At 62.9% G+C, this 56,167-nt stretch carries 62 protein-coding genes and 1 riboswitch (1 of these 63 cut by a window edge); of the genes, 35 read left to right on the top strand and 27 right to left on the bottom strand.

Going from position 1 to position 56,167, the window contains the following annotated elements; translation table 11 throughout:
* The first annotated feature begins 526 nt into the window (after positions 1–526).
* The 4 genes from H2510_RS07250 to H2510_RS07265 are packed head-to-tail and all read left to right on the top strand — an operon-like array spanning position 527 to position 3,672.
* Positions 527–1,417 (top strand): TauD/TfdA family dioxygenase, encoded by an 891-nt coding sequence (locus tag H2510_RS07250; RefSeq protein WP_186627683.1) that lies wholly within the window; start codon positions 527–529, stop codon positions 1,415–1,417.
* A gap of 20 nt (positions 1,418–1,437) precedes the next feature.
* Entirely contained in the window at positions 1,438–1,965 is a 528-nt protein-coding gene (locus tag H2510_RS07255; RefSeq protein ID WP_186627684.1) for a hypothetical protein, read from the top strand.
* A gap of 37 nt (positions 1,966–2,002) precedes the next feature.
* Positions 2,003–2,416, top strand: coding sequence for a rhodanese-like domain-containing protein (locus H2510_RS07260; protein WP_186627685.1), 414 nt, complete (start codon positions 2,003–2,005; stop codon positions 2,414–2,416).
* A 17-nt stretch (positions 2,417–2,433) separates the two neighbouring features.
* Positions 2,434–3,672 (top strand): O-succinylhomoserine sulfhydrylase, encoded by a 1,239-nt coding sequence (locus H2510_RS07265; RefSeq protein ID WP_186628095.1) that lies wholly within the window; start codon positions 2,434–2,436, stop codon positions 3,670–3,672.
* Positions 3,673–3,702: 30 nt separating this feature from the next.
* On the opposite strand, the gene H2510_RS07270 is transcribed toward H2510_RS07265, so the two are convergent.
* From H2510_RS07270 to H2510_RS07285, 4 genes are all read right to left on the bottom strand, one after another.
* A complete protein-coding gene (locus H2510_RS07270; RefSeq protein WP_186627686.1) occupies positions 3,703–4,818 on the bottom strand; it encodes an isochorismate synthase MenF in 1,116 nt (371 codons plus the stop codon).
* Complete coding sequence (locus tag H2510_RS07275) at positions 4,818–5,576, bottom strand: HAD-IIA family hydrolase (RefSeq protein WP_186628096.1); 759 nt, start codon at positions 5,574–5,576, stop codon at positions 4,818–4,820. The genes H2510_RS07270 and H2510_RS07275 overlap by 1 nt, the downstream gene beginning before the upstream one ends.
* 85 nt (positions 5,577–5,661) lie before the next feature.
* Complete coding sequence (locus H2510_RS07280; protein WP_088944135.1) at positions 5,662–5,928, bottom strand: WhiB family transcriptional regulator; 267 nt, start codon at positions 5,926–5,928, stop codon at positions 5,662–5,664.
* 115 nt (positions 5,929–6,043) lie between these two features.
* A complete protein-coding gene (locus tag H2510_RS07285; protein WP_186627687.1) occupies positions 6,044–7,531 on the bottom strand; it encodes an MFS transporter in 1,488 nt (495 codons plus the stop codon).
* A 175-nt stretch (positions 7,532–7,706) separates the two neighbouring features.
* Between H2510_RS07285 and H2510_RS07290 the strand changes: the two genes are divergently transcribed.
* The 3 genes from H2510_RS07290 to H2510_RS07300 are packed head-to-tail and all read left to right on the top strand — an operon-like array spanning position 7,707 to position 9,223.
* Complete coding sequence (locus tag H2510_RS07290) at positions 7,707–8,048, top strand: multidrug efflux SMR transporter (RefSeq protein WP_186628097.1); 342 nt, start codon at positions 7,707–7,709, stop codon at positions 8,046–8,048.
* Positions 8,048–8,371, top strand: coding sequence for a multidrug efflux SMR transporter (locus H2510_RS07295; protein WP_186627688.1), 324 nt, complete (start codon positions 8,048–8,050; stop codon positions 8,369–8,371). Before H2510_RS07290 ends, H2510_RS07295 begins: the two co-directional genes overlap by 1 nt.
* 45 nt (positions 8,372–8,416) lie before the next feature.
* A complete protein-coding gene (locus H2510_RS07300) occupies positions 8,417–9,223 on the top strand; it encodes an alpha/beta fold hydrolase (RefSeq protein ID WP_186627689.1) in 807 nt (268 codons plus the stop codon).
* Positions 9,224–9,296: 73 nt separating this feature from the next.
* Here the strand turns inward: H2510_RS07300 and H2510_RS07305 are convergent, their stop codons facing one another.
* Complete coding sequence (locus H2510_RS07305; protein ID WP_186627690.1) at positions 9,297–9,503, bottom strand: dodecin; 207 nt, start codon at positions 9,501–9,503, stop codon at positions 9,297–9,299.
* A gap of 173 nt (positions 9,504–9,676) precedes the next feature.
* On the opposite strand from H2510_RS07305, the gene H2510_RS07310 reads away from it, so the two are divergent.
* The 3 genes from H2510_RS07310 (at position 9,677) to fgd (ending at position 11,868) form a co-directional block, all read left to right on the top strand.
* A complete protein-coding gene (locus H2510_RS07310) occupies positions 9,677–10,384 on the top strand; it encodes a GNAT family N-acetyltransferase (RefSeq protein ID WP_186627691.1) in 708 nt (235 codons plus the stop codon).
* Positions 10,385–10,433: 49 nt separating this feature from the next.
* The gene (locus tag H2510_RS07315) at positions 10,434–10,775 is read left to right on the top strand and encodes a YidH family protein (RefSeq protein ID WP_186627692.1); all 342 of its coding nucleotides are present in this window, start codon (positions 10,434–10,436) and stop codon (positions 10,773–10,775) included.
* A 79-nt stretch (positions 10,776–10,854) separates the two neighbouring features.
* Positions 10,855–11,868, top strand: coding sequence for a glucose-6-phosphate dehydrogenase (coenzyme-F420) (gene fgd, locus H2510_RS07320; protein ID WP_186627693.1), 1,014 nt, complete (start codon positions 10,855–10,857; stop codon positions 11,866–11,868).
* A 77-nt stretch (positions 11,869–11,945) separates the two neighbouring features.
* Here fgd and H2510_RS07325 read toward each other — a convergent pair whose 3' ends face one another.
* Positions 11,946–12,464 carry a nitroreductase family deazaflavin-dependent oxidoreductase gene (locus H2510_RS07325; RefSeq protein ID WP_186627694.1) on the bottom strand — a complete coding sequence of 173 codons (519 nt, stop codon included), beginning with the start codon at positions 12,462–12,464 and terminating at the stop codon, positions 11,946–11,948.
* A 61-nt stretch (positions 12,465–12,525) separates the two neighbouring features.
* Here H2510_RS07325 and pta point away from each other — a divergent pair, with 61 nt between their 5' ends.
* Both pta and H2510_RS07335 read left to right on the top strand, forming a co-directional pair.
* The gene (pta, locus tag H2510_RS07330) at positions 12,526–14,601 is read left to right on the top strand and encodes a phosphate acetyltransferase (protein WP_186627695.1); all 2,076 of its coding nucleotides are present in this window, start codon (positions 12,526–12,528) and stop codon (positions 14,599–14,601) included.
* Positions 14,598–15,782: an acetate kinase gene (locus H2510_RS07335; RefSeq protein WP_186627696.1), complete on the top strand. Its 1,185-nt coding sequence runs from the start codon at positions 14,598–14,600 to the stop codon at positions 15,780–15,782. The genes pta and H2510_RS07335 overlap by 4 nt, the downstream gene beginning before the upstream one ends.
* Here H2510_RS07335 and H2510_RS07340 read toward each other — a convergent pair.
* Genes H2510_RS07340 through H2510_RS07350 form a run of 3 tightly spaced genes read right to left on the bottom strand, consistent with a single transcriptional unit; the run spans position 15,771 to position 20,436 of the window.
* On the bottom strand, positions 15,771–18,083 hold the full coding sequence (locus H2510_RS07340; RefSeq protein ID WP_186628098.1) for a serine/threonine-protein kinase: 2,313 nt from the start codon (positions 18,081–18,083) through the stop codon (positions 15,771–15,773). The two genes, H2510_RS07335 and H2510_RS07340, sit on opposite strands and share 12 nt — an antisense overlap.
* Positions 18,084–18,085: 2 nt before the next feature.
* On the bottom strand, positions 18,086–19,081 hold the full coding sequence (locus H2510_RS07345; protein ID WP_397517330.1) for a glutamate ABC transporter substrate-binding protein: 996 nt from the start codon (positions 19,079–19,081) through the stop codon (positions 18,086–18,088).
* Positions 19,078–20,436 carry a hypothetical protein gene (locus tag H2510_RS07350; protein WP_315901283.1) on the bottom strand — a complete coding sequence of 453 codons (1,359 nt, stop codon included), beginning with the start codon at positions 20,434–20,436 and terminating at the stop codon, positions 19,078–19,080. The genes H2510_RS07345 and H2510_RS07350 overlap by 4 nt, the downstream gene beginning before the upstream one ends.
* 13 nt (positions 20,437–20,449) lie before the next feature.
* Here H2510_RS07350 and H2510_RS07355 point away from each other — a divergent pair, with 13 nt between their 5' ends.
* On the top strand, positions 20,450–21,289 hold the full coding sequence (locus H2510_RS07355) for an NUDIX hydrolase (RefSeq protein WP_186627697.1): 840 nt from the start codon (positions 20,450–20,452) through the stop codon (positions 21,287–21,289).
* A 75-nt stretch (positions 21,290–21,364) separates the two neighbouring features.
* Here H2510_RS07355 and thiE read toward each other — a convergent pair whose 3' ends face one another.
* Entirely contained in the window at positions 21,365–22,057 is a 693-nt protein-coding gene (thiE, locus tag H2510_RS07360; RefSeq protein WP_186627698.1) for a thiamine phosphate synthase, read from the bottom strand.
* 25 nt (positions 22,058–22,082) lie between these two features.
* Positions 22,083–22,195, top strand: a riboswitch (TPP riboswitch).
* Between thiE and thiO the strand changes: the two genes are divergently transcribed.
* The 7 genes from thiO to H2510_RS07395 all read left to right on the top strand — a co-directional run bounded on the left by thiO (position 22,194) and on the right by H2510_RS07395 (position 29,613).
* Entirely contained in the window at positions 22,194–23,255 is a 1,062-nt protein-coding gene (gene thiO / locus H2510_RS07365) for a glycine oxidase ThiO (protein WP_186627699.1), read from the top strand. It overlaps the preceding riboswitch by 2 nt.
* On the top strand, positions 23,252–23,467 hold the full coding sequence (thiS, locus tag H2510_RS07370) for a sulfur carrier protein ThiS (protein ID WP_084346305.1): 216 nt from the start codon (positions 23,252–23,254) through the stop codon (positions 23,465–23,467). Before thiO ends, thiS begins: the two co-directional genes overlap by 4 nt.
* Positions 23,460–24,212 (top strand): thiazole synthase, encoded by a 753-nt coding sequence (locus H2510_RS07375; protein ID WP_315901284.1) that lies wholly within the window; start codon positions 23,460–23,462, stop codon positions 24,210–24,212. The genes thiS and H2510_RS07375 overlap by 8 nt, the downstream gene beginning before the upstream one ends.
* A gap of 83 nt (positions 24,213–24,295) precedes the next feature.
* On the top strand, positions 24,296–25,258 hold the full coding sequence (locus H2510_RS07380) for an ABC transporter ATP-binding protein (RefSeq protein WP_136171028.1): 963 nt from the start codon (positions 24,296–24,298) through the stop codon (positions 25,256–25,258).
* Complete coding sequence (locus H2510_RS07385; protein ID WP_186627700.1) at positions 25,258–26,055, top strand: ABC transporter permease; 798 nt, start codon at positions 25,258–25,260, stop codon at positions 26,053–26,055. The genes H2510_RS07380 and H2510_RS07385 overlap by 1 nt, the downstream gene beginning before the upstream one ends.
* A gap of 24 nt (positions 26,056–26,079) precedes the next feature.
* Positions 26,080–27,558: a M28 family peptidase gene (locus tag H2510_RS07390; RefSeq protein ID WP_186627701.1), complete on the top strand. Its 1,479-nt coding sequence runs from the start codon at positions 26,080–26,082 to the stop codon at positions 27,556–27,558.
* Between the two features lie 99 nt (positions 27,559–27,657).
* On the top strand, positions 27,658–29,613 hold the full coding sequence (locus H2510_RS07395; RefSeq protein WP_261392813.1) for a heavy metal translocating P-type ATPase: 1,956 nt from the start codon (positions 27,658–27,660) through the stop codon (positions 29,611–29,613).
* A 26-nt stretch (positions 29,614–29,639) separates the two neighbouring features.
* On the opposite strand, the gene thiD is transcribed toward H2510_RS07395, so the two are convergent.
* Positions 29,640–30,494 carry a bifunctional hydroxymethylpyrimidine kinase/phosphomethylpyrimidine kinase gene (gene thiD, locus H2510_RS07400; protein WP_186627702.1) on the bottom strand — a complete coding sequence of 285 codons (855 nt, stop codon included), beginning with the start codon at positions 30,492–30,494 and terminating at the stop codon, positions 29,640–29,642.
* A gap of 270 nt (positions 30,495–30,764) precedes the next feature.
* Here thiD and H2510_RS07405 point away from each other — a divergent pair, with 270 nt between their 5' ends.
* The gene (locus tag H2510_RS07405; RefSeq protein WP_084346300.1) at positions 30,765–31,091 is read left to right on the top strand and encodes a GNAT family N-acetyltransferase; all 327 of its coding nucleotides are present in this window, start codon (positions 30,765–30,767) and stop codon (positions 31,089–31,091) included.
* A 78-nt stretch (positions 31,092–31,169) separates the two neighbouring features.
* Entirely contained in the window at positions 31,170–31,496 is a 327-nt protein-coding gene (locus H2510_RS07410; protein ID WP_186627703.1) for a GNAT family N-acetyltransferase, read from the top strand.
* A gap of 8 nt (positions 31,497–31,504) precedes the next feature.
* Here H2510_RS07410 and H2510_RS07415 read toward each other — a convergent pair whose 3' ends face one another.
* From H2510_RS07415 to H2510_RS07425, 3 genes are read right to left on the bottom strand one after another with little or no spacing between them, the layout of a single operon-like run.
* Positions 31,505–32,305 carry an exodeoxyribonuclease III gene (locus H2510_RS07415; RefSeq protein WP_186627704.1) on the bottom strand — a complete coding sequence of 267 codons (801 nt, stop codon included), beginning with the start codon at positions 32,303–32,305 and terminating at the stop codon, positions 31,505–31,507.
* Positions 32,306–32,357: 52 nt separating this feature from the next.
* Positions 32,358–33,260: a GNAT family N-acetyltransferase gene (locus H2510_RS07420; protein WP_186628103.1), complete on the bottom strand. Its 903-nt coding sequence runs from the start codon at positions 33,258–33,260 to the stop codon at positions 32,358–32,360.
* A gap of 31 nt (positions 33,261–33,291) precedes the next feature.
* Positions 33,292–33,885 (bottom strand): peptide deformylase, encoded by a 594-nt coding sequence (locus H2510_RS07425; RefSeq protein WP_186627705.1) that lies wholly within the window; start codon positions 33,883–33,885, stop codon positions 33,292–33,294.
* 246 nt (positions 33,886–34,131) lie between these two features.
* Here H2510_RS07425 and H2510_RS07430 point away from each other — a divergent pair, with 246 nt between their 5' ends.
* The 5 genes from H2510_RS07430 (at position 34,132) to H2510_RS07450 (ending at position 38,395) form a co-directional block, all read left to right on the top strand.
* Positions 34,132–34,461, top strand: a complete 330-nt coding sequence (locus H2510_RS07430; RefSeq protein ID WP_136171036.1) for a DUF3263 domain-containing protein — start codon at positions 34,132–34,134, stop codon at positions 34,459–34,461.
* Between the two features lie 33 nt (positions 34,462–34,494).
* Positions 34,495–35,028 (top strand): LytR C-terminal domain-containing protein, encoded by a 534-nt coding sequence (locus H2510_RS07435; RefSeq protein ID WP_186627706.1) that lies wholly within the window; start codon positions 34,495–34,497, stop codon positions 35,026–35,028.
* A gap of 84 nt (positions 35,029–35,112) precedes the next feature.
* Complete coding sequence (sodC, locus tag H2510_RS07440; RefSeq protein ID WP_186627707.1) at positions 35,113–35,811, top strand: superoxide dismutase[Cu-Zn]; 699 nt, start codon at positions 35,113–35,115, stop codon at positions 35,809–35,811.
* A gap of 81 nt (positions 35,812–35,892) precedes the next feature.
* A complete protein-coding gene (locus tag H2510_RS07445; RefSeq protein WP_186628104.1) occupies positions 35,893–37,011 on the top strand; it encodes a glutamate--cysteine ligase in 1,119 nt (372 codons plus the stop codon).
* Positions 37,012–37,048: 37 nt separating this feature from the next.
* Positions 37,049–38,395, top strand: coding sequence for a phosphatase PAP2 family protein (locus H2510_RS07450; protein WP_397517343.1), 1,347 nt, complete (start codon positions 37,049–37,051; stop codon positions 38,393–38,395).
* Here H2510_RS07450 and mnhG read toward each other — a convergent pair.
* Genes mnhG through H2510_RS07480 form a run of 6 tightly spaced genes read right to left on the bottom strand, consistent with a single transcriptional unit; the run spans position 38,358 to position 44,691 of the window.
* Positions 38,358–38,702, bottom strand: a complete 345-nt coding sequence (mnhG, locus tag H2510_RS07455) for a monovalent cation/H(+) antiporter subunit G (RefSeq protein WP_186627709.1) — start codon at positions 38,700–38,702, stop codon at positions 38,358–38,360. The two genes, H2510_RS07450 and mnhG, sit on opposite strands and share 38 nt — an antisense overlap.
* Positions 38,699–38,956, bottom strand: coding sequence for a monovalent cation/H+ antiporter complex subunit F (locus tag H2510_RS07460; RefSeq protein WP_136171040.1), 258 nt, complete (start codon positions 38,954–38,956; stop codon positions 38,699–38,701). Before H2510_RS07460 ends, mnhG begins: the two co-directional genes overlap by 4 nt.
* Positions 38,953–39,588, bottom strand: coding sequence for a Na+/H+ antiporter subunit E (locus tag H2510_RS07465; protein ID WP_186628105.1), 636 nt, complete (start codon positions 39,586–39,588; stop codon positions 38,953–38,955). The genes H2510_RS07460 and H2510_RS07465 overlap by 4 nt, the downstream gene beginning before the upstream one ends.
* A gap of 5 nt (positions 39,589–39,593) precedes the next feature.
* Positions 39,594–41,222, bottom strand: a complete 1,629-nt coding sequence (locus H2510_RS07470; RefSeq protein WP_186627710.1) for a Na+/H+ antiporter subunit D — start codon at positions 41,220–41,222, stop codon at positions 39,594–39,596.
* Positions 41,219–41,851: a Na(+)/H(+) antiporter subunit C gene (locus tag H2510_RS07475; RefSeq protein WP_186627711.1), complete on the bottom strand. Its 633-nt coding sequence runs from the start codon at positions 41,849–41,851 to the stop codon at positions 41,219–41,221. Before H2510_RS07475 ends, H2510_RS07470 begins: the two co-directional genes overlap by 4 nt.
* Positions 41,848–44,691 (bottom strand): Na+/H+ antiporter subunit A, encoded by a 2,844-nt coding sequence (locus H2510_RS07480; protein WP_186627712.1) that lies wholly within the window; start codon positions 44,689–44,691, stop codon positions 41,848–41,850. The genes H2510_RS07475 and H2510_RS07480 overlap by 4 nt, the downstream gene beginning before the upstream one ends.
* A 291-nt stretch (positions 44,692–44,982) precedes the next feature.
* Between H2510_RS07480 and H2510_RS07485 the strand changes: the two genes are divergently transcribed.
* The 4 genes from H2510_RS07485 (at position 44,983) to H2510_RS07500 (ending at position 47,046) form a co-directional block, all read left to right on the top strand.
* The gene (locus H2510_RS07485) at positions 44,983–45,288 is read left to right on the top strand and encodes a helix-turn-helix transcriptional regulator (protein ID WP_084346409.1); all 306 of its coding nucleotides are present in this window, start codon (positions 44,983–44,985) and stop codon (positions 45,286–45,288) included.
* The gene (locus H2510_RS07490; protein ID WP_186627713.1) at positions 45,281–45,757 is read left to right on the top strand and encodes an SRPBCC family protein; all 477 of its coding nucleotides are present in this window, start codon (positions 45,281–45,283) and stop codon (positions 45,755–45,757) included. Before H2510_RS07485 ends, H2510_RS07490 begins: the two co-directional genes overlap by 8 nt.
* Before the next feature lie 52 nt (positions 45,758–45,809).
* Positions 45,810–46,223 (top strand): NUDIX domain-containing protein, encoded by a 414-nt coding sequence (locus tag H2510_RS07495; RefSeq protein WP_315901285.1) that lies wholly within the window; start codon positions 45,810–45,812, stop codon positions 46,221–46,223.
* A 70-nt stretch (positions 46,224–46,293) separates the two neighbouring features.
* Complete coding sequence (locus H2510_RS07500) at positions 46,294–47,046, top strand: isocitrate lyase/phosphoenolpyruvate mutase family protein (protein ID WP_186627714.1); 753 nt, start codon at positions 46,294–46,296, stop codon at positions 47,044–47,046.
* Positions 47,047–47,081: 35 nt separating this feature from the next.
* On the opposite strand, the gene H2510_RS07505 is transcribed toward H2510_RS07500, so the two are convergent.
* The 5 genes from H2510_RS07505 to H2510_RS07525 all read right to left on the bottom strand — a co-directional run bounded on the left by H2510_RS07505 (position 47,082) and on the right by H2510_RS07525 (position 51,705).
* On the bottom strand, positions 47,082–49,220 hold the full coding sequence (locus H2510_RS07505; protein ID WP_186627715.1) for an AAA family ATPase: 2,139 nt from the start codon (positions 49,218–49,220) through the stop codon (positions 47,082–47,084).
* Complete coding sequence (gene pssA / locus H2510_RS07510) at positions 49,217–50,074, bottom strand: CDP-diacylglycerol--serine O-phosphatidyltransferase (protein WP_186627716.1); 858 nt, start codon at positions 50,072–50,074, stop codon at positions 49,217–49,219. Before pssA ends, H2510_RS07505 begins: the two co-directional genes overlap by 4 nt.
* Positions 50,075–50,085: 11 nt before the next feature.
* A complete protein-coding gene (locus H2510_RS07515) occupies positions 50,086–50,802 on the bottom strand; it encodes a phosphatidylserine decarboxylase (protein ID WP_186627717.1) in 717 nt (238 codons plus the stop codon).
* Between the two features lie 102 nt (positions 50,803–50,904).
* On the bottom strand, positions 50,905–51,174 hold the full coding sequence (locus tag H2510_RS07520; protein WP_136171049.1) for a GlsB/YeaQ/YmgE family stress response membrane protein: 270 nt from the start codon (positions 51,172–51,174) through the stop codon (positions 50,905–50,907).
* Positions 51,175–51,249: 75 nt separating this feature from the next.
* Positions 51,250–51,705 (bottom strand): SRPBCC family protein, encoded by a 456-nt coding sequence (locus tag H2510_RS07525; protein WP_186627718.1) that lies wholly within the window; start codon positions 51,703–51,705, stop codon positions 51,250–51,252.
* A gap of 227 nt (positions 51,706–51,932) precedes the next feature.
* Here H2510_RS07525 and H2510_RS07530 point away from each other — a divergent pair, with 227 nt between their 5' ends.
* Together H2510_RS07530 and H2510_RS07535 are read left to right on the top strand one after the other, a co-directional pair.
* Positions 51,933–52,322, top strand: a complete 390-nt coding sequence (locus H2510_RS07530; protein ID WP_186627719.1) for a hypothetical protein — start codon at positions 51,933–51,935, stop codon at positions 52,320–52,322.
* Positions 52,322–52,513, top strand: coding sequence for a helix-turn-helix transcriptional regulator (locus tag H2510_RS07535; protein ID WP_186627720.1), 192 nt, complete (start codon positions 52,322–52,324; stop codon positions 52,511–52,513). Before H2510_RS07530 ends, H2510_RS07535 begins: the two co-directional genes overlap by 1 nt.
* A gap of 21 nt (positions 52,514–52,534) precedes the next feature.
* On the opposite strand, the gene H2510_RS07540 is transcribed toward H2510_RS07535, so the two are convergent.
* The gene (locus H2510_RS07540; RefSeq protein ID WP_186627721.1) at positions 52,535–53,344 is read right to left on the bottom strand and encodes a DUF1206 domain-containing protein; all 810 of its coding nucleotides are present in this window, start codon (positions 53,342–53,344) and stop codon (positions 52,535–52,537) included.
* Between the two features lie 433 nt (positions 53,345–53,777).
* Between H2510_RS07540 and H2510_RS07545 the strand changes: the two genes are divergently transcribed.
* Positions 53,778–54,452: a GPP34 family phosphoprotein gene (locus H2510_RS07545; protein WP_186627722.1), complete on the top strand. Its 675-nt coding sequence runs from the start codon at positions 53,778–53,780 to the stop codon at positions 54,450–54,452.
* 23 nt (positions 54,453–54,475) lie between these two features.
* On the opposite strand, the gene H2510_RS07550 is transcribed toward H2510_RS07545, so the two are convergent.
* A complete protein-coding gene (locus H2510_RS07550) occupies positions 54,476–54,823 on the bottom strand; it encodes a DoxX family protein (protein ID WP_186627723.1) in 348 nt (115 codons plus the stop codon).
* Between the two features lie 372 nt (positions 54,824–55,195).
* Between H2510_RS07550 and groL the strand changes: the two genes are divergently transcribed.
* A protein-coding gene (gene groL / locus H2510_RS07555; protein WP_186628107.1) for a chaperonin GroEL crosses the window boundary here: on the top strand, positions 55,196–56,167 show its 5' portion. 654 nt of this gene lie beyond the right edge of the window; only the first 972 of its 1,626 coding nucleotides appear in the window; the start codon lies at positions 55,196–55,198; the stop codon falls past the right edge of the window.

The raw sequence follows: 56,167 nt of genomic DNA on the forward strand, positions 1-56,167 counted from the left end.
ACCGGCGACGTTGTAGTCGGACTTCATGAGTGCGTCGGCGGCGTAGATGCCTGCCGGTCCGGCGCCGACGATGGCGACGCGAAGTGGACGGGTCTGATCAGTCATGTGCAGCGAACTACCTTCGTCGAGGGAAGTACGGATACCCCAGCATAAATTAGGCATCACTTCGCTGGGTCGGTGGTCCTCATCACTGCGCTGTGAGCGGCACGAATCCACGAAATTGCGCTATTGCCCAGTTCCAGGTAGGAATTGCATTGTGCACACGACATTTTTGGTCCGGCGGATAGCCGTCGACTTCTGTCGTGTCTGCACCAATATGTGCTGTCGGTGACCACACCCGACTCGCGAGCCTTTTCGGCCATTCTTTTTCGTTCGTATATCCAGCACCCATGTCGGCTCCGCCCGGGATCCGTCGCTGGACTCCCTCTCTCGCTGATGCGTGACAGACTGCAGACAGACATCCGCCAGGTCAAAGCCGCGCTGGGTCGCCGATGACGTGGTCCGCAGCGTAGAAGACAAGGAAGTCATGACCACCATCGATACGGCCGTCGCCCTCACCCTCGACAAACTCGGTCCGCGTTTCGGCGCCGAGGTGATCGGACTCGATATTGCCTCGGCTTCCGACGCCGAGGTGCTGGCGGTCCGGCAGGCACTCGTCGAGCACAAGGTTCTCGTGCTGCGCGGGCAATCGCTCGACGACTCGGGCCAGATCGACTTCGGTCGCCGGCTCGGCGAGTTGACCGCCGGGCACCCGGTCCACCACAGCGGTGACGTCGCCGAAGAGGTCTACGCCCTCGACAGTGCGGACAACGGGTTCGCCAATGTCTGGCATACGGACGTGACATTCATGGCGCGTCCCCCGATGGGTTCGATTCTGCGATCCGTCGTACTACCTCCGCACGGCGGTGACACGAATTGGGCCGACAGCCAGCTTGCATACGAATCGCTCTCGTTGCCGGTGCGGCAGATGATCGATCAGTTGACTGCTGTCCATGACGGCAATCGCGAGTTCGGTTACTACCTTGCGCAGAACCGCGGCGGCAAGGGGAATATCTGGGACGGCAAAGAAGTGACGGCGCTGGTACCCGTCGAGCATCCGGTAGTTCGGGTCCACCCCGAGACCGGGCGTAAAGGCATCTTCGTCAATCCGGGATTCACCTCCCACATCCTCGGCGTATCCGAGGCCGAGAGTCGCGGAATTCTCGACTTTCTCTACGCGCACCTCACGAAGCCCGAGCATGTGGTCCGCCACCGCTGGCGTCTCGGCGACGTCGTGTTGTGGGATAACCGCTGCACCTCTCACTATGCAAATCGCGACTACGGCGCCGAGCGTCGAGTGATGCACCGCATCACCCTGCGCGGCGACATTCCGATCGGCCCCGCAACAGGACAACCCCGGCCGAACCTCGGCGCGTAAAGACAAGGAAGATTGTTCGTATGGCGTCGTGGCGTGAACGAAGACAACAGTGGGCCGATTCTCGTGAGGAAGCGCAGAACAACGCCTCCGAGGCGACAACCGAGGCAGGCGGGCGCCGTCCGGCGTCGGCATGGCCGTTCGTGCTGGCAGCCGGGATAGTGGTTGCGATTCTTGCTGCTATTTTTCTGTCCGCCAAGTTTGCACCTGCCGAGAAGAACATCACCCAGGCCCAGTTGATGACGGACAGCATCACCGATTTCGTCGACGCGCAGAACACCGGTGACGCCGAGCTGCTGCGATCGGCGACGTGTTCGGACCAGGTCGCGAAGCTCATCAGCGGCACTGACGACCAGTACCGATCCGACCGGGCCGAATACGTTCAGGAAAACGGCAAGACCACAGTCGACGGCGTACCTACCGACTACCAGGTCAACGGTGACCGGGGCGTCGCGACGGTGCCGACGAAGGAAGCGAAGTCCGGAGCCACGGCCGATGAAGTGTGGAAGTTCGTTCGCTCCGGCGATCAATGGCTGGTGTGCAACGTATGAAAGATGTCGAATCCATCGAAAATGGAAGGCTTGACCCGTGACTTATGCAGGTGACATAACCCCTCGAGCAGCCTGGGAGCTGCTTCGCAGCGATCCTGATGCAGTGTTGGTGGATGTGCGTACCCATGCAGAATGGCAATACGTCGGCGTGCCGGACACCTCGACGATCGAGCGGCCGACGCATCTCATCGAGTGGGTCAGCTACCCGGATGGTGCGCGCAACGAGCGCTTCGTCGAACAGTTGAAAGAATCCGGTGTCGACGGCTCCCGTCCGGTGGTGTTCCTGTGCAGATCCGGGCAGCGATCCATCGGGGCTGCCATCGCCGCAACTGCTGCCGGTATCGGCCCGTCGTACAACGTTCTCGACGGGTTCGAGGGCGCAACCGACGCCGAAGGTCACCGTGGAGCGACAGGGTGGCGTGCGGCAGGTTTGCCTTGGAGACAGTCGTGAGCGAGACGGGGAATCGGATGAGTGGCGGGCAGGGCTCGAGTATCCCGAAGGGGGGCGGCTTCGAGAAGCCGTTGCCCACGGGAGTCGGTCAGGGAACTTTGGGGGTCCGCGGTGGTTTGATGCGCTCGGGCTTCGACGAAAACTCCGAGGCGCTGTACCTGTCCTCCGGATTCGTCTATGAAAGTGCCGGTGCAGCCGAGCAGGCATTCACGGGCGAGATCGATCATTTCGTCTATTCGCGCTACGGCAACCCGACCGTGAAGATGTTCGAGGAGCGATTGCGTCTGATCGAGGGCGCGGAGGCGTGCTTCGGTACTTCGAGCGGAATGTCGGCGGTGTTCACCGCGCTCGGTGCGTTGTTGAAAGCAGGCGACCGCCTGGTAGCAGCGCGCAGTCTGTTCGGATCGTGCTTCGTGGTGTGCAACGAAATTCTGCCGCGATGGGGCGTGGAGACCGTCTTCGTCGACGGCGATGACAACGATCAGTGGGAAGAAGCACTGTCGGTTCCGACGACTGCTGTGTTCTTCGAGACGCCGTCGAACCCGATGCAGACTCTCGTCGATGTCGTGCGGGTATCCGAGCTTGCGCACGCTGCGGGCGCAACTGTGGTGTTGGACAACGTCTTTGCGACTCCGTTGTTGCAGAAGAGTCTCGATCTGGGTGCTGACGTCGTGGTCTACTCGGGCACCAAGCACATAGACGGGCAGGGTCGAGTTCTCGGCGGCGCGATCCTCGGGTCGGCCGAGTACATCGAGGGACCGGTGAAGAATCTGATGCGCCACACCGGCCCAGCGCTGAGTCCGTTCAATGCATGGACTCTGCTCAAGGGGCTCGAGACGATGCCGGTGCGAGTGCGGCACTCGACGCAGGCTGCGCTGGAGATCGCGCGGTTCCTCGAAGGGCATTCGGCGGTGTCATGGGTCAAGTACCCCTACCTCGAATCGCACCCTCAGTACGAACTGGCGAAGTCGCAGATGAGCGGTGGCGGCACCGTCATCACGTTCGAGCTCGACGCGGCAGAGGGCGAGGGGAAGAAACGAGCATTCGAATTCCTCGACGCGCTACGGATCGTCGACATCTCGAACAATCTCGGCGACGCGAAATCGCTCATCACTCATCCGGCGACGACCACTCACCGCGCTATGGGCCCGGAAGGTCGTGCCTCGGTTGGCATTACCGACGGCGTGGTGCGTATCTCGATCGGGCTGGAAGACACCGTGGACCTGATTGCAGATCTGGAGCAGGCGCTGAGCTGACTGCTCGTCCGCACGCAACTGTCGGTTCGGCTAGAGGCCAAGGGCAGCGAGAATCGTCCGGAACTTTGCAGTGGTTTCGGCAAGTTCGGCGTCGGGATCGGATGCTTCGACGATCCCGCCGCCGGCTGTTGCGACGGCCGAGAGTCCGCCTGCTGCAAGCTCGAGCCCTCTGATCGCGACCATCCATTCGCCGTTTCCGGCGCCGTCCGTCCAGCCGACCGTGCCGGCGTAGAAGCCGCGTTTTCCCTCTATGCGTGCGATCGCCTCCATAGCCGCTGCGCGGGGAACACCGGCGACGGCGGCCGTCGGATGCAGGGCGAGTGCTACCTCGAGCGCGGTTGTTGCTTCGTCTCGGAGAACGCCGGTGATCGGTGTGCTGAGATGCCATAGCTGCGGAGTGCTGCTGAGCTGCGGCAGTTCTGGGATGTCGAGGTCTGAGCAGAGCGGCTCCAACGCCGCTCGAATTTCCTCGACCACGAAACGGTGTTCGGCTTGGTCTTTCGTACTCGCCTGCAATTGTGCTGCGATCTCCGCGTCCAACCGGGGATCTTCGCTACGCGCTGCGGTTCCGGCGAACGGGTGACAGGTGACGGTGGTGCCGTGGCGTCGTACCAGCAGTTCAGGGCTGGAACCGACCAAATATTTTCCCGAGTAGTCACCGCCTGCCGCGGACAGGTCGACGGCGAAGCCGTTGCCGAGTCGATCTGCACGCACCAATTTGTCGAGAAGCGAGAGTGGGGGGATCGGTCCATCCGCATTCAGCTGCAGTGACCGCGCCAGGACCACTTTCTGCGCGGCGCCCGCTCGCAACGTATCCACGAGCGCCCGTACCCGTTCGACGTGTACCGCCGAGGACGGGATCTGCCCACCGATGTGCACGTTCGGCAGTGGAACCACGGTCCCCGAGGGCTGCCAAGGACCCTGCCGCCGGGTCAGTTCGAGCGGCTCGACCAGTGCCGCTGGGTCGGCGACATCGAACGGTAGCGCCCCTACGACGGAGCGCCCAGCGCGCACTGCGTCGACAGCGTCCTGGATGGACCGATAACAACGATCGGTTCCCCTGGCTTCGACGTTGTAGTCGCTGCGGGACAACACGAACGTCCCACTGTTCAGGTCGGCGGAATGGTCCGGGGTAGCTCGGTTCATCAGAAGGGCGTCTGGGTGCGACCGACCAGATCTGCCACCGAGTTGATGACCTTGGTCGGGCGGAACGGGTACTGCTCCACCGATGCCGCCGTCGAAATGCCCGTCAACACGAGGATGGTCTGCAGCCCCGCTTCGAGTCCGGACACGATGTCGGTGTCCATGCGGTCACCGATCATGAGGGTGCTCTCGGAATGGCCGCCGATCTTTCGAAGCGCCGATCTCATCATCAGCGCATTCGGCTTACCCACGTAATAGGGCTCTTTTCCGGTCGCCTTGGTGATGAGCGCGGCGACGGATCCGGTGGCGGGCAGCGAACCGTCGCGAGAGGGGCCGGTGGCGTCGGGATTGGTCGCGATGAAGCGTGAGCCCTTCTCGACCAGCCGAATCGCGGTAGTAATTGCCTCGAAGGAATAGGTCCGGGTTTCACCGAGCACCACGTAATCGGGATTGGAGTCGGTGAGGACGTAACCGATGTCGTGCAGGGCCGTCGTCAAGCCGGATTCACCGACGACATACGCGCTTCCGCCCGGTCGCTGACTCCCCAAAAAGTTCGCCGTGGCCAGCGCGGAAGTCCAGATCGCCTTCTCCGGAATGTCAAGCCCGGTTCTTTCCAGACGGGCCCGCAGGTCACGGGGAGTTCGGATCGAATTGTTCGTCAGCACGACGAACGGGATCTCGTTCGACTGCAGTTCGGCAACGAACACGTCTGCACCGGGAATGAGATGGTCCTCGTGAACGAGGACGCCATCCATGTCCATCAGATAGGTCCAACGCTGCGGTTCCTCTGGTGAGCTCACTCCACCATTGTGCTCTACCCGCCTGTTCCAGAGCTGCAGATGTGCTCTACCCGGCCCGTTGCGCTCGGGCACGCTCGAGCGCACGTTCACGGGCGGTCGTCCCACCCCACACCCCGAAGGGTTCGTTCGCCGAGATTGCAAAACTTCGGCATTGCGTTACGACGGGACACTCCGCACACAGATCTTTCGCCTGCTCTTCGCGCATTCGTCTCGCGGTCCGCCCCTCGCCGGAGGGGGAAAAGAAGATCTCCGAACTGGTGCCGCGGCAGGCCGCATCCATTTGCCACTGCCATGCTTCGATTGTGGGCGCCATGACTCGATGATGGTCGGGCAAAAGACCGAACGGAAGATTTCACATCATCGAGAATCTGACCATGAGGTGAACTTTTGGAGTCACCACAAGCCGACGTACCGGAAGCGTTCAGGCGTCAGTTCGCCGTGGGGGCGGGTGTGAATGCCTCGGCCGCCGACTCGACCTTCGTCGAAGTGGTCGGACTCTGGAAGCGCGGGATGAAGATGCAGAGTACGAAGGCCAGGATGGAAGCCCCTGCTGCGACTGCCATCGTCACATGGAAGGCGGCCTCGGAGGGGACACTGACCGCTCCGGTGCTGATGGTCATCTGCGCAAGAATGACACCTGCCACTGCACTGGCGAAAGATGTTCCGAGAGAACGCATCAGCGTGTTGAAGCTGTTGGCCGCGCCGGTTTCCGAGGCGGGAACTGCGCCCATGATGAGCGCGGGCATAGCACCGTACGCGAGTCCGATTCCGGCTCCGATGATGATCGAAATAATCACCAGAAGCCATACCGCGCTGAGGGTGATGGTGCCGAGCAGGTATCCGACGGCAATGACGAGCGCACCCAGCATCATGGTGACTTTCGGGCCCCTCGTTGTGGTGATGTGTGCGGAGATCGGTGCGACGAGCATCATGACCAGCCCGGAGGGTGCCATCACCAGGCCTGCAGCGAGGATCGACTGTCCCAACCCGTACCCCGTGGAGGTCGGCAACTGTAGAACCTGGGGAAAGACCAAACTCATTGCGAAGAGCGCGAATCCGACGAAAATCGAGGCGAGGTTGGTGAAGAGCACCTGCCGGCGAACGGTGACGCGAAGGTCGACCAAAGGCTCTGCGGTGCGGAGCTCCCACCATCCCCAGAAGACGAACGATACGAGTGAGGCAGCGAGCATGCCCAGCGTCTGGGCGCTGGTCCATCCCCAGCTCGAACCTTTGGAAATTGCCAGAAGCAAAGTGATGAGCGCGGCTGACAAGGACGCCGCTCCGGCGAAGTCGAAGCGTCCACCGGTACGGACCTTGGATTCGGGGACGACTGCGATGACCAGGCCGATGACGAAGACTCCGAGGGCGGCTGCCGCCCAGAACAAGTAGTGCCAGCTCGCGTACTCGGCGATCAGTGAGGCCGCGGGGATTCCGAGGGCTCCGCCGACGCCGAGCGAGGCGCTCATCAGGGCAATCGAACTTGCGAGCTTCTTGGCAGGAAGGACATCGCGCATGACGCTGATTCCGAGAGGGATCACACCGGCTGCGAAACCCTGCAAGATGCGGCCGAAGACGAGTGGCACTACGGATGCACTCAGTGCGCCGATGACCGATCCGACGACGAGCAGGGCCAGGCCGACGAGGAGCATCCTGCGTTTGCCGTACATGTCACCGAGACGGCCCATCATGGGAACCGCTACAGCGCCGGCAAGCAACGTTGCAGTGATCACCCACGCAGTGTTCGACGCAGACGTGTTCAGCAACGTGGGGAGTTGCGGGATCAGCGGAATGACCAGGGTCTGCATGAGTGCGACCACGACTCCCGCAAACGACAGGACAGCGACTATCCGACCCGTGCCGGCGCCTTTCGTGGAATCAGAGACCGCGGGGGCGGCGCCGGCCGAGCGTTGGGACATCGTGCCTCCGGGGCATATAGGTAATAGCAAAATATTTCTAAAGCAGTTGACTGAACAAAGTTAATTCACCTGACTCAATCCGTCAATCCGGGGACGCGTCGAACTCGGCCCACATTGCGGGCGGCCACTTGCGGGGGAGTGGGACCATCATCGGTATGCAGGCAACGAAGTGAGCATGCGGGTATGGGCGCTGTTGGCGGCTGCCATCACCACCGAGGTCGCGGCGTCGCTGTCGTTGAAGGCAGCACTCGATGCCCCAGCCTGGTACGCGGTGGTGGTGGCCGGATACGGTGCATCGTTCGTACTGCTGTCGATGATCCTGCGAAGCGGAGCACCGATCGGCAAGACCTACGGCATCTGGGCGGCAGCCGGAATCGCGCTGACCGCGATACTCGGCACTGCCGTATTCAGCGAACCCTTGACCCTCACCATGGTCGCCGGCGTCGTCCTCGTCATCGGGGGAGTGATTCTCGTCGAAGTCGGCTCAGGACGTGCAGCACGCAAGGTCGACCTCTGATGTGGTGGCTGTTGGCAGGTGCGATCGCCACCGAAGTTGCCGCAACGCTGTCACTACGAGCGTCGGAAGGCGGACGAGTGAAACTGTGGCTGATCCCGGTTGTGCTGGGATACGTCGCCGCATTCGTGCTGCTGTCACTGACCCTCTCCGCGGGGATGGCCATCGGCGTCGCGTACGGAGTGTGGGCCGCATGCGGGGTTGCGTTGACGGCCATTGCCGGACGGTTGCTGTTCAAGGAGCCACTCACCTGGATCATGACGGCTGGAATTGTGCTCATCATCGGTGGTGTCCTGTTGATCGAAGTCGGATCGGCCGCGAGCTGATCCGAACCGTTGACGCGCTCATGCGGCAGTGGTGGAGTTGTGGACGTGCCATTCTTCGACGGGGTATCGGGGCCGATCTACTACCGACATTGGGCTGCGGAGGTCCCACGGGTGTCGGTGGTGTTTCTGCACGGGTACGGCGAGCATTCCGGGTTGTACCACCGCCTCGCGGACTCGTTGAGTTCGGACGGTGTCGAGTTCTGGGCGCTCGATCATCGTGGTCACGGACTCTCTCCCGGCGAGCGCGGAAATTTCGGCTCACTTCGTGAACTGGGCGACGATGCCGCGACACTGACTTCGCTCGCCCGATCGGCTGCGCCGGAGCTGCCGATCGTCGTGGTCGGCCATTCCCTCGGTGCCGCGGTGGCGACGCTCGCGGTCCTCGACGGCCCTGATCGGTACGTCGGTGCAGTCGTTTCGGGTGCGCCGCTGTCGTCGGTTCCGTGGCTCGATCCCGATGCCCAACAATTCGAACTCGATCCGAGTGAGCTGTCCAACGATCCCTTCTATCTCGACGCATTGGTCAACGATCCGCTTACCTTCGTCAGTAGCGATGCGGGAGCGCTTCTGGCGCAAGAACTGCCACTGGCGTGGAAGCGATTCGATGCCGACCTGATCTCGCTGCGGCTCCCGGTACTGGCAGTGCACGGCACGTTGGACCGAGTAGCCCCGATCGAGGGTGTGCGACGTTGGGCGGATGTCGTACCGAGCCTGACACTGCAAGAGATTGCCGGTGCGCGCCACGACGTACTCAACGAGACCGGGCATCGGCGGACCGCAGCGTCGATCGCGAATTTTGTACTCGAACAAGCGGAACCGACCGAAGAGGAGGACCGGGCATGGTTCGGCTGACCTACCGTGCACCCCGAGGTGTACGACGCACTACCGAGTGTGCGTCCTCGGGGATATCCCGGTCCGAGCCAGATCAGTCGAGCTTGAAGCCGACCTTGATCATGACCTGAAAGTGAGCGATTGCGCCGTCCTCGATATGTCCGCGCGTCTCCACGACCTCGAACCAATCGAGATTGTTCAACGTGGAGTTCGCGCGGGAGATGGCCTTGCGGATGGCGTCGTCCGAACTCTCCGTCGAGGTTCCGACGATCTCGGTCACGCGGTATATGTTGTCGCTCATGTTCTCTCGTTTCGCTAGGTAACACGTCCTGAACCCATGTTCTCCGATGCCCGACGGTTCCAAACCAAAACCGCCGATTACGTTCGCGCGCGAACGGAGTTTCTCGGCTTTCGGGATGGAGACTGCCCGTCGAAACGTTGCACGTCATAGCCCCAGGAGAAAGGTCGGAACGAGTGAGTTCACAGGTAGTAGAGGAAACACAGGGCGTGCACCCTCTCGACAATCCGGTAGTCGAGTCGCTGCGCGGAGAGCACCGGCGGTTCGCACGGACACTTGGACGCGTCTCGCGATTCGACCCCGAGGTCGCGCCATTTCTCGGGCACCCGTCGCCGATGGAGGACCAGGACTGGAAGGACGTCCGGACCCTGTTCGGGCCCCGCGCCGTCGTATCGCTACGCGGTACCGGGCACACCCTTCCCGACGGCTGGGAGCTGATCGACAAGTTCGGGATCGTGCAGCTCGACGGCAGTGGCCTCGAGACCCGTCCGTTGCCGGAGGCCGTCCGGCTCGGCGCCGACGACGTCCCCGAGATGGAAGACCTCATCGCCCGCACACAGCCCGGCCCGTTTCTGCCACGGACGTACGAGCTGGGCACCTACCTGGGCATCCGCGACAACGGCGCACTGGTCGCCATGGCAGGCGAACGAATGCATCCTCCGGGATGGACCGAAATCAGCGCTGTCTGCACCGATCCGGCGTATCGCGGACGAGGGCTTGCTACCCAGCTCGTCCGCGCAGTCGGGCACGGTATCCGCGAGCGCGGCGAGACTCCGTTTCTGCACGCGTCGGCAGCGAACGTCGGCGCAATCAGGCTGTATCTGTCGATCGGGTTCGTCCTCCGAGAGGAATCTCTGCTGACCTTGGCGCGCACGCCTGCGTAGTCCGTGTAAGCCATCTCGAACAAAAGGGGACTGGGGCACGATAGGGGGCATGACCCAACCCGACCGCCCGGACGAGCGTTTCACCCTCGCCAGCGAACGCACCTTCCTCGCGTGGATGCGCACAGCTCTCGGCCTGCTCGCCGGCGGTATCGCCGTCGTACATCTGGTTCCCGATTTCAGCACCGGATGGGTGCGGACCGGTCTCGGCTTGACTCTGATCCTGATGGGCGGGGCCGCAGCCTTCGTCGGCTTGCGACGCTGGATGCAGGTCAAGCACGCCCTCGAGCGGGGAGCGCCGATGCCCGAGGCGTCAGAGCTGTGGATTTTCTCCGTCGGAATCGGACTCATCGCAGTACTGGCCGCAGTCGTCACCGTGCTCGGTATCACGTAGGAGAAGGACCGGTGTGGTCGTCGCCGCGGCGGGAAGGGCACAATCGAGGCATTAGTGACATTTAACGAAGGAGTAGCGCGTGGCACAGGCTCTGAAGCTCGGATACAAGGCGTCGGCCGAGCAGTTCGGCCCACGGGATCTCGTCGAACTCGGTGTTCTCGCCGAGGCGCACGGCATGGACTCGGCGACAGTCAGCGACCACTTCCAGCCGTGGCGCCACGAAGGCGGACACGCACCGTTCTCGCTGGCATGGATGACCGCGGTCGGTGAACGCACCAAGACCATCCAGCTCGGCACCTCGGTGCTGACGCCGACATTCCGCTACAACCCGTCGGTCATCGCCCAGGCCTTCGCGACCATGGGCTGCCTCTACCCGGGACGCATCATGCTCGGAGTCGGAACCGGCGAAGCGCTCAACGAGATCGCAACCGGATACAAGGGCGAGTGGCCGGACTTCAAGGAACGGTTCGCGCGGCTGCGTGAGTCGGTGCGCCTGATGCGTGAACTGTGGCTCGGCGACCGCGTCGACTTCGAAGGCGACTACTACTCCACCAAGGGTGCATCGATCTACGACGTCCCCGACGGTGGAATCCCGGTCTACATCGCGGCAGGCGGACCCGTCGTAGCGCGGTATGCAGGCCGAGCGGGCGACGGCTTCATCTGTACCTCGGGCAAGGGCATGGAGCTTTACACCGACAAGCTGCTCCCGGCCGTCGAAGAAGGCGCAGGCAAAGCCGAGCGCGACTCAGGCGAGATCGACAAGATGATCGAGATCAAGATTTCCTACGACACCGATCCCGAGTTGGCGTTGGAGAATTGCCGGTTCTGGGCGCCGCTGTCACTGACCCCGGAGCAGAAGCACTCGATCGAAGATCCGATCGAGATGGAGAAGGCTGCCGACGAACTGCCGATCGAGCAGGTCGCGAAGCGTTGGATCGTCGCCTCCGACCCGGACGACGCCGTCGAACAGGTCAAGCAGTACACCGATGCAGGCCTCAATCACTTGGTCTTCCATGCGCCCGGACACGATCAGAAGCGGTTCCTGGAACTGTTCGAAAAGGATTTGGCACCGAGGCTCCGCAAGCTTGGCTGACGGTTCGCCGCTTGAATATGCGCTGCTTGAATGTGCACTTCAAGCTATCTAATCGTATGAATGGACCATTCAAGCGGTTAGGAAGCAGCGTCAGCCGACAGCGCAAACATCCGCATATCGCGGTCGGTCCGGGTCTGGTATTCACCGTAGGCCCGGACCATGTCGGCGAACGCGGCGTAGATCCGTATCTTCTCGGCGCCGGTGACCGGTGTCGCTGTCACCGGGATCCGCTTGCCGCCGATCGCAACGGTGGCGCGAGGCTCTTTCAAAAGGTTCGACGTCCACGCCGGGTGGTGGTCCTGGCCGAAGTTGCTGCCGACGACGAAGAGTCGATCATCTTCCCGGTAGTACAGCAGTGGGCTGCTTCGAATCTTGCCGGACTTGCAGCCGGTGGTGGACAGCAATACGACGGGCGCGGCGATGGGCCCGAGGATCGTGAACCTGCCGTCGGTGCGTTCGAGGAGTCGACGGTCCACCCCGGCGAGGTGGCGGATGACCCACGATCCTGGTTTCGTTGCCGCGAATGCAATGGCGGGCTTGCGGATGATACTGCTCTCGCTGCCCCAGCGGACGTCTGGGAATGGTGATTCGGTCATGACCCATGATGCGCGTTGTGGGTAACAGTCTGTCAATACAGCACCGGCTAGTCTGGCTGGCATGGCCGAGTCTGCTTCCTCCATCTACATCGCCTCACCCGAGGGTGACACCGGCAAGTCGACTATTGCGCTCGGGGTGCTGCAGATGTTGTGTGCTTCGGCGGCACGGGTCGGTGTGTTCCGGCCGATCGCGCGCTCGACCACCGAGACCGACTACATCCTCGAACTGCTCATCGATCACACCACCGCGGATCTGACGTACGAGCAGTCGTTGGGGGTCACGTACGAGGAAGTGCACGCCGATCCGGATATGGCGCTCGGGGAGATAGTTTCGCGGTTCCACGACGTAGCCGAGCAGTGCGATGCCGTCGTGATCGTCGGCAGCGACTACACCGATGTGGGTAGCCCGAGTGAGCTGGGATTCAATGCGCGGATCGCCGCCAACCTGGGTGCCCCGGTGCTGTTGGCGTTGCGAGGATCGGGAAGAACGGTCACGGAAGTCGCGCAGTACGCCGAGCTGTGCAAGTCCGAACTCCATGCGCATCACGCGCATCTGGCAGCGATCGTGGCCAACCGGTGTGATCCGGACCGGCTCGACGAGATCGCGACCGCGCTGGAGCCGCTCGGTGTGCCTGCGTGGACTCTGCCGGAAGTTCCGTTGCTCGTTGCGCCGACGATGGCGGAATTGCTGACGGCGATCGATGGCGAAATGTACAGCGGCGACCCCGAGCTGTTGCGTCGTGAAGCGTTGCGGGTCATGGTCGGCGGCATGACGGCCGAGCATATTCTCGAGCGGTTGAGCGAAGGTGTGGTGGTGATCGCGCCCGCAGACCGGTCCGATGTTCTTCTGGCCATGGTCAATGCGCATGAGGCAGAGGGTTTTCCATCGCTCGCCGGCATCATCATGAACGGCGGCATTTCCCCGCATCCGGCTATCGCGCGTCTCGTCGCCGGACTGGGCCCGCGGCTTCCGATTCTGACGACCGGACTGGGTACGTTCGACACGGCTTCGGCCGCGGCGAATACCCGTGGTCGTATGGCGGTGGGTTCGCAGGGCAAGGTCGACACGGCGATCTCGCTGATGGAACAGCGGGTCGACGCCAAGGTGCTCCTCGACCGCCTCGAACTCACCATCCCTGCGGTCACCACCCCGCAGATGTTCGAGTACCAGCTCATTCACCGCGCCCGTGCCGATCGCAAACACATCGTGTTGCCGGAGGGCAACGACGATCGGATTCTGCGTGCGGCCGGTCGTTTGTTGCAGCGACGGGTGGCGCAGTTGACGCTCCTCGGCGAAGAGGGGCCGATCCGTCGTCGGGCCGCGGAACTGGGCGTCCAACTGGACGACGCGCAGGTGCTCGATCCGGCAACTTCGGACTACGCGGAAGTGTTCGCCGCGGAGTACACCGAGTTACGCAAACACAAGGGCATGACCATCGAGCGTGCCCGCGAAGTCATGACCGATATCTCGTACTTCGGAACGATGATGGTGCACAAGGGAATTGCCGACGGCATGGTGTCCGGTGCCGCGCACACCACCGCGCACACGATCAGGCCGTCGTTCGAGATCATCAGGACGGCCGAAGGGGTGAACACGGTGTCGTCGATCTTTCTGATGTGTTTGTCGGATCGAGTTCTCGCATACGGTGATTGCGCCATCGTTCCCGATCCGACGGCCGAGCAATTGGCCGACATCGCCATCTCCTCTGCGCAGACGTCCGCGCAATTCGGTATCGAACCGCGCGTGGCGATGCTGTCGTATTCGACCGGCGATTCCGGAACCGGCGCCGGAGTGGACAAGGTTCGTGCGGCTACCGCCCTTGTCCGCGAACGGAGCCCGGAGCTGCTCGTGGAGGGGCCCATTCAATACGATGCTGCGATCGAACCCTCGGTCGCGAAGTCGAAGCTTCCCAATTCCGTGGTGGCAGGCCGCGCAACGGTGTTCATCTTCCCTGATCTCAATACCGGGAACAACACGTACAAGGCGGTGCAGCGGAGTGCCGGTGCCATCGCTGTCGGCCCGGTGCTGCAGGGTCTGCGCAAGCCGGTGAACGATCTCTCTCGTGGCGCGCTGGTGGAAGATATCGTCAATACTGTTGCCATCACGGCCATCCAAGCCCAGGAGATCGAACAATGAGTGTGCTGGTCGTCAACTCGGGCTCGTCGTCGGTGAAGTTCCAACTTCTCGACCCGGTGAGCGGCGAGTCCATCGCGTCGGGGCTCGTGGAGCAGATCGGTGAACCCGAGGGGCACGTGACCCTCGACTACCTCGATGAGGAAACCAAGAAGACACAGCAGATCGCCGATCACGGGGTCGGTCTCGCGATCGCCTTCGACATGCTCGCGGCCGCGGGCGTAGAACTGGGGTCCGATGTCATCGCCGTCGGGCACCGGGTGGTGCACGGCGGCGAGGTGTTCTACCGGCCAACCCTCATCGACGACGGTGTGCTGAAGCAGATATCGGATCTTTCCAACCTTGCGCCACTGCACAATCCGCCCAACGTACTCGGTATCGAGGTTGCGCGGGCGCAGCTGCCGGACGTGCCGCACGTCGCAGTGTTCGACACCGCGTTCTTTCATGGTCTTCCTGCGGCCGCGTCGACGTACGCAATCGACCGTGACGTCGCGAAAGCGCACGACATTCGCCGATACGGATTCCACGGCACCTCTCACGAATACGTGTCGCAGCAGGTAGCGGAGTTCTTGGGGCGCGAGGATCTGAATCAGATAGTTCTGCATCTGGGCAACGGGGCATCCGCCTCGGCGATCCGGGCCGGTTCGCCGATCGACACTTCGATGGGTCTGACGCCACTCGAAGGCCTGGTGATGGGCACGCGAAGTGGCGACATCGACCCAGGCGTAGTCATGCATCTGCGTCGCAGCGCGAACATGGAGGTCGATGCCATCGACGAGCTGCTCAACCGACGGTCGGGGCTCAAGGGTTTGGCAGGTGTCAACGACTTCCGGCAACTGCAGCAACACATCGACGACGGTGATGCCGACGCCACCCTGGCATTCGACGTCTACATCCATCGCTTGCGCAAGTACATCGGTGCCTACATGCTCGACCTCGGCCGACTCGACGCCATCACCTTTACTGCCGGGGTGGGCGAGAATGCCGCAGCGGTCCGTGCGTCCGCACTGGCCGGCCTCGGTGGGTTCGGGATCGAAGTGGACGCCGAGCGAAATATTCTGCGCAGCAAGAAGGCTCGGGTTATCTCGACCGATGCGTCGGCGGTGAAGGTGCTGGTGGTGCCGACGAACGAGGAACTGGCTATCGCGCGGGCGGCAGCTCAGCTGGTGCAGTCAGAACAGTGATCGCGGCCTGATGGCGTTCGCCAGATCCACCAGGGTGTAGCGGTGGGCTCGGTCGGTCGCATTGCGGGCAAGCGCGCGTAGACCCGCTTCGGTACCGGTACGCAGGCCTGTCTCGGTGAACGGAGAGCCGAGGATGGGCTCGCGTTCCTCAGCGACGGCGTGCCCGGATCGCACCCAGTCCACGGCCATGGCCAACACCAGCGTACGCATCTGCAGAGCACGGCTCTCTCCGCGTGGCAGCATCGCAACGCGACGCGCTGCCTCGCGAAAGTCTTTCTCCTCCAGATCTTTCGACGGTCGATCCATCAAAATGATCAGGACGCTGGTCATCCGCGCGACGGCGTAGTGGCGTGAGCTGATCGGTACCTGGTCGAGGGCGGCTACCGCGCCTTCGAAATCTCCGCGGTACATCATCTGCCGCGCCAGACCGAATGCCGAGCTGACGATTGCGCGGTTGGTTCGCCACACTGTCCGGTAGTACGACTCGGCGTACGCTCGCCACTTCTCACGCTCGTCGGTGTCGAACTTCTCGGTACCTTCCCTGATGAGTTCGGCAGTGGCAGCGAGGGCTATCTTCGGCGCGAGCTCCCCGGGAAGTGCGTCGAGAACCTTCTCGAAATGCATCGAGGCGTAACCGAATTCGCCACGAAGCAGTCCGATGAGGCCCGCGTACCACTCGACCCGCCAGGGATCGTTCCCGTCGGTGCGGACCTGTTTGAGAACCGAACTCGCAACTCCGACATCACCTAGGTCGAGGTGTGCCTTGACCTCGGCGAGCGTGATCTCCAGACCGCCGGACGAGCCGTCGGCGAAGCGCTCGATACCGTTGCGACGTGCATGCGCCAGCGAATCGAGTGTCTGCTGGGGTTCGCTGTGTACGGACGCGGCGAGCAGAGGTGCGCTCGGGTCGGCGGGATCGACCAGCGGTACAGGCAGCGCGGTGACGATCTCGCGGCCGTTGATCTTCTCGCCCCGGAGCTTCCCATCGACGTACGTGTCGGTGCGGCCCACCGATTCCTCGGTGCCGAACGTGGTACGAGGCGGACTGAACGCCGTCGACAGTCCCGGTCGTTCGGTTCCCGTCTTCAACGCCAGAATTTCACGCAACACCCCAGTGGCCTGGCTTGCCAGCACCTCGGCCGTCGAAAAGCGTTGTGATGGATCGGGATTGGTGGCGCGTTTCAGTAGGCGATGGAACGACGGATAGGTGCGCAACAACTCGTGATCGTCGGCGGAAGGAATGCCGGCGTCGTACCTTCCCCCGCTCGAGGGCATCTCCAGCGTGAGGACCGCAAGAGTGCGGCCGACAGTGTAGATGTCGGAACTGATGGTCGGTCCGGTCTTGGCGATCTCGGGAGCCTGGTATCCGGCTGTGCCGTACAGGTATCCGAAGTCTTCGATTCCCGAGACGGCACCGAGATCGATGAGTTTGATCTGATCGTCGGTCACCATGATGTTCTCGGGTTTGAGATCGTTGTAGACCAAGCCGATGGAGTGCAGATACGCCATTGCCGGCAACACCTCGAGGATGTAGGCGATAGCTTGCTCCACCGGCATACGTTTGTGCTCGTCCTGTGTCGGCAGGATGTCTCGTAGCGAGCGTCCGCCGACGTACTCCATGACGATGAAACCTATATCGGTGCCGTCGGCGCGTGGTTGTTCGACGAAGTTGTAGATCTTCACCACGCCCGGATGCGCGACTTCGGCGAGGAACTGACGCTCGGCTACCGCAACGGCATGCGCCTCGTCGTCGCCGGAATGGAGCAAACCTTTCAGCACTACCCATCGATCGCTGACATTGCGATCGATCGCCAGATAGACCCACCCCAGTCCGCCGTGCGCGATACATCCCTGCACTTCGTACTGTCCGACCACCAAGTCGCCGGGTTCGAGCAGTGGTGAGAAGTCGTAGCGGGAACCGCAGCGCGCACACGTTCCCGCAGGCTTGTCGGGTTCTCCCTCGGCGCTTCGGCCGACCGGTGCATTGCACTTCCAGCAGAACCTTTTTCGCTGCGGAACCGCGGGATCTTGCATGACGGCCGTCGCCGGATCCACCGGATCCACCCGAGGGACTTCGACCAATCCGGCGCCGAGCCTTCGTCTGATCCCGGTACCGCGTGTGCGGCCGGACCGCACACGCCCCGACGTCCGATCGGACCGGCGGACGGATGCAGGCGTTCGCTCCACCGCTTGGGTCCGGTCCTCCGTGGGTGTTCGCTCGACGGCCTGGGTGCGGTCCGTGAAATCGGGTGCCGCGGCCGGAGCCGTGGCCGGGCCGGTAGGTGTGTCGGGATCGCCCATGATCAGTCGACGTACGTAGGTGCGGGAGGGCCCGGCGAAGTGCCCATCACCGGGAGCCATCTGTCGTACAACCGATTCCACGTGCCGTCCGACCGGACCCGCTCGAGGGTGCCGTTGACGTATCTGACCAAGTCTTCGCTCTCCTTCTTGATTCCGACACCGTAAGGCTCAGGGCTCAAACTGGCGCCTACCATCTCGAGGTATGGATCCTGCGAGGCGAGACCGGCAAGAATTGCGTCGTCGGTGCTGATCGCGTCGACCTGGCGTTGTTGAAGCACCACAAGGCAATCCGACCACATCGAGGCAGTGACGATCTGGGCCGTCGGTACTATGCGCTGCAGTCGGCGCAGCGATGTCGTGCCGTCCACTGCGCACACCCGCTTGTCCGCGAGATCGGCGACACCGTTGATCCCCGATCCTTTGACCGCCAGAACACGTTGCTGCGCTTGGAAGTACACGGTCGAGAACGACACGTCCTCTTTGCGGGCACAGGTGATCGTCATGGTTTTCACCACGATGTCGACCGTGGAATCTTGCAAGCCCTCGATGCGTTCGGCCGAGGACAGTATCCGAAAATCCACCCGATCCGGATCGCCGAACAGGTCGCGAGAGATCTCCCGCGCGATGTCGACGTCGAATCCCACGAGTTTGCCGGTCATCGGGTCGCGAAAGCTGAAAAGATTGCTACCGGCATCGAGCCCGACTATCAACCGACCGCGCTCTTTGATCGCGTCGACGGTCGGCATCGGTGGGGCATCCTGAGCTGCTGCTCCGGGCGGTATCGGCCGCAGGCTGGCGGTGGGGCGATCGCACTGGGGATCCGGGGTCGACGGTTCGGGCGAGGTGGCCGCGGGGCCTGCGCCGTCGGGCAGCGGTGGTTCGGTGTAGCTGACGGCCGGAACGCTCGGTATCGCGTCCTCGGTTGCGCATCCCGCGATCAGTGCACCGACGACCGCGAGGATTGCGAACGAGAAACGAAGGGAAACAATGTTTTTCACAGGTACTCACGCAGCCTGGGAATGAGCCCCGCTCCGACTGCGGCGGCAGCGGCGACGGCGAGGACGATCGCACCCGAGGCAAGTCCGGTCAGGACCGACTTGGCGCGAACCACATTGCCACGCAGCTCAGCACGTGCGTCGTCGATTCCGTCGTCGAGCATCGTGTCGAGCAAGCGGAATTGGGTCGAGGAATCCTGAACACCGTTGCCGGTGGCCACGGTGACAGCAGTAGTGAAATCGCCGACGGCGAGTGCCTGGTCTATCCGCTCGTGTGAGGCCTTCCACGCGGCGACCGAGCCGGTCATATCGGCATTGTCTGCAAACAGTTCGGTCAAACGGTCGGTGTTCCGCGTGAACTCCGCGTCGAACTCTCGGGTGCTTCCGCGTCGGATCAGGTTGAGTGTTTCGTCGGCGCGGGCCTGCTGCGCCAGGATGAACCCGGAGGTCAGTTTCTGCAGCGGCGCAACACCGCGGTCGAGTGCGCGATCGGTGGCTATCGAAGAAATCAGCCCCGCCACCAACATCCACCCGAGTAGAAGCGAGATCGCCAGGGAGGCGCCGAGAAATCCTGCGTTGAGCTTTCGGCGGGTGCGGGTAGAGAGATATATCTGTGCGAGGACCAGCAATATCAGGCACACCACAACGAGACCGATCGCCACGAACGGTGGATTGACGAAGCGTTCCTGGTCGTTCGATACCCGAGCAGCCTGCTCGGCGTAGAGGCGTTCGGCACGGGGCAGCAACGAGGACTGCATCTGCGTAGACGCCTCGCCCAGGTACGCCGCACCGACGGGATTGCCACTGCGATTGTTGGCACGGGCGGTCTCTACCAGTCCGGTATACACCGGCAGGCCCGCACCGATCTCCATGAGAACTGTCCGTGCTTCGTCGTCCGAAACGGCGAGCCCGTCGGATGCCCGGATCAATTCGGTGCCGGCATTTCCGATCGCCTGGGTGTATCGATCGCGAACGTCCCTGGGCTCCAGCCCGCCGGCGATGAATGCAGTCGAGGCAGCCGCGTCGGCAACGGACAGTGCGCCGTAGAGGTTCTGCGCCGAGTTGGCGAGTGGCTCGGTCCGAACGAGAAGCGTGTCGAGCGTCCTGGCTCTCTCGGATACCGAGATGGCGGTGACGGTGCCGGTGACTACGAACGCGATGAGGAGTATCAGTCCCAGAGCGATCATGCGCGCCGGTGTGGACCGAATCAGACGCTGCAGTTCGCGTCGAGAATCGGCCTCCGACGTCACGGCAGCCGTCGTGGGAGGTACGGCAGCCGAGGGCGTAGTGCCGACCACAATCACAGCACCGAGCATATAAGCCGGAGCGACCGTCCGTACGCCTACCGGAAGGTTCACCTAGGGTGTCGGTATGCGTGGCGACGGTGACGGGTGGGTTGTAGGTGAGGACGGCACGCGGCACTGGGGCAAGCACGGCGCAGCGGGGCTACTTCTGCGGGCCCCTTCGCCGCACGGTGAGCCGACGGTCCTTCTGCAGCACCGAGCGCTCTGGAGCCATCAAGGTGGGACGTGGGCGTTGCCCGGTGGCGCAAAGGACTCGCACGAAACGAACGTGCACGCCGCTGTTCGGGAGGCAGACGAGGAAGCCGGAATCGGTGTCGACAACGTCTTCGTTCGCGGCGAAGTCGAGACGGCTCGGATGGCCAGCGGATGGTCCTACACGACCGTCGTCGCCGACGCGGCCACCCAACTCGACACCACGATGAACGGTGAGAGCACCGAACTTCGGTGGGTTCCGGAGGACATGGTCGATCAATTGCCACTGCACCCGGGATTCGCCGCAAGCTGGGCCTCCCTGCGCATCAGCCCGCTGCGAGTTCTGCTGGATACCGCGAACGTACTCGGCTCGAGGCCCGACGGTTGGTGGCGGGACCGAAGCGGCGCAACCGGGAAGTTGCTGACCTCACTGGCGGCCACCCTTCCGCGAACCGTCGAGCTGCCGGGTGTCGGCTTCGGCTGGCTCACCCGGATCGAGGCCGTCCTCGAAGGTGAAGCACGAGCAGCACAGTTCGAGGACACCAGAGTCCCCGTCATCCACGCCGCAGGCAGTGGGGACGACGAACTCGCATCACAGGCAGAGGCATCGACGACACTCACTGCTTTGGTCACCGCGGACCGCGGACTGCAGCAACGGCTCCCGACATCGGTGCAGGTGCTCTCGCCGTCGACCGTGCTGGGCTGGCTCGGCTGAGCAGACCGCCGGATTCTGTCAGCCCTGCAACGCTAGGTCAGCCCTGCAACGCTAGGTCAGCCCTGCAACGCTAGGTCAGCCCTGCAACGCGAGCTTGAGCTCCCGTGCAGCTGCCTGTGGATCCCGAGCTGTGGTGATGGCCCGTACGACGACGATGCGATCTGCACCCGCGGCAAGAACCTCGTTCACGTTCTCGGCGTCGATCCCGCCGATGGCGAACCACGGCCGCGTCGGAGCGGATTCGGCGGTGCTGCGCAACAGGTCCAGACCGGCTGCTTTCCGGTTCGGTTTGGTCGGTGTGGCCCAGATCGGCCCGGTAGCGAAATAGTCGACGCCGTCCTCGATGGCAGCGAGAGCGGCCTGGCTTCGATTCTGTGTCGACCGCCCGATGACGACGTCGGGGCCGAGGATCTGGCGGGCATAGTGGACCGGAAGATCGCCCTGGCCGAGATGCAGCACGTCGGCGCCTGATGCAAGGGCAAGATCGGCGCGGTCGTTGACTGCGAGTAGCGCACCGTGGCGTTTGGTGGCGGCCGACAGAATTGCCAGCGCAGCCAGCTCGTCCTTGGCTTCGAGCGGGCCGAACGTGCGCTCGCCTTCGGAGTTCTTGTCGCGAAGTTGAATGATGTCGACGCCACCGGACAGTGCGGCCTCGGCGAACTGAGCGAGGTCGCCGTGCTCGCGTCGAGCATCGGTGCACAGATACAGCCGAGCTGATGTCAAACGCTCACGCGCTTCCGGGTTGCGGATGATCCGATCGCTTTGCACACCGGCAACGGTAGTCTGTTGGCGAGAGTAGATACACGGGAGTCCCGAGGTACGTGGGGCTGAGAGTGGACACGCCAGTCCTTACCGTCAATACCTGAACCGGATCATGCCGGCGCAGGGAGTGAGGTGGTGAGAAGTGCCCAAGACCCTTTCCGTGGTCGGCGGCGGAGTGATCGGCCTGGCAGTGGCTGCACGATCTGCGCGCGAGGGCTGGTCCGTGCGGCTCCACGACCCGTCGGTCGGTACCGGCGCATCATGGGTGGCAGGGGGAATGCTCGCGCCGCTGTCCGAGGGATGGCCGGGCGAACACGAATTGCTCGAGCTCGGCGCGCATTCCCTCGCCAGATGGCCCGAATTCGCACGAGCACTTCCTGGCCCGTCGGTGTTCTCCGCTACCGGATCACTGACCGTCGCCCTCGATGCAGCCGACGCGACGGACCTGCGAACCATTGCCGATTGGGTCGGGAAGCAGGGGCACGAGCTCGAAATCCTCGGTCGGGCACAGATCCGGGAGCTCGAGCCTTCCCTCGCACCGAACATTCGCCTCGGGCTGCTGGCACCCACCGAACTGGCCGTCGACAACCGAAGGCTGCTCCAGGCGCTGCATACCGCAGCGATGAGCGGCGGCGTCGAATTCTCCACCGACACCGTCACCGATCTCGACGCACTGACGACCGACCGCATCGTGCTTGCAGCAGGCGCCCAGACCTCCGCGCTCCTCGCCGACGTACCGGTCCGGGCAGTCAAAGGCGAAATACTGCGTCTACGACGCAGACCCAGTGCCACACCTGCCCCGACCCGAACGATCCGCGGCAGCGTCCACGGCCGCGCGATCTACCTGGTGCCGCGCGGAGACGGATTGGTAGTCGGGGCCACACAATACGAATCGGGGCAGGACACCGAGGTCACCGTCGCAGGCGTCCGCGACCTCATCGCCGACGCGGAGCGGTTGATGCCGGGCCTCGGCGAATACGAACTTCACGAATGCGCGGCAGGCCTGCGCCCGATGAGCCCCGATGGGCTGCCACTCATCGGCAAGATCTCCGACCGCGTCATCGTCGCCTCTGGCCACGGCCGCAATGGAATCCTGTTGACGCCCATCACCGCAGACGCCGTCGCTGCACTACTGGAAGACGACGCACTCATCGAAGCGAAGGCCGCAGACCCGGCCCGATTCACCACAGATAGGAAACAATGACTGCCCTGGCAATAGGTGTCACCGTCAACGGCGAGGACCACCTCCTGACCGAAGAGATGACGATGCGTCAACTGCTCGAACATCTTTCGATGCCACCGAAAGGAATCGCCGTCGCCGTCGACGGCATGGTGCTCCCGAAGAGCCGTTGGGATTCGACGATGGTGGGCAAAGGCTGGACCATCGACGTATTGACGGCGGTGCAGGGTGGTTGATTTGCTGAAGATCGCGGACCGGACCTTCGACTCGCGCCTAGTCATGGGCACCGGTGGAGCAGCGAATCTCGCAGTGCTCGAAGAAGCCCTCGTGGCCTCCGGTACCGAATTGACTACTGTGGCAATGCGTCGCGTCGACGCCGCGGGCGGCACCGGTGTTCTCGACCTGTTGCGCAGACTGAACATCGCACCCCTCCCCAACACCGCCGGATGTCGAGGTGCCGCGGAAGCAGTACTGACCGCGCAACTCGGGCGTGAGGCGCTCGAGACCGACTGGGTGAAACTCGAGGTCATCGCCGACGAGCGAACCCTGCTGCCCGACGCCATCGAATTGGTCAAGGCCGCAGAACAACTGGTCGACGACGGATTCAACGTGCTGCCCTACACCACGGACGACCCCGTCCTGGCCAAGCGACTCGAGGACATCGGCTGCGTCGCCGTCATGCCGCTCGGTGCGCCCATCGGAACCGGCCTCGGCATCTCGAACCCGCACAACATCGAGATGATCGTCGACGCCGCGACCGTGCCCGTCATCCTCGATGCGGGCATCGGTACGGCAAGCGACGCGGCGTTGGCGATGGAACTCGGCTGCGACGCCGTCCTACTGGCAACGGCGGTCACCAGGGCACAAGACCCTGCGCTCATGGCGTCGGCGATGAAGCATGCCGTCGTGGCCGGTTACCAGGCCCGTCGGGCCGGCCGGATACCGAAACGATTTTGGGCTCAGGCGAGTTCGCCGATGTAGCGGCATGTCATCCCAAAGGATGACCCTCGGTCGCGACTCAGGGGTGATGCGCCGGGGTGGTTCGGTAGTGGACAGTGAGTCCCATGATCGAAGTCAAAGGACTGACCAAACAGTTCGGAAACACCACGGCGGTCGAAGACCTGACCTTCACGGTGAAGCCGGGCATCGTCACAGGCTTCCTCGGACCCAACGGTGCGGGCAAGTCGACGACCATGCGCATGATCCTCGGATTGGACCGCCCCACCAGTGGGGTGGCGCTGATCGAGGGCAAGCCATACAACAAGATCAAGCAACCGCTCCGGACGGTCGGTGCGCTGCTGGATGCGAAGTGGGTGCATCCCAACCGGTCGGCGCGGGCACATCTCGAGTGGATGGCCGCGTCCAATGACATCGCGAAGTCGCGAGTGGACGAGGTGCTTCGGCTCGTCGGCCTCACCGACGTCGCGAAGAAGAACGCGGGCGGGTTTTCACTCGGTATGTCACAGCGACTCGGTCTTGCCGGTGCGCTTCTGGGTGACCCGAAAGTCCTCCTTTTCGACGAGCCGGTCAACGGGCTCGACCCCGAAGGCATCGTCTGGATTCGCAAATTCATGCAGCGCCTCGCCGCCGAAGGCCGAACGGTCCTCGTCTCGAGCCACCTACTGTCCGAAATGGCTCAGACAGCAGAGAATCTGGTGGTGATCGGTCGCGGAAAGCTGATCTTCGATTCGTCGGTCCAGGATTTCATCGACCACGCGTCCGAAGCCTCGGTCCGAGTTCGAAGCCCGCAGCTCGACGCGCTTCGCAGTGCGTTGACCTCCGCCGGATTGACGGTGCGCGAACCGGATTCGGCCGAGGAGCTTCAGCCCTCGCTCGTAGTCGTCGACTCGTCCACCGATGCGATCGGTGACATCGCCGGCCGTGCCGGGATCGTGCTGCACGAGTTGTCCTCGCAGCGCGGGTCGTTGGAGGAAGCATTCATGAAGCTCACCGGACACGACGTGCAATTCCACGGCGAAGGTGCCGAAGATCCGAACATTCAGCAAGCGATGGGTGGTTCACTCTGATGGGTGTCCTGGCAGCGGAACGAATCAAAATCACCTCGACCAAGTCGCCGTGGTGGTGCACGATAGCCATCATCGTGCTCGGACTCGGCTTGGCGGCGATCGTCGGCATCACGTCCAAATTGGGTATCAATTCCTACAACAATCAAGTCGCACAGGGTGATCAGCCCGATTTCGAACCGTTCTTTCCGTCCGCGTTCGAGGCGGTAGGCAGCGGTGTCGGCGGATTCGGAGCATTGGTGCTCATGATTCTGGCGGCATTGACGGTCACCAGCGAATACCGCTTCGGCGTCATCAGGACCACCTTTCAAGCCATCCCGAACCGAGCCGCAGTACTGACATCCAAGGCCCTGCTGATCGGGGTCTTCGGCTTCTTGCTCAGTTTGGTTCTCGGCTTCGGAGCGTTCTACCTGGCCAAAGCCACCGCAGGTCCCGACGCCGGGCGACTGCTGAGCTTCGACACCGACGGCACCTGGCGCGTCATCTACGGCACGGCCATTCTGGCGTTCCTTCAGGTCATCATCGCGGTCGGTGTCGGTGCGCTGCTTCGGCAGTCGGCGGGTGCGATCGCACTACTGCTGCTGTGGCCGTTGGTCATCGAGAATCTGTTCGGATTATTCGGTTCGTTCGGTCGTGCGGTTCAACCGTTCCTGCCATGGGCGAACACCAGCAACTTCCTCGGTCAGGACGGCGGCATCGACTTCCACTGGGGGCCCATCGGTAGCCTGATCTACTTCATCGTGTTCACCGCGGTCATCTTCGGTGCTGCGGTGTTGGTGACGAATCGCCGAGACGCCTGACCTTTGTGCAGTTAAGGTGCATGCATGCGACGGACAACCCTTCTGGCAGGTTTCGCAGTAGGCATGCTCGTGGTGGCCGGTTGTTCCTCGTCTTCGGATGAGGAACAACCGGCCATCTCTGCTCCTACCCCGGTTGCGACAGCGGACGGCCCCGGGCTTGCCGACGCCGTCACCGAGGAGGGCGTCATCGCTCACCTGGAACAACTCGAGCGAATTGCCACCGACAACAACGGGAATCGCGCAGCGGGTACTTCTGGATACGACGCAAGTGTCGACTATGTCGTCGATCAACTCGAGTCCGCCGGATTTGCGGTGGAGACACCCGAATTCGAGTTCGATCAATTCACCGCCGATACCCAACGGCTCTCTGCAGGTGAGCAGCAGCTCTCGGTCAATGCTCTGACCTATTCACCGTCGTCTCCACCGGACGGCATCACCGCACGGGTGGTTCGCGCCCCGGTCGACGGGTCACCTGGTTGCGAGGCAACGGATTACAACGGTCTCGAGGTGGCCGGTGCCATTGTCGTCGTCGACCGAGGCGTGTGTCCGTTCGGTGCGAAACAGACCGTCGCAGCAGAGTTGGGTGCTGTCGCGATCATCGTGGTCAACAACGAGGCAGGACCTCTCGACGGCGGCACGCTCGGTAGCGCCGACATCGCGAAGATTCCTGCCGGTGGCGTCAGCGGGGAAGACGGACCGATCGTGGCGTCGGCGTCGGAATTGACGCTCACTCTCGACACCGAAACTACAACCACCAAGAGTCGCAACGTCATTGCGCAGACCAAGACAGGTAGCACCGACAACGTCGTCGTTGCGGGAGCTCACCTCGACAGCGTTCCCGAGGGGCCGGGCATCAACGACAACGGCAGTGGCACGGCCGCGGTTCTCGAGACGGCCCTGAAGATGGGAAGCGAACCGGACATCACCAACGCTGTACGTTTCGCGTTCTGGGGGGCCGAGGAGCCTGGGCTCGTGGGGTCGACCGAATATGTCGACGGGCTGAGCGAGGACGACGAAGCCGCAATCGCGCTGTATCTGAATTTCGACATGATTGCCTCGCACAACGCCGGCTACCTCGCCTACGACGGTGACGACTCGGACAAGGTCGGTGCCCCAGCGGGACCGCCGGGATCGGAAGCGATCGAGCGGGTATTTCTCGAGCGTCTGCAGCAGGAGGGCATCGCCGCCGACGGGACCGACTTCGACGGCCGATCAGATTACGGCCCGTTCATCGACGTCGGGATTCCATCCGGGGGAGTGTTCAGCGGTGCGGACGAGACGAAATCGCCCGAGCAGGCGGCTAAATGGGGTGGGACGGCAGAGGAGACGTTCGACCAGAATTACCACACCGCCGAAGACACCCTCGCCAATATCGACCGAACAGCCTTGGGCTCGAATGCATCGGCTGTAGCGTTCGGCATCGGAACTTTCGCGCAGGAGATCGACGGCCCGAACGGCGTTCCCTCGGGTGCGGCACGTACCGAGGCGCGAGTAGGACGGTGACGTACCTGTAACTGTCGGTCCCGCTCGATTCTGTGAATTTGTGGCCTGCGGTAGACCTGAAAGAATTTCCACGACGCACTTGTGGGGGATCATGGGCTGATGGACGAGTCGAAAAAAGAATCCGAGGACGCCGGCACATCCGGCGGGTCCGGTTCGCGGGCAGTGATGCGGGCCATGCTCAGCTACCCCTTGTTCACGGCATCACTGCTGGTCTTGGCGGTCGTTCTCGCACTCTTGGCCTCGGGGCAGAGCGGTCCGGCGCAGTTGATCGGCTCGGTGTGGGCCGGGCTGGTGGTGCTGTGGGTCGCCCGGGGAATGGTCCGCGACGTCATGGCGGGGCACTGGGGGGTCGATATTCTGGCGGTCATCGCGATCACCGCCACCGTTGCGGTCGGCGAGTATGTCGCTGCGCTCGTGGTGGGCCTCATGCTCTCCGGCGGCGAAGCGCTCGAGGATTACGCCGCCGGCCGTGCGCGCCGCGAGCTGAACGCACTGCTGGACCGCACCCCGCGGACCGCTCGCCGAGTGCTGGCCGACGGTTCCCTGGAGGAGATCTCGGCCGCGGAGGTGGTGCCGGGGGATCTGCTGCTGCTGCGTCCGGCGGAGGTGCTGCCGGTCGACGGCCACCTCGAGGACGACGAAACCGAGTTCGACGAGTCCTCGATCACCGGTGAGAGCTTGCCGGTCACCCGGCTGCGCGGGGAGTATCTGCTGTCCGGCTCGGTCAACGGCGCGTCCGCGGTGATGATGCGGGCGGCGAGCACCGCCGCCGACAGTCAGTACGCGCGGATCGTGGATATGGTCAGCGCTGCTGCGGAGTCCAGGGCGCCGGTGGTCCGGCTCGCCGACCGTTACGCCGTTCCGTTCACCGTGTTGTCCCTGACGATCGCAGGCCTGGCGTGGTGGTATTGGTCGGATCCTGTGGTTTTCGCCGAGGTGCTCGTCGTGGCCACCCCGTGCCCGCTGCTGATCGCCGCGCCGGTTGCCTTCCTCGGCGGAATGGGCCGTGCGGCCCGCGCAGGGGTCATCGTCAAGGACGCCGGCACGCTCGAACGTCTGTCGAACGTGCGGACCGTGGCCTACGACAAAACCGGAACGCTGACCTATGGACGACCGGAGCTCGTGGCCGTCGAGCCTGTGCCCGGGTCCGCGTGGGCCAGTGAGGATGGGGCCCAAGAGCTGCTGCGGCTGACGGCGTCGGCCGAGCAGTACTCCTCGCACGTCGTGGCGGCCTCGGTGCAGGAGGCAGCTCGCACGCGCGGGCTGGTTCTGCTGCCTGCCGAGGACGCGCGCGAGGAGGCAACCAACGGGGTCGCCGCCACGGTCGACGGGCGCGCGGTAGTGGTCGGCAAGTCACGCTTCGTGGCCGAGTACGTCGGCGAGGTCGCCGAGGCCACCCTGCAACCGGGCCACCTGGCGGTCTACGTGGCGGTCGACGGGAAGTTCGCCGGCACCGTCGTGATGGCGGATCAATTGCGCGCGGACGCGGCGGACACGGTCGCCGCGCTCGCCGGGCTTGGCGTCATCGACCAGCTGGTGCTCAGCGGTGACGCGCAGAGCACGGCGGACCATGTTGCTGCGGACGCAGGCCTGCACCGGGCCTTCGGTGAGCTGCTGCCGCAGGACAAGGTGCGGATCGTCGGACAGGTCCCGCACCCGCCAGTGGCGATGGTGGGCGATGGCGTCAACGATGCCCCGGCACTGGCCGCCGCCGATGTCGGCATCGCGATGGGCGGCCGCGGCGCGACCGCGGCCAGCGAGTCCGCCGACGTCGTGATCTTGACCGAACACCTGGGCAGGGTGGCGACCGCGGTGCGGATCGGCCAGCGGACGATGCACGTGGCGCTGCAAAGCATCTGGATCGGCATAGCGCTGTCCGTGGGCCTCATGCTGGTCGCCGCGACCGGCTCGATCCCGGCTGTGGTCGGAGCTCTCAGTCAAGAGGTGGTCGACTTGGTGGTCATCGTCAACGCCCTGCGGGCCATCCGGCCGGGCCGCTCGGAGTCGGCTGCGATGAAACTGCAAGTAAGCCGGTCTGCGGCTGACGCAAGCTAGTCGATCGCAGCGGTGCCCCCGAGGATCTACGCATTCTCCGTGTGGTGCAGTCGCCACAGCGGTGACACCGGGCCGTGGCCCGCGCCGAGGTCGTAGGACGCCTCGAGGCACCGAGTGACCCACTCCTTGCCGAACGCGACGGCATCGGGCACGGAGTAGCCGTGCGCCATCGCGCAGGTGATAGCCGCGCCGAGTGTGTCACCGCCACCGTGGTCGTTGCCGGTATCGATGCGGGGGCCGGAGAATTCGAGGAATGTGTCGCCGTCGTACAGGATGTCGGTGCTCTTGTCCGAAGTGCGGAGATGACCACCTTTGACGAGGGCCCACTGGGCGCCCAGTTGGTGCAGTGCCTCGGCTGCGCGGCGTGCGGAGTCGTCGTCGACCACGACGATGCCGGTGATCAACCTGATTTCGTCGAGATTGGGCGTGACGATCGTGGCGATGGGGAAGAGCGTCGTGCGGATTGCGTCGAGGGCTTCCTCGTGCAGCAATGGATCGCCGTGCATCGACGCGCAGACTGGGTCTACCAGCAGTGGCACCGGCTGATCGCGTCCGATTCCAACCTCTGTACAGACAGCGGTGACGGCCTCGATGATGGCCGTGGAGGCGAGCATTCCTGTCTTCGCTGCGCTGACGCCGATGTCGCCGACCACGACGCGAACTTGATCCGCGACGACACTCGGTGGGATTTCGTGAAAGCCCGAAACGCCGACGGTGTTCTGAACGGTGACCGCGGCCACGGCTACGCAGGCGTGGACGCCGCACAGTGCCATCGTCCGGCTGTCGGCTTGGATACCCGCCCCGCCGCCCGAATCGGTGCCGGCGATCGTCAGCGCTCGGACGGGGGTGGATCCGTCGGGCGTCAGCGGTAGGAGCTTCACGAGAGGTGACAGTACCGGCAACGGTCCACGCGGTCGTCGTAGATATGCCCATAGTCATGAATGTTGTTGGTTCACAATGAAATAGTCGCCGCCTATATGACGGTTACCAGCGCGGGTGTTGGGACGACGTTGCATGCCTACGTAACCGAAGGTTTGTTCGCGCAAATGGGTGACAAGCCTCGGATGGGCATGTTTAATAGTGGTGAAGGTCACATCTTAATAACAACTCGAACTTCTCATTCACGTCTCACACAGCAAAGGAGGTGACCTGTGCTCGCCAGCTCACCCAGTGCAGAGGTGTCCATCAACACGGACCAGAATCGATTCGAATTGAGGCTGAATGGCGACTTGGTGGGGATTATCGGCTACTACGAAGTCGAAGGTTCGTTCAAGCGAGGTTCTCGCGCTCGCGTCGTCTCGTTCATGCACACCGTGGTCACTGAAGACTTCGGACATCAAGGCCTTGCAGCGATTCTCGTTCGCAGGGCACTCGACAGCGCTCGATCGTACGGCTGGAAGGTCAAGCCGGTCTGCACCTATGTACAAAGATTCGTCGCGGCCAATCCCGACTACTCCGACGTCGTCGTTCCGCTCTAGAGGTAACGGTTTCACCCTGCCTGCGTCGAATTACTCGGTTCCGTCCCCAATTGGCCCGACTGCTGTTCTCATGGTGACATGAATCACAGTCGCATCGACCTAACTTCTGCGGCCGCCGTCACCACGGCGGTGCGAATCGCAGACAACACCGCGCACAATCGGTTCGACCTGTTCGTCGGCGAAGAACTCGTCGGAATCCTCGGGTATCGAGATGCGGAGGACGGTGCCGTCGCCTTCATGCATACCGTGGTCAAAGAGGACTTCAGCGACCGCGGGTGGGCAGCTGTACTTGTTCGTGGAGCGCTCAACACCGCACGCGACCGCCAGTGGCGGATAGTCCCGATTTGCACCTATGTGCAGCGATACCTCGCACGAAATCCCGAGTTTCTCGACCTGGTCGCCTAACGCCCGAGTCAGGAGATTTCGAGGATGACGGGCGCGTGATCGCTGGCGCCCTTGCCCTTACGCTCCTCGCGATCGATGGACGCGCCGGAGACGCGAGACGCGAGCGCGGGGGAGGCCAGCGCCATGTCGATTCGCATTCCTTGTTTTTTCGGGAACCTCAGCTGCGTGTAATCCCAGTAGGTGAAGGTTCGCGGTTCGGACGTGAACTGCCGGGTGACCTCGGCGAATCCGGCATCTATGAACGCTTCGAATGCATCGCGCTCGGGTTGCGACGTGTGAGTCTTGCCCTCGAACAACTCCGGATCCCACACGTCTGCGTCGGTGGGGGCGATGTTCCAGTCTCCGACCAACGCGATCTGTGCCTGTGGGTCCGCTGACAACCATGCCCGGGCATCGGCCTGTAGCTTGGCGAGCCATTCCAGCTTGTAGGTGTAGTGCGGATCGGCAAGATCGCGGCCGTTGGGAACGTAGAGGCTCCACACTCGGACGCCTCCGCACGTCGCCCCGATTGCGCGAGCTTCGCGCACCGCTTCGATCTCCGGATCCTTGCTGAAACCGGGCTGATCCTCGAAACCGATCTGCACATCTTCCAAGCCGACGCGGGAGAGCAACGCGACGCCGTTCCACTGGCTCAGGCCGTCGTGAGCGACCTCGTACCCGATCTCACGGAACCGTTCGTACGGAAACTGCTCGTCCTTGCATTTGGTTTCCTGCATAGCCAGGACATCGATATCGGATCGTTGAAGCCAATCGACGATTCGGTCCTGCCGAGAGCGGACAGAGTTCACATTCCAGGTAGCCAGTCGCACGGCACACACCCTAACCGAGCGCCGACCGTCGGCCCAGCGGTGTGCCAGGAGGTCACCGAGGCGGCTCGGCGTACCGATACCGGTGATGCTCGACGAATCCGAGCTCCCGGTACATCGCGATGCCCCCGAGATTGTCGGTCGACACCTGCAGGTAGGCGTGAGTTGCTCGCTGCCGCAATCCCCACGCGAGGAGCTCACCGCAGATACGCGTCCCGAGCCCGTGTCGTCGATGAGCCTCGGAGACCTCGATCGCCGTCAGCCCGACCCAGCGTCGAAGATCGGGGGCTGTGGTGACGGCTGCACGTCCGATGGCCAGCATCTCCGTGGCGGAACTGCCGATCCGCGCAAATCCGACAACTCCGTCGCGGACGGCCGACACTACGTCCATTGCATCCTCGGGGGCAGCGCGTCCGCGGTAGTGATAAAACCTCCGCCAGTCCTCGTCGGGGGCGGCGGTGATGACTGATATCGAGTCGGACGGCATCACGAGGGAGGTGATGTCCGCGGCCATCACCAAGACCTCGTAACCCGTTCTCCAGCCGGCGGGAACTGCGCCGAGACGATCGGGCAACAGTAACTTCGGCCACTGTCCGCGGTCGCGGAACCATGCGGCGATCTCACCGAGCGAGGACTCGTCGGCGTGCGGCTCGACTGGAACGGCAGAGTTTGCTCGGCCGGTGAACCCGCGGCCGTACCGCAGCAGCCATCCGCCGATCCACGCCTGCTCCAGGCCCGGCCACCCATCGGCAGCCGCACGTTCGAGCGATCTGATCTCCGAAGTCCTGATCGGTCGGGGACCGAGGGCTTTCATCGCCACGACGCGATCGCGGGCCACCCGCACGACCCGACCGTCCCCGTCCCTAAGAGCTACGACGGTGTCGTCTGCCTCGACGAGTACCCCGATGACGTCGGTCATCGGATGGCTGTAGCCCGGGGGGAGCCGATACCGCAACATGACGCGGGTGCCGGGCGTGACGGCCACGAGCTCAGTCGTCCTCGTGGCCGAACGGATCTTCGACGGTCCCTGGTATCCAACTCAGGCCCGGCTTGCCCCAGCCCGCGCGCTTGATTGCCTTCTTCGCGGCGCGGGCGTTGCGGCCCACCAGCACGTCTACGTAGAGAAACCCATCCAGATGGCCTACCTCGTGCTGAAGCATGCGCGCGAAGAAACCGGTGCCTTCGATGTCGACTGGTTCACCCTGCGCGTCGGTGCCGGTGACCCTAGCCCAGTCGGCACGCCCGGTGGGGTACTGCTCGCCGGGTACCGACAGGCAGCCTTCGTCGTCGTCCTCGGGATCTGGCATGGTCTCGGGGATGGCCGAAGTCTCGAGCACCGGGTTGATCACCTCGCCCTTTCGGCGAACGAGCTTGCCGTCGGGTCCCTCGTCAGGGCAGTCGTACACGAAGAGTCGCAGCGGGATGCCGACTTGATTGGCTGCGAGGCCGACACCGTTGGCGATGTCGAGCGTTTCGTACATATCCGCGATGAGGTCTGCGAGCTCGGCGGGTGTCTGCGTGACTGCGTCCGTCGGGGTGTGTAGAACCGGATCTCCGACGATCCGGATGGGAAGAATTGCCATGGTCGAGAAGAATAGTGTCCGCATGCAGAGCCGCCTACACACGGTGAGTCAGAGCTGCCGCACACGCGACTCGCCGCAGCTACCGTACACGGCGTGTGACACGCCCACCATGGTTGAATCAGTACCGAACTACACGTGTGCAATTCGCTCGGCCTCCTTCTGCCAGGCCAGATGGGTGACGCAAAGGCGGGCGAGCCCGCTGAACGTTGGCAGGCGATGCGGGTGAAATAGAAGTCGAGGAGTGAGATGGACGGCGCAGCAGCGCGTGACTCGAACCAGGCTCCGCAATCCGAAAGCTCCGAAGATCTCAACGAGGTCGGAGCAGACGGACTGACTCGTCGCGAGCACGACATATTGTCTTTCGAGCGCCAGTGGTGGAAGTACGCCGGCGCCAAGGAAGAGGCGATCAAGGAACTCTTCTCCATGTCCGCCACCCGGTACTACCAAGTCCTCAACGCACTTGTGGATCGTCCTGAATCGCTCGCAGCAGACCCCATGCTGGTCAAGAGGCTGCGGCGCCTGCGTGCGAGCAGGCAGAAGGCCCGCGCGGCACGCAGACTGGGCTTCGAAGTCTAGTTGCCGAGCCGCGATCAACTAGTGTCTTCGAATGTGAGCAGTCCCAATCCGGAATCGTCCGGCCCTCCGCTCCGCGCTCTGGCAATGGTGTTGATTTCGCTGGCGATTCTCTTCGCAGCAATCGGGGCACTGTCGTTGACCGGTTCGGACGAGACCGAGGAATCAGCGGCACAGGCGACGACCAGCGCCGCGCAGCAGGCTCCGGCCAGCTCCGCCGCAGCGCGACCCCCTGCCGCATCGCAGCCTCCCGCCTCGGCCACTCGTACATCCGCGGCGACTCCCACCGGCGAACCGACCGACGTCGAAGTTCGCGTTCTCAACAACAGCAACGTATCCGGTCTCGCCGCCGGAACAGCCGCCACGCTCACCGCCGAAGGCTGGAATGTCGCCGAGACCGGCAATTTCAGCGAGTCGCAGATCGCACAAACCACGATCTACTACGACACGTCGCCGGGCGCGCAGGCCGCTGCCCAGCAAATATCGACTCAACTCGGCGTCGCTGCATTCCCTCGACCGACGACCTTGTCGAGTTTCGGTGAAGGTGTCATTGTCGTCGTGACCGAGTAACTGTCAACCCTTGGGCAGGTAGTACTACCGGCCATAGTTATGATCGACACAACCGCCCAGCCTGCCCTTCGAAGGAGCAATTTCATGGCACCGATTCGTATCGCTCGGCCAGTGAGCCGAACCTGGCGCCTCGCGACCCCCGTTGTAGCCCTCGCGGCCTTCGGCCTGGTTGCATGTAGTGCTCCCGAGACTCCCTCCGACGTCCCCGGAACGACGCCCGCCGTGTGGACCGGCAAAGAGGATCCGAACGGCAAAGCCGTCGCAGCAGATGCGCCCGTCGGATCGGGTGATATCGAGGCATCACTGAAGGACGCGTCCGGCGCAGACGTCGGCACCGTCTCGATCGTCGAAGAGGGAAGCCACCTCCGCATCACCGTCGAGGCCGAAGGACTGACCCCAGGGTTTCATGGCCTGCACATTCACACCGTCGGGAAATGCGAGGCAAACTCCGTAGCACCGACCGGCGGTGAGCCCGGTGACTTCCTATCCGCAGGCGGACATCTCCAGGTCGACGGTCGCACCGGGCATCCATCCAGCGGCGACTTGACTTCACTGCAGGTCCGCGAGGACGGCACCGGCGAAGTAGTCACCACGACGGACGCCGTCACACTCAAAGATCTTCAGGTGGACGGCGGCCGCGCGGTCGTCATCCACGCCGGCGCAGACAACTTCGCCAACATCCCACCGCGCTACACCCTGCCCGACGGCGCTGCGGTGCCCGACACGAACACACTGATGACCGGTGACGCCGGCGGCCGTGTGGCCTGTGCGGTCATCGACTAGGTGAGTTCCCCGAAGACACCGGATCGCTCCGCAGGCTCCGCTCCTGCACTTTCCGGTCGCTCCGCAGGCTCCGCTCCCGTAATCCACTTCGAGAGTTCGCCACGCCCCACGCTCGGCGTCGAATGGGAAATCGCGCTCGTGGACAAGGAGTCCCTCGACCTGGTCAACTCGGCCGAGGAGATAATGGACGGTGTCACGGAGCTTTCGGGTGATCGGACGCCACGCGTCACCAAGGAACTCCTGCGCAATACCGTCGAACTCGTCACCGGAGTGTGCGAGAACGTCGGTGAGGCCATGGACGATCTCGGTGAATCCCTCGATCTGGTTCGCCGAGCAGCGGACCCGCTCGGCATAGATCTGTTCTCCGCGGGCACCCACCCGTTCGCCGAATGGTCGACGCAGGTGCTCACTCGCTCACCCAGCTACGACGAACTGATCGCTCGGACCCAGTGGTGGGGCCGTCAGATGTTGATCTGGGGCGTGCACGTCCACGTCGGAGTGTCTTCACCCGACAAAGTGTTTCCGATCCTGAACTCGCTGCTCCTGCAATATCCACATTTGTTGGCACTATCGGCCTCGTCTCCGATCTGGGCCGGTTCGGACACCGGCTACGCAAGCAACAGGGCGCTGATGTTCCAGCAGCTTCCGACGGCAGGACTGCCATTCCAGTTCGAGGACTGGGGGCAGTTCGAAGGCTTCGTCCGTGATCAGATGAAAACCGGCGTCATCGAACAGCTCGGTGGAATGCACTGGGACATCCGCCCCGCCCCCAGATGGGGAACCATCGAAGTACGGGTGTGCGACGGGACGGCCACCAAACGTGAACTCGCGGCGTTGGTAGCGCTGACGCATTGTCTGATCGTGAACCTCGACGAACGTCTCGAAGCCGGCGAAACGCTCCCGACGATGCCGCCGTGGCACGTGCAGGAGAACAAGTGGCGGGCAGCGAGGTACGGCCTCGACGCCGAAATCATTCTCGATGCCGACAGCAACGAGCGACTCGTCACCGACGATCTGCACGATCTGCTGGAGAAGCTGACCCCGACCGCGGTGCGTCTCGGATGCGCCGACGAATTGGCCGCTGTCGCCGACATTCCGCGCCTGGGAGCCTCGTATCAGCGGCAGCGCCGGGTCGCCGCAGAATCCGGTGGAGATCTCAGGGCTGTCGTGGCGTCGTTGGTCGCAGATCTTCGAGCGTGACAGCTCGCTGTAAGTAGTTGTTCATTCACCGTTTACTATTAGCGGCGTGCTTGCGGGTGAAGAGGGGGACGGCTCCACCCACGGGGCGGTACCGAATTCCTTACGGTTCTATGGTGTCGGTGCGGCGGCGGTAGCTGCGTTCCTCGGATTGCTGCAGCTCGCTGCAGCCCGCAACGGATTCTCCGGCCCGTTCGCGAGTATCTGGAACGATGTCGCCGGTACACCCAAGTCGATGTCACTACCGTGGGCCGGTCTGATCCTCGGACTCGTCGGTGTGAACAACCGGGTCCGATTGTGGTCGTTGTCACTTGCAGTCGCTATCGATGCCGTCTTCGCTGTCGGAAGGGCCGAATCCGGGCTTCCCTTCTCCGTCGGCAACGGCGCGGTGATAGTCCTGGTCGGCCTCGCGGTGTACACGGTGTGGACCCGGGACAGTCATGGGATCAAATCCGTGTGCCTCGGCGGCTTGCTCATCCTCGCTTCGAAGGCCGGAGACGCCTGGCTGCAGATCACCACTCTTGTCCGACCGAACGTACTCGACGAGTACGCCCAGCTGGCAGATCACGCGCTCGGAAATCCGTCGTGGGTCGTCGGCACTGCACTTGCCGCGCTCGGCGCGCCCGCGTATGCAGTCCTGCATTGGATCTACATCCAACTACCGGTCGCCGCGATAGCCATCGCTATCTATCAGCTACGTGGTGTTGCGACTGGACGCCCATGGCCGAGGCACAATCTGGTGCGCACGTTTCTGCTGATCGGCCTCGTCGGGCCGATCCTCTACATCGTGTTTCCGGTGGTGGGTCCGATGTTCGCCTACGGTTCAGCCGGGCAGGGCTTCGAGATCGGGGACTTCTGGCCCACGATAGTTCCGACGGACACTTCGCCGTCCGAGATCCCGTTCGACTCCTCGACGCCACGCAACTGCATGCCGAGCCTCCACACTGCCTGGGCATTGAGCTTGTTCATTCATTCGCGTAGAGGCCCGTGGTGGCTTCGGCTCGGCGGCACGACGTGGTTGGTGGGCACCCTGGCCGCGACGCTCGGATTCGGCTACCACTACGGCGTCGACCTCGTCGCAGGCGTCGTTCTGTGTCTGACTCTCGAAACAATCCTGCGTGACCCCGAACGAGGCTGGGACAGGGGCCGTATCCGGCTGGTCTCGTACGGGACGGCGGCTTTGCTGGTGCTCTTGTCGAGCTACCGCTACCTGGCCGTCCCGTTCGCGACGTATCCGGAGGTGTTCGGTCCCCTGATCCTGCTGCTGATGGGCTCGGTCGTCGTGATGTTCTACGCGACGTTCTTTGCCGCGCCCGGTACTGCGATGGCGAACTGGGGTGGACGCAGCACTAGCGAGGATCAGATTCGTCGGGCTCCATCTCGTTGACGACCAGCAGACCGTCGCGGCCTCGCTGTTCGCGGTAGGCGACACGACCGACGATGTGTGCGATGACCGGAGCGGTCGCCAAGGTGAACACGCCGACCAGTACGAGCATCCAGATGTCGACATTGCCGCGCAGTTGGATGACGGCGCCGGTCAGTACGAGAATCAATCCGACGACCTGCGGCTTGGTCGCAGCATGCATGCGCGAGAGAGTATCCGGAAACCGAACGATCCCAATCGCTGCGGTGAACGCCAGCGTGGATCCGATCAAAATCAGAACAGCCGAAATTACTTCGAAGAATGCGTTCATTCGTCCCTCACTCGGAATCGTGCGACGCTGACCGACCCGATGAAGCTCACCAGCGATAGCGCGACGATTGCCGGCACGATCGTGGTGTCGAGGCTATGGACCGACCACAGGGCCAGCCCACACATCGACACCGCCAGAATCGAGTCCATCGCTACTAGGCGGTCGAGGGTGCCGGGGCCGTCGAGAAGTCGATAAGTGGTGATGACGGCTGCTGAGACCAGCAGCACGCCCGCGATCACGAGAACCACGGTCATGACCAGTCGCCCTTTCTCTCGTCATCGATCCGCTTGTCATCTCGAGCCTCCACCGGCGTTGCGATGTCATCGCCGAGAACACCGTGATACCGCTGGTAGTCCTGGAAGTGCAAGGGGCTCGGCTGCCAATCGGAGTCGCGCTCGAATGCAGCGATCAACAACTTTTCGAGTAGTCGAACGGACCGGTAGAAGGCGTCGATAGCTTTCTGGCTACCCATGTCGAGGACGTGGACGTAGACGAGCCTGCGCGTCTGATCGATTTCGAGAACCATCGTTCCGGGAATCAGATTGAGGGCATCCACACACAGTGTCAGCACCAGATCCGACTTGATTGCGATGCGGACTCGCAGGACTCCGGTGATGGGAGGGGCTTTCGGTCGCACTGCCAGCCACGCAACACTGAAGCTCGATGCGATTGCGTAATAGAAGAATACGCAGATGAGCTTGAACACCGACAGGACGTGAACGCGGCCCTCGACCGGAACCTTGGGGAGCGGCAAGAGCAGCATGATGCCGAGACCGACGACGATTCCGCTGAGCACGTTCGCAGGAGAGAGGCTGCCCCACAACAGGACCCACACCGAGGTCAGCCAGGCGAGCGTCCAGAGTCGCAGGAGTAGAAAGCGATTCATGTACTTCATTTGCCCTCCGCTGCTTCGGCACCGCGATCGCCCGCGTATTCCGCTCCGAGTACCGCGTCGATGTACACCGAGCGGTCTCGTAGATCCGCTGCCGCGCGATCGCTGATGTCGATGATCCGACCCGCGAACACTGTCAGTGCCAAACCGACGACGACCAAACCTATCGTCGGGATGAGCATGAACGCCGGCATGCGTCCGACATCCTCGCGGTCACCGAAAGCGATATCCGTCGAGTCATCCAGTAGCGCCGAAGGGCTGTGATCGGCCAGGTCCCCTTCGGGGGCGTCGGCTCGCGCTCGCCAGAACGCCTTCGTCCAGACACGAGCGATGACGTAGAGCGTCAGCAAACTGGTGACCGTGCCGCCTGCGACAAGGATCCAGGCGAGAACACTGCCGTCTGCGCTACCTGCCTGCAGCAACGCGACCTTACCGATGAAGCCCGAGAACGGGGGAATGCCACCAAGATTCAATGCCGGGACCAGGAAGACGATTGCCAGAACGGGGCTCGCCGCGGCCAATCCCCCGAGCCGTCGTAGCGACGAGGACCCGGCCTGACGCTCGATGAGTCCGACTACGAGGAACAGCGTCGTCTGCACGATGATGTGGTGCGCTACATAGTAGATCGAGCCGGACAGGCCCGATTGTGTGGACAGCGCGACACCGAAGATCATGTATCCGATGTGACTGACGAGCGTGAACGACAGCAGACGTTTGATGTCGCTTTGCGCAATCGAGCCCAAAATACCGACCAGCATCGTGAGCAGACCACACACCATGAGGACATTGTCGAGGCTGCCGTCGGGAAACAGCAGAGTGTGAGCGCGGATGATCGCGTACACGCCGACTTTGGTGAGCAAGCCGGCGAAGACCGCGGTGACCGGGGCCGGAGCTGTCGGGTACGAATCGGGTAGCCATGTCGACAGCGGGAATACCGCGGCCTTGATCCCGAAGGCAACGAGGAGGACGGCGAAGATCGCAGTCCTGGTTCCGGTGGGGATGTCTTCCAGACGCGTCGCCATGTGGGCAAGATTGAGCGTGCCGGTGGCGGCATAGACGAGCCCGATTCCCACCAGGAAGATCAACGAAGACACCATCGAAACCATGACGTACGAGACGCCGGCGCGGACGCGGTCCGCGCTGGCACCGAGGGTCAACAGCACGAACGAGGCGGCGAGCAGAACCTCGAATCCGACATACAGATTGAACAAGTCGCCCGCGAGGAAAGCGTTGCAGATTCCCGCCGTCAGCGCCAGATACGTGGGCAGAAAGATCGATACCGGCTGGTTCTCGCTGCCGTCACGAATACCCTGCCCGATCGAGTACACCATGACGGCCAGCAGCACGATCGAGCTGACGACCAGCATCATCGCGGACAACCGGTCGACCACCAGCGAGATCCCGATAGGCGAATCCCAGCCGCCGACCTGCAGCGCACTGGCTCCGTCTCGATCGGCAAGATACAGAAGTGCACCGGAGACCAGGACGACCGCGGTCAACGCGACGACCGTAATGAAGCGCTGGGCCCGTGGACGACGGCCGAGCACGAGAGTCAGGGCCGCAGCAAGCATCGGGATGAGGACGGGGAGAGGGGTGAGAATGTCGGTTGTGCCCGCGGGAACGGTCATGTCGCATCCCCCTTCTTCTTCGTCCTTTTCACTACTGGGGTCGTGTCCTTGACGGCGCTGTCGATCCCGTCCAAGCCTTGTACCTCGGGTTCGTCATCATCGTCGAAATCGCCTTCGTGCAGGTCCTCGTAACATTCGAGATCTTCGATATTCTTCAATTCGTCGATGGGTATCGGATTTCCCTGCGAGTCGAAGGCGTCGCCGCTGAAACTCGGCTCGCCGGTGACGGGGTCGTCGGAGCGGTCGCGGTCCGGTGCGTCGGCGACCGATCGACGCTTGGAGACCTTGGTGTCCTCCGGGTCGTTCTCTACGTCGTCCTTGGTATTGAGCGTGAAGGAGCGGTACGCCAATGCCAACACGAACGCGGCAATGCCCATCGTGATGACGATCGCCGTCAGAATCATCGCCTGCGCCAACGGATCTGCCATCTCTTGGTAAATGGTCGTGCCGCGCCCCACGATCGGTGGATTGCCTGGGGGGCCGCCGACGGTGAGGATCAGGAGGTTGACTCCGTTGCCGAACAGAAGCAGCCCGAGAAGCATCTTGGTGATAGAACGCTCGAGGAGCAGATACACCCCGCACGAGACGAGTACTCCGACGATGATCAGCATTCCGAGATTTGCGGTCATCGCGCGTTCACCTGCTTCTTGGTTTCCACCTGAGCGTCGAGACGAGCGCCGAGACTGCGCAGTATGTCGAGTACGAGACCGACGACGATGAGATAGACGCCTAGATCGAAGAACAAGGCAGTGACAATTTTGATGTCACCGAGGATCGGCAGTGTCAATTCCATTGTCGCAGAGGACAATGCCGGGGCGCCGAGGAACAAAGAAGTGACGGCAGTGCCCGCGGCGAAGATGAGGCCGAGGCCGAGGATCTTGCCTGCGTCGATCGGCACCGCCTCACCCAGCTCGTATCGCCCACCGGCAAGGTATCGGAGTACGAGCGCCAGACCGGCCGTCAGACCGCCGGCGAAACCTCCGCCGGGTGCGTTGTGGCCGGCGAAGAAGAAGTACACCGACATCACCATGATCGTCGGGAAGACCAGGCGAGTGGTGACTTCGAGAATCAGTGAACGATGCCGCGGGTCGATCAGATCGCCCCCGAGCAACCAGGTCGTATCCGAGCCGACTCCGCTTTCGGAACTGCTCGCCGGGGCGTCGGACACGCGCGGAGCGGTGCCGAACCGCCGGTTCCGGAACACCAGACTTGCGACGCCGGTTGCCGCGACCAGCAACACCGAAATCTCGCCCAGGGTGTCCCAGGCGCGGATATCGACCAGCAGAACATTGACGATGTTCTTACCGTCGCCGAGTAGGTAGGCGGCGTCCGGTAGTTGCAGGTACAGCGGCTCGGTGTTGCGGGCGTTCATCGCGAACGCGCCCAGGATCGTCACGGCGGCGCCGACGGCGATTGCAAGCAGTGCACGTGGGATGCGCCAACCGACAGATCCGCGGTCGTCGACTTCGGCAGGCAGCTTGCGCAGTACCAGAACGAAGACGACGAGGGTCAGTGTCTCGACGAGGAACTGTGTCAGGGCCAGGTCGGGAGCGCCGTGGATAGCGAAGATGATGCCGCAGCCGTATCCGGCGACGCCGACGAGGAGCACGCTGGCGAGGCGGTTTCGCATGACCGTCGCGCCGAGCGCCCCGGCGATCATGATCAGTGCCACCACCATCTGCAGCGGGTTGTCGAAAAGCTTGAAGTTCAGGCCCGGCACATCCCCGACGGCCAGCACGATCATCGGCAGCAGCACGAGGGTGAGAAGGATGGTTGCCTGTGTGACCGGCAGCGACCCGCGCTGGGTAGAACCGGTCAATCGGATGGACAGCGTGTCCATCCCCTTGAGTACTGCGTCGTAAACGCGGTCGGCGTTGCCGAGCGGTGGGTGCTCGAACTTGAGCCGGTTCAGGATTCGGTGTGCGATGAACAGAGCCACACCGCCGCTCACGACGATCACCGTCAGCCCGAGCGGCAGATTGAATCCGTGCCACAGAGAAAGGTGGTACGACGCTTGCCCGTAGGACGGCGTCGTACGGGCGTAGGGGCTCACGATGGCGTCGACGACCGGGGAGAGGATGCCTGCGAGGAGTCCGAGGACGGCAAGGAATGCGGGAGCGGCCAGGAAGAGTGCGACGGGTTGGTGCATCTTCTTCACCGCCGGGCTCGGGCGTTTGAGCTGCTTGCGGCCGAACGCGCCCCACACGAAGCGGATGCTGTAGGTCACCGTCAGCATCGACCCGATCACCATGGCGGTGATGACGAGAACGCTGACCGTCGGATTCAGGACGGGGGTGCCGATGACTGCCGACAGGGCTGCTTCTTTGCCGACGAAGCCCAGGAACGGCGGCAACCCGGCCATGCTGGCTGCGGCGAGCGCGGCGATGCCTGCCAGTATCGGCACCTTCTTACCGAGGTGCGCGAGCTTTCGGATATCGCGTGTTCCGGTGGTGTGGTCGATGACGCCGACGACCATGAACAGCGTCGCTTTGAACATGGCGTGAGCCAGGACCATGGCCAGGCCTGCGAGCATCGCCTTCTCGGTGCCGATCCCGACGAGGACCATCAGGAATCCGAGTTGGCTGACCGTACCGAATGCGAGGATGAGTTTGAGGTCGAAGGCGCGTAGCGCACGCCAGCCCGCGAGGATCATCGACACCAGGCCGAGTGAGATGACTGTCGCTCGCCAGGGCCCTGAGTCTGCGAAACCGGGGGCCATGCGCGCAACGAGATAGATGCCTGCCTTGACCATGGCCGCAGCGTGGAGATAGCCACTGACCGGAGTCGGTGCTGCCATTGCCCCTGGCAGCCAGAAATGCATCGGAACGATGGCCGATTTGCTGAGCGCACCGATGAGAATCAGTACGACGGCCACACCCGCAAGCCACCCGCCGGGCGCGTCGGCGATGACGGTGGAGAGGCTGTAGGTTCCGGCGACCTGACCCAGAATGATGATGCCGACGAGCATCGCAAGGCCGCCTGCTGTGGTGACGAGCAAAGCCTGCGTCGCCGCACGTCGAGACGATGCACGCTCGGCGTAGTGGCCGACGAGCAGGAACGACAGGACTGTCGTGATTTCCCAAAAGACGTACAGCACCAACATGTTGTCGCTGGTGATGAGCCCGAACATCGCGCCGGAGAAAGCGACCATCTCCGCAGCGAAGATACCGAGGCGAGGTTCGTCGTCCTCGAAGTAGCGCGCACAGTAGAGCAGAATCAGCGCCCCGATACCGAGGACCAGTAGCGACATGATCGCGGCAAGAGAGTCGAACCGCATGTCGAAGTTCATCGACAGTCCGGGAACCCATTGGATGCTCAGCGTCTGCTCGGTATTCCAATTGGCGAAGACCCAGACGAGGCTCGCCAACGGAACCAGTGCGAGCGGGAAGAAAGCGTTGCGGCCCCAATGACGGACCGCAAGGGGCGCAAACATGGCAGCGACCGTGTGCGCCAACAAGATAGCGAGCAAAAAATTACTCCGTCGTCTCGGGTCGTGTCGCCGAAGAAGGAGACACGGTGGTCGTGGGGCGGCGTCGAGTAGTCGAGCAATTATCGAGAACACTCGTGAGCCGTGTTCGCGGCCGACGAGATGGATTGGCTTCGATCTTACTTTGCACGGGCGTGGTGCCGTTACCCGGTGCAGAAGGTGTCTTGACGGTTCGAGAAACCCTAGTACTGTAATCAACAGATTAATTGATAAAGGAGATGGTTGATCATCAAGGACGGTGACGATGCCGAGGACCGGTTGGACAAAGCTTTTATGGCCCTTGCCGATCCAGTTCGACGCGCAATCGTCGCTCGGCTCAGTGGCGGCCCGCGGACCGTCAACGATCTTGCCGAGCCGTTCGACATCAGCAAGCAGGCCGTCTCGAAGCACATTGCGGTATTGGAGTCAGCAGGGTTGGTCACTCGTTCCCGAGACGCCCAGCGCAGGCCGGTCCATCTCGATGCTGCGCATCTGGAGGAAATGACCGCGTGGATCGACAGGTACCGAACCATTCATGAACAACAATTCCGGCGGCTCGATTCGCTGCTGGCAAACATGAAGGAGGAACCCGATGAGTAATCCCGTCACCATCTCAGTCCCCGAGGGCGTCCCGTTCATCGACATCACCCGCGAGTTCGACGCGCCCGTCGCATCGGTCTTTCGTGCCCACAAGGAACCGGAGCTGATCAGGCAGTGGCTCGGACCGCACGGCTACGACATGCAGATAGAGAAGTACGAATTCGAGTCGGGCGGCAGTTACCGATATGTGCACACCGACCCGGCAGGTGAAAAGTACACCTTCAACGGTGTCTTTCATGTGGTGCGGGAGAACGAGTTCGCGATCCAGACCTTCGAATTCGAGGGCTACCCCGACGTCGTGAGCATCGAATCGATCACCTTCGTCGATCTTGGAAACGGTCGAACGCGCATCGAAGTACACAGTGTGTACCCGTCGCAGGAAGGGCGGGATGGAATGGTCGAAAGCGGCATGGCACAAGGCGTCGAAGAGGGTTACGAACGTCTCGACAAGATTCTGGCCAGTATGTGACGGCCGGTTTGTGATGGCTTGAGTGGGATGGCATGAGTGGGATGGATAAAACGTGAGTGGAAATGTGATCAGGACTGCTGCGCTGGCGTTCGTGCGGGATCGTCGGATGATCCAGGCCAGGTCGGCAGGGAAGTCGGTGTTCTACATGGCCGGCGGAAAGATCGATCCAGGTGAGAGCGCCGAGGCTGCGCTGCATCGGGAGGTTCGTGAGGAACTCGATGCAACCGTCCTCGACGGCTCGCTGGAGTTGCTCGGAGTCTTCGAGTGTGCGGCCTGGGGGCACCCACGGGGCACTGGCTTGCGGATGAATTGCTTTCTGGCCGAGTTGGCGTCGGAACCGGTCGCGACCAGCGAGATTGCGGAGATCCGGTACTTCACCCGCGACGAGTATGCGGCGATGCCCGATGTCGCACCCGGATCGATGCTGGTCTTCGACCGAATGCGTGAACTCGATCTGATCGACTGAGGGGAATGCACCCTTCGGGTACGTTGGAGTGAGAACGCACGTTCTCTCGACCGGTATAGGAGCCACATTCATGACGAACCTGTCTCAGAAGGCCACCACACTCCTCGAACTCCACAAGCCTGGCAATCCTGTCGTACTCCCGACCGTGTGGGATGCATGGTCCGCGAACCTCGCAGTTTCCGCCGGGTTCACCGCGCTCACCGTCGGTAGTCATCCCGTGTCCGACTCGCTCGGCAAGCCGGACAACGAAGGAATTACCTTCGAAGAACTGCTCACCCGCGTCTCGCAGATCACCGCTGCCGTGGACGCGCCGCTCTCCGTCGACATCGAAGCAGGCTACGGGCAGGACCCAAAGCGGCTCATCGACGGTCTCATCTCGGCAGGCGCCGTAGGCCTCAACATCGAGGACACCGTCCACAGTGAAGGTGGGCGACTCCGCGAAGCACAGGAGCATGCCGATTTCGTCGGCGCGCTGCGAGCTGCATCGGACGCGACCGACGTGCACGTGGTGATCAATGCCCGCACCGACCTGTTCGTCAAGCAGATCGGTGACGAAAACGACCGCGTCGAGCGGGCCATCGCACGCCTGAAGCTGGCTGCAGCCGCAGGTGCCGACTCGCTCTACCCCGTCGGATTCCACAACGACGCCGACTACAAGCGTCTCGCATCCGAACTGCCGCTCCCGATCAACGCGATCGCACACCCGGTGGACGGCGACCTGGCGCACTTCGCCGAACTAGGTGTCGGCCGCATCAGCTTCGGGCCACTGTTCCAAGCCTCGCTCGGCAAGCATGCAGAAGGCATCCTCGCGCGCTGGAAATAAGGCTCCTCGCCGGCGGGATGGACATGGCCATCCCGCTAGCGCGTAGCGCTGTAGGCCTTCAAATGCGCAACTTGTGCTGCATCGAGTGAGGGGCGCACCGTCTTTCGGGCAGCCTCGACGTCGGCGGCAGTGACGTCGGCGGCATCCATCGACCGACGCATCGCAGTCAACGCTGCTTCGCGCAGGAGTGCCGCGCAGTCCGCAGCCGAGTAACCGTCGAGCCCCTCCGCCAGCGCGTCGAGATCGACGTCGGCAGCCAGCGGAACCGACTTTCCCGACGCCTTCAGGATGTCCTTGCGGGCATCGGCATCCGGCGGCGGCACGAAGACCAGGCGCTCGAGGCGACCTGGACGAAGCAGGGCCGGATCGATCAGATCGGGCCGGTTGGTGGCACCCAGCACCACCACATCTCGCAGCGGCTCGACGCCGTCCAGCTCGGTCAGCAACGCAGCCACGACGCGATCGCCGACGCCCGAGTCCGAACCCTGACCGCGTCGAGGCGCCAACGCGTCGACCTCGTCCAAGAAGATCAACGACGGGGCGGAGTCTCGGGCGCGCTGAAACAGCTCGCGCACAGCCTTTTCCGAGGATCCGACCCACTTGTCCATCAGCTCGGCGCCCTTGACTGCGTGGACGCTGAGTTGACCGGAGCTGGCCAGCGCGCGCACGAGGAAGGTCTTGCCGCACCCGGGTGGCCCGTAGAGCAATACTCCGCGTGGGGGATCGATGCCAAGCCGCGCAAAAGAATCGGGATGCTGTAACGGCCACAGCACCGCTTCGGTCAGCGCCTGTTTGGTCTCCACCATGTCCCCGACGTCGTCCAGGGTGATGGTGCCGATCGCGAGTTCCTCTGTGCCCGAACGTGACAGCGGTCTGATCACATCGAGTGCGGCGAGGAGATCGGATTGCACGATGACGGGGTCGCTCTTGTTGTCGCTGGCCCGAGACGCTGCACGCAGTGCGGCCTCGCGCACCAGTGCTGCTAGATCGCCGACCACGAAACCTGGTGTCCGTGAGGCTATTTCATTCAGTTCGAGGGTGTCTGTCGGGACTTTGCGGAGTAGATGCTCCAGCAGCGCCTTGCGGCCCGCGCTGTCCGGAAGGGTCAGAGTCAACTGGCGGTCGCACACATCCTGGGCGCGCACTCGACTGTCCGTGCTTTCAGGATGAGCCGTAGTGGCGACGAACGCAATCCCCTCGGTGGCGACGGTCCGCCGCAGATGATCGAGGATCAGCGTCGACGCAGGCTCGGGGAGCGAGGGCAGGAGAGCGTCGATATCGGTGACCAGCAGTACACCTTTGCCTGCCAGGCTGTCGATGGCAGCAGCGACCGCATCCACTCGGTCGGATGCCTCCAGGGCGCCGATCGAAGGACCGTCGAGTTCGGCAACAGTACGTCCGGAGAGTACGGCGCGTGCCAGAGTCGCCTTCCCGACGCCTGCCGGACCGGTCACCAGAACTCCGAGGTGCGGCGACGCACCCAGCTTGGCGAGCAACTCGGACTCGTCGAGAGCGAGGCGAAGCCATTCGAGCAACTTCGCCTGGTGGACCGACACTCCCACGAGTTCGGCGGGCGGAATCGCCGGGATCACCTCGGGGACCGTCGGTGGTCGGCCCTGCCCCCATCCGACGGCGGAGTTGGGTTGAACGCTCACCGGCCCTCCGGATGGTTCGACGGCGGAGACCGTCAGAAGTTCGGTAGTCCATGCAACACCGAAGGTGCGCGAGAGTGCTTGCGTGGCAGCGCTGGAACTGGTTCCCGGTCCTAGGTCGCGGGGGAGCAGTGACACCGTGTCGCCGACGGTCACAATCTTGCCCAGCAGTGCTTGGCGGAGGGTGGTATCGGAGATCGACCCCGCGGCGAGAGCTGACCCGGAGAGTCGAACGGACTTCGCCCCATAGACGGTCACCGGGGCGATGGCTACCGAACCATCCTCTTTGATTCCGGTGTTGGACAGCGTGACGTCGTCGAGCAAAGCCGTGCCCTGCGGGGTGCCGTCCGGTGCCCGTCCCGCAACCGCTGCGGTCCGACGAGAACCGATGAGTGCCACTGCGTCCCACTCCCGAATGCCGAGTGCCGCGAGCACCTCGGGGTGCAGTCGCACCACGCCGCGGCGGGCATCGGCTGCAGAAGTGTTCAGGCGGGCGGTCAGGACCAGTTCGGGGGCACTCACCTCGGGCCCCGCGGCCGGCGAAGACCCAGGCGGGCGGCGGACTTACGCGCGGGGTTGGGCGCGCGTCGAATCGCCCGTCGCTCGGCCCGGCGCTCGGACGGCTTGGCATCCCACGTGTACGGCCGCGCGGCAACCCATCTTTGCGACCGAATAGCGAACGGGATGTGCGCGAGGTACACCAACACGAGCACCATCAACAGGATCAACGGATAGGTGATCAGTGCGGCAGCGGTCAGCGCCACCATGATCAGGAGTGCCGCGGCCATCCGCGGAGGCACCGACACTGACTTGAGCGCAAGCGTGGGAATTCGGCTCACAGCAAGGGTCGCAGTGAACAGTGTCCATCCGATGACGAAGTAGAACGACGCCCACCAGCCGTCGCCCCACTCTTCGAATGCGGCAATCGGCACCAGCACAATGAGCGCCCCCGCCGGAGCAGGGACACCGGTGAAGTACTCCGCGGCGTAGGTCGGGGTGTCGTTGTCCAGCAGGGTATTGAAACGAGCGAGACGCAGAACCATGGCCACTGCGTAGGTCAGTGCGACGATCCAGCCGAAGCTACTGCCGTCGAGCAGCGTCACGTACAACACGAGCGCGGGCGCAACGCCGAACGAGATCGCGTCGGCCAGTGAGTCCAGTTCGGCACCGATCTTGCTCGTCGCGTCGAGGAGACGCGCGATGCGTCCGTCCAGGGCGTCGAGGACCGCTGCCGCTCCGATCATGGCAAGTGCAACGCCCAGCTGATCGCTCAGTGCGAATTTGACCGCAGACAGACCTGCGCACAGCGCGAGAATTGTCACGATAGACGGCAGAAGTCTGACGGCGGCAGGTGGCCGTGAGCGTCTGGTGATCATCGCCCGGACCCTTACTGGGAAAGCTCGGCGAGCACAGTTTCGGCGCCGACTGCGCGTTGTCCACGCTCTACGAGCAGCTTGGTGCCCAGCGGGAAATAGGTGTCCACCCGTGAGCCGAATCGGATCAAACCGTAGGTGTCACCGATGGTGAGCTTGTCGCCGATCTTGGCATTGTTGATGATGCGCCTAGCGATGAGTCCGGCGATCTGCACGACTGCGATGTCCTGGCCCGCAGCGGTACGAATATGCATGCTGTTTCGCTCGTTGACCTCGCTTGCTTCGGCCAGATCGGCGGATTTGAACTGTCCGCTGCGGTGCACGACCTCGAGCACCTCGCCGCCGACCGGAACCCGCTGCACGTGTACGTCCAGGACGGAAAGGAAGATGCTCACGCGCGGCACCGGATCGTTACCGAGACTGAGTTCGGAAGGGGGCACTGCTGTATCGACAAGTGTCACCAGCCCGTCCGCCGGAGCGACGACGACACCGGGGCGGTTCGGTGGAACGCGGCTCGGATGCCGGAAGAATGTGGCGCAAGCGCCGGCTGCAGTGAGGCCGGCCAGACGCACCCACTTGTACTTACGGCCGAGGACGGCCACTGCAAGGGGGCCTGCAACGAACGGAAGCCCTGCCGGGTGCAGAGGCGGGACTGTTTCTCGGACCAGGTCGATGACGTGCGCGACCCCAGTTCGGGGAGGTTGACCGATCGGGGTGGGACGGCGTGCCACTTCGCTCCTTATGACTGTCGGTATACCAAGGCCTCGGCACAGACGACTGCCGGGGCCTCACACAGTACGTGGAAGCCCCGGCAGCCGGTAAGTGTGAGTCGATCAGACCTTGCTACGGCCCATGACCAACTTGACGAGGAACAAGAGGATGACTGCGCCCAGCAGGCAGGTGATGAAGCTGAAGATGAGTCCGCCGCCTTCGACGTCGACTCCAAATACCTTCAGTAGCCAGCCACCGAGAAGTCCGCCGATGATTCCGACGACGATGTTCAAGATGATGCCCATCGAGGCGTCGGTCTTCATGAGCTTGCTGCCGATCCATCCGGCGAGACCGCCGATGATGATCCAGCCGATTATTCCTAGGCCCAACATTTGGTGCCCCCTCTTACTAATTAGCCATGGATAGTGCTCACCCAGCATTCCCAGGCGAATCACCAACCAAACATTTCAGCCCTTTTCGGTTTCCGCTTTGATGCGCTGGAGGGTCTTGTTCATGCCGTCGACCAATTCGACGTCGAATTGATCGCTACCGCCGAGCACGTTCTTGACCAGGAACGACGAAATCGCGGTGGTGCCACTCGGCGCCTCGCGCTTTTCGACGACCGAGGTGCCGGTCCCGTTCGGGGTCAGTGAATAAGACCAGATCGTCTTGTTGTCCAGGACGCGGAAGGCGATCTTCTTGTTCGGTTCGAACTCGACGACCTTCGACCTGGTAGGCCAGACGAGGAGGCCCTTGCGGTTGATATTGAAGGTGGTGGTGCCGCGTCGAACATCTCCGCCGAAGACCTTCATGAGCTTGCACTGCGGACTCCACTCGCCCATCCGCTTCAGGTCGGAGACTATTTTCCATACCTGCTCAGGGTTGGCGTCGATGTCGATCGTGGCTTCGAGAGTCTTGCTCACACATACCTCCGTGATGATGAGTGCAACCGGGCGTCACACGCAGTTGGGCAGGATCGTATACCGGGGTGTGGGCATGCTGTTCCGATTCGGCTACCCGCGGCGGATCCCGCTGGATGAAGGAGGAGCGAGAAGGCCATTTCCATCGGACGTGAGATGTCGGATAAGTTTGACATTCCGCGTGCCGGCCAGCATTCTGATGTCAAACAAATCAGACATCAGGAGGTTCGGTGAACGCAGTGGCGCGTCGAAGTATCGCGGTGGTTGTCGGCTCTGCGCTGGCAGTCATCGTCGGGGTGGTGGCCGCATCCTTGCGTGGCGAAACGGTCGCCGGGATCGTGTTCTTTGCAGCTATCGCGCCGATATCGGTCGGTGCCCTGTGGGTGTTGCTTCCGGGAGGCGCACCCGAGGCGCCCGAACACCCAGAGGACACGGTGGAACACGAATGGATGCTCCGAGCATCGTCCGGTGCGTTCTTGGATGTGCTGATCGCGATGGGACTGGCCGTGTCGGTCGCTTCGGTATTGGATGTCGAGCAGGTCCCACTGGTGCTGTTCGTTGTACTTTCCATGGCAGACTTCGCAATTCGATTCTGGACAGTGCAACGTAGGGCAGTCTGATGCGAACTGCGCTTCGGGATCTGCGCACGGCGGCAGGGCTCTCGCAGCAGCAATGCGCGGATGCACTCGGAGTAACCAGGCAAACCGTCATCTCGATCGAGAAGGGTCACTTCGACCCACGTCTTTCGTTGGCGTTTCGGATTGCGCGATTCTTCGACACGACAGTGGACGAGCTCTTCGTCGACGAGTGAAAAGTCCCGAAGGTCAGAGCATCACATTCGTGCGTACCGTGCGAGCACGAAGGCGTACAGCCCGTACAGCGCGATGCCCACGCCTGCCACGATCAGCAACACCTGACCGAAAGGCTGTTGGCCGAGAGTCTTCAGCGCACCGTCCATGCCTGTCGCCTTGCTCGGATCCGAGGTGAAGACAGCAGCTATGACGAGCGCTCCGGCGCCGATCAGGGCGATGCCCTTAGCGCAGTAACCCACGATCCCGAGACGCTCGACGGTCTTGCCGGTGTAGCCCTCCAGGTCGTCGAGGAAGTTCTTGGATACGCCCTTGTAGACGTGGTAGCCGCCGACGCCGATGATGACGAGTCCGACGACGACGAGAACGAACTTGCCGAAGCCGTTACCCATCAATTCCGACGTCATGGATGCGTTCTGCTTGCCACTCGACTTGCCGGATCCGCTGGCGAACCCGAAGGTCGTCCATGCGAAGGCGATGTACACAACGGCGAGCGATGCGGCTTTCAAGCGGTCCATCACGCTGCCGGAATCGTCGTCGGACTTCTTACCGACGATGGCTTCGACGACCCGCCACAGAGCCAGTGCCACGAAGGCGACGAAGGCAACCCACAGAGCGATGGATCCGCCGGGCTTCTCGCCGAGCTCGGCGAGCGCACCGGATTGATCTGCGTTTCCACCTTGCCCGAACGCCAACCTGATGGCGATGTAGCCGATGAGAATATGGAGCACGCCGCTGACGAAATGGCCGGCGCGTGCGGCCTTCTCGAATGCGCCGTTGTTCTGCACCGACTCGACGACGTCGGATGCAGATGAATCCCCGGTCTTACTCAACTTATGGCCCCGATCGATTGTGGCTTACCGTTCGGCTGGACCTTACCCATGGACGACGGATCCGAAACGCCTCAGCGCGCCTCACCCACAACTGGTAACAAGGGGCGAACACTGGCGATAGAACAAACGAGGAATCAGCCAAATCAGTTCGACGGAGTGATCGATCGTGAACCTTCATTCGATGTTGCGACGTACAAGCGCGGATGTGCCACTACTCGAGTCGGCCCGGATGAGTGGGCGACCCCGCAAGTGGCCGAGTGAGCAGTTGGAACGGCTGCTGACGCCACGGGAAATCGACTTGATAAGACGCGGGCAGATCTGATCTCTGGCCCGAAGGCCTTCGCACCGACTTGCCGGAGCGCCCACTTGGCAGACGTGCTGCAGGGAACAAGACCGGACCTACTGATCCATACGTAGCCGGTAACCTCGGCCTATGACATTGATCGCCGAGGACCTGTTCCTGCTACTGGTGGACGACGTCACCGGTAAGCCGATCGTCGACAGCACCAAATTTCCACGGGTGCTGGCCGGCGCCGTCATTCTGGAATTGGCTGTCGAGGGTTGCATTCGCGTCACGTCGAAGGACGAGTCCTTCAAGGCGGGGCGGCTCGAGGTGACGGGCTCAGCGCCGTCCGATCCACTCCTCGCACGTGCGTATGCCTTGATCGGCGAGCGAAACGGTCGGCTGAAGCCGCAGCGGGTGATCGAGAAACTTCAGAGGAACTTGAACAAGGAAGTGGGGTCCAGGCTCGCCCAGCAGGGCTTGGTTCTCGAACGTCACGACAAAGTGCTCGGGCTCTTCCCTACGGTGTCCTGGCCGGCGAGCGAGGTAACTCGCAAGAATTGGGCGCGTCAGGGGATCGGTAGCGCGATCGTCGACGGCACGACACCGGCCCCTGAGATTTCGGCGTTGATTTCGCTGGTGTCGGCCATCGATGCCATCCCCAAGGTGTTGCCAGGAGTGGACAAGAAGGCAGCAAAAAAGCGCGCCAAGGAGATTGCCGAGGGCGATTGGGCCAGTTCAGCGGTCCGAAAAGCAGTGGAGGATGTCAATGTCGCGGTCATGGCCGCCGTCATGGTCCCCATCATCGTTTCGTCCGGATCGTGATGGGCCTGACGGCGACCGACTGCTCACACGGACAGCAGGCGTAGAACCAGCGCAGCAATGGCGACAGCGGCGAGGAATGCAGCGGGACCGAAACCGTTGTCCTTCACTCGGAGGTGAGCGATGACTGCGCCCACGAAGTACAAGATCACTCCGACTGCAGCGGCGACCCCGATGGGCCAGACGAACAAGCCGACGATCAGGCCGATCGCGCCGAGGATTTCGATGTAGGCAAGCCAGGGGATCTTGTCGGCAGGCACGCCGACCTGTTCCATGATGGGGATGACCTTTGGGTTCTTGGTCAACTTTCCGACGGCGGAGAAGGTCAGCGATACAGCGAGGAAAATCGATACTGCGACTGTTGCGATGAACATCGGTGCCCAATCTATTGTGTCGCCCGATCTCTCACCGGGCGTCCGTTGTCGAGAACAAGAATAGGGTCGACAACGGCGGTCGGGGGAGAGTTGCGAGCATGAGTTTCTGTCCCGCGTCCACGCGCGGCGGGTGCGTCTTGGCTGCGCTCTGAGCGAACGTTGAGCAAGTCGGGCCAGCAGATCGACCCTGTCGTGCCCGTCGACCTTGCACTCGCCATGGTCGAGTGCTAGAAATGCAGTTGGCACTCTCGATACGTGAGTGCCAGGTCGGGACACGGTGAGGCTGGGGATCAAGGACACCCCTGGTCGTCCGTCGCGGGCACCCAACTCGGCCAGAAATGTGTCACCCCCAATCCGGAGGATCACTTCGTAATGGCCAAGATCATCGCGTTCGACGAAGAGGCACGCCGTGGCCTCGAGCGAGGCCTCAACGCCCTCGCTGACACAGTAAAGGTGACGTTGGGACCCAAGGGTCGCAACGTCGTGCTCGAAAAGAAGTGGGGAGCTCCCACGATCACCAACGATGGTGTCTCCATCGCCAAGGAGATCGAGCTCGAAGATCCCTACGAGAAGATCGGTGCCGAGCTCGTCAAGGAGGTCGCCAAGAAGACTGACGACGTCGCAGGCGACGGCACCACCACCGCCACCGTTCTCGCCCAGGCTCTGGTCCGCGAAGGCCTGCGTAACGTCGCAGCCGGCGCCAACCCGCTCGGCCTCAAGCGCGGCATCGAGAAGGCTGTTGCAGCCGTCACCGAGTCGCTGCTCGCTTCCGCCAAGGAGATCGACACCAAGGAGCAGATCGCTGCTACCGCTGGTATCTCCGCGGGCGACCCAGCCATCGGCGAGCTCATCGCCGAGGCAATGGACAAGGTCGGCAAAGAAGGCGTCATCACGGTCGAGGAGTCCAACACCTTCGGCCTGCAGCTCGAGCTCACCGAGGGCATGCGCTTCGACAAGGGCTACATCTCGGCGTACTTCGCCACTGATGCAGAGCGTCAGGAAGCCGTCCTCGAAGACGCGTACATCTTGCTCGTCAGCTCCAAGATCAGCACCGTCAAGGACCTGCTGCCCCTGCTGGAGAAGGTTATCCAGTCCGGCAAGCCGCTCGTCATCATCGCCGAGGACGTCGAGGGCGAAGCTCTCTCCACTCTCGTGGTGAACAAGATCCGTGGCACCTTCAAGTCCGTTGCCGTCAAGGCTCCCGGATTCGGTGACCGTCGTAAGGCGCAGCTCGCCGACATCGCCATCCTCACCGGTGGCGAGGTCATCAGCGAAGAGGTCGGCCTCTCCTTGGAGACCGCTGGACTCGAACTGCTCGGCCAGGCACGCAAGGTCGTCATCACC

This window comes from Rhodococcus sp. BP22, assembly GCF_014281965.1.
Classification (GTDB): domain Bacteria; phylum Actinomycetota; class Actinomycetes; order Mycobacteriales; family Mycobacteriaceae; genus Rhodococcoides.

Coding starts and splice junctions, on each gene's coding strand:
- H2510_RS07250 (WP_186627683.1), top strand. CDS start 527: ATGACCACCATCGATACGGCCGTCGCCCTCACCCTCGACAAACTCGGT.
- H2510_RS07255 (WP_186627684.1), top strand. CDS start 1,438: ATGGCGTCGTGGCGTGAACGAAGACAACAGTGGGCCGATTCTCGTGAG.
- H2510_RS07265 (WP_186628095.1), top strand. CDS start 2,434: ATGAGTGGCGGGCAGGGCTCGAGTATCCCGAAGGGGGGCGGCTTCGAG.
- H2510_RS07270 (WP_186627686.1), bottom strand. CDS start 4,818: ATGAACCGAGCTACCCCGGACCATTCCGCCGACCTGAACAGTGGGACG.
- H2510_RS07275 (WP_186628096.1), bottom strand. CDS start 5,576: ATGGACATGGATGGCGTCCTCGTTCACGAGGACCATCTCATTCCCGGT.
- H2510_RS07280 (WP_088944135.1), bottom strand. CDS start 5,928: ATGGCGCCCACAATCGAAGCATGGCAGTGGCAAATGGATGCGGCCTGC.
- H2510_RS07285 (WP_186627687.1), bottom strand. CDS start 7,531: ATGTCCCAACGCTCGGCCGGCGCCGCCCCCGCGGTCTCTGATTCCACG.
- H2510_RS07290 (WP_186628097.1), top strand. CDS start 7,707: ATGCGGGTATGGGCGCTGTTGGCGGCTGCCATCACCACCGAGGTCGCG.
- H2510_RS07295 (WP_186627688.1), top strand. CDS start 8,048: ATGTGGTGGCTGTTGGCAGGTGCGATCGCCACCGAAGTTGCCGCAACG.
- H2510_RS07305 (WP_186627690.1), bottom strand. CDS start 9,503: ATGAGCGACAACATATACCGCGTGACCGAGATCGTCGGAACCTCGACG.
- H2510_RS07315 (WP_186627692.1), top strand. CDS start 10,434: ATGACCCAACCCGACCGCCCGGACGAGCGTTTCACCCTCGCCAGCGAA.
- H2510_RS07325 (WP_186627694.1), bottom strand. CDS start 12,464: ATGACCGAATCACCATTCCCAGACGTCCGCTGGGGCAGCGAGAGCAGT.
- pta (WP_186627695.1), top strand. CDS start 12,526: ATGGCCGAGTCTGCTTCCTCCATCTACATCGCCTCACCCGAGGGTGAC.
- H2510_RS07335 (WP_186627696.1), top strand. CDS start 14,598: ATGAGTGTGCTGGTCGTCAACTCGGGCTCGTCGTCGGTGAAGTTCCAA.
- H2510_RS07340 (WP_186628098.1), bottom strand. CDS start 18,083: ATGGGCGATCCCGACACACCTACCGGCCCGGCCACGGCTCCGGCCGCG.
- H2510_RS07355 (WP_186627697.1), top strand. CDS start 20,450: ATGCGTGGCGACGGTGACGGGTGGGTTGTAGGTGAGGACGGCACGCGG.
- thiS (WP_084346305.1), top strand. CDS start 23,252: ATGACTGCCCTGGCAATAGGTGTCACCGTCAACGGCGAGGACCACCTC.
- H2510_RS07380 (WP_136171028.1), top strand. CDS start 24,296: ATGATCGAAGTCAAAGGACTGACCAAACAGTTCGGAAACACCACGGCG.
- H2510_RS07385 (WP_186627700.1), top strand. CDS start 25,258: ATGGGTGTCCTGGCAGCGGAACGAATCAAAATCACCTCGACCAAGTCG.
- H2510_RS07390 (WP_186627701.1), top strand. CDS start 26,080: ATGCGACGGACAACCCTTCTGGCAGGTTTCGCAGTAGGCATGCTCGTG.
- H2510_RS07395 (WP_261392813.1), top strand. CDS start 27,658: ATGGACGAGTCGAAAAAAGAATCCGAGGACGCCGGCACATCCGGCGGG.
- H2510_RS07410 (WP_186627703.1), top strand. CDS start 31,170: ATGAATCACAGTCGCATCGACCTAACTTCTGCGGCCGCCGTCACCACG.
- H2510_RS07420 (WP_186628103.1), bottom strand. CDS start 33,260: ATGTTGCGGTATCGGCTCCCCCCGGGCTACAGCCATCCGATGACCGAC.
- H2510_RS07425 (WP_186627705.1), bottom strand. CDS start 33,885: ATGGCAATTCTTCCCATCCGGATCGTCGGAGATCCGGTTCTACACACC.
- H2510_RS07430 (WP_136171036.1), top strand. CDS start 34,132: ATGGACGGCGCAGCAGCGCGTGACTCGAACCAGGCTCCGCAATCCGAA.
- sodC (WP_186627707.1), top strand. CDS start 35,113: ATGGCACCGATTCGTATCGCTCGGCCAGTGAGCCGAACCTGGCGCCTC.
- mnhG (WP_186627709.1), bottom strand. CDS start 38,702: ATGAACGCATTCTTCGAAGTAATTTCGGCTGTTCTGATTTTGATCGGA.
- H2510_RS07460 (WP_136171040.1), bottom strand. CDS start 38,956: ATGACCGTGGTTCTCGTGATCGCGGGCGTGCTGCTGGTCTCAGCAGCC.
- H2510_RS07465 (WP_186628105.1), bottom strand. CDS start 39,588: ATGAATCGCTTTCTACTCCTGCGACTCTGGACGCTCGCCTGGCTGACC.
- H2510_RS07470 (WP_186627710.1), bottom strand. CDS start 41,222: ATGACCGTTCCCGCGGGCACAACCGACATTCTCACCCCTCTCCCCGTC.
- H2510_RS07475 (WP_186627711.1), bottom strand. CDS start 41,851: ATGACCGCAAATCTCGGAATGCTGATCATCGTCGGAGTACTCGTCTCG.
- H2510_RS07485 (WP_084346409.1), top strand. CDS start 44,983: ATGGCCCTTGCCGATCCAGTTCGACGCGCAATCGTCGCTCGGCTCAGT.
- H2510_RS07490 (WP_186627713.1), top strand. CDS start 45,281: ATGAGTAATCCCGTCACCATCTCAGTCCCCGAGGGCGTCCCGTTCATC.
- H2510_RS07500 (WP_186627714.1), top strand. CDS start 46,294: ATGACGAACCTGTCTCAGAAGGCCACCACACTCCTCGAACTCCACAAG.
- pssA (WP_186627716.1), bottom strand. CDS start 50,074: ATGATCACCAGACGCTCACGGCCACCTGCCGCCGTCAGACTTCTGCCG.
- H2510_RS07520 (WP_136171049.1), bottom strand. CDS start 51,174: ATGTTGGGCCTAGGAATAATCGGCTGGATCATCATCGGCGGTCTCGCC.
- H2510_RS07535 (WP_186627720.1), top strand. CDS start 52,322: ATGCGAACTGCGCTTCGGGATCTGCGCACGGCGGCAGGGCTCTCGCAG.
- H2510_RS07545 (WP_186627722.1), top strand. CDS start 53,778: ATGACATTGATCGCCGAGGACCTGTTCCTGCTACTGGTGGACGACGTC.
- H2510_RS07550 (WP_186627723.1), bottom strand. CDS start 54,823: ATGTTCATCGCAACAGTCGCAGTATCGATTTTCCTCGCTGTATCGCTG.